This is a genomic window from Amycolatopsis sp. NPDC104587 (assembly GCF_055583645.1).
Genome location: NZ_JBVJNO010000012.1, coordinates 165,602 through 220,880, shown reverse-complemented (window position 1 = coordinate 220,880; position 55,279 = coordinate 165,602). Strand labels below are relative to the sequence as shown.

54 protein-coding genes (1 of these 54 only partly in view) are annotated in these 55,279 nt (G+C 69.3%); 19 read left to right on the top strand and 35 right to left on the bottom strand.

All coding sequences use genetic code 11. The features are described from left to right. The 6 genes from ACZ61C_RS33955 to ACZ61C_RS33930 form a co-directional block, all read right to left on the bottom strand. Positions 1-848 carry the 5' portion of a cupin domain-containing protein gene (locus ACZ61C_RS33955; RefSeq protein WP_465311962.1) on the bottom strand. It extends 142 nt beyond the left edge of the window, so the window shows 848 of its 990 coding nt (coding positions 1-848); the start codon lies at positions 846-848; its stop codon lies off the left edge, out of view. After that, positions 826-1,077, bottom strand: coding sequence for a hypothetical protein (locus ACZ61C_RS33950; RefSeq protein ID WP_465311961.1), 252 nt, complete (start codon positions 1,075-1,077; stop codon positions 826-828). The genes ACZ61C_RS33955 and ACZ61C_RS33950 overlap by 23 nt, the downstream gene beginning before the upstream one ends. 2 nt (positions 1,078-1,079) lie before the next feature. After that, on the bottom strand, positions 1,080-2,300 hold the full coding sequence (locus ACZ61C_RS33945) for a pyridoxal phosphate-dependent decarboxylase family protein (protein ID WP_465311960.1): 1,221 nt from the start codon (positions 2,298-2,300) through the stop codon (positions 1,080-1,082). Then, positions 2,293-2,604, bottom strand: a complete 312-nt coding sequence (locus ACZ61C_RS33940; RefSeq protein WP_465311959.1) for a hypothetical protein — start codon at positions 2,602-2,604, stop codon at positions 2,293-2,295. Before ACZ61C_RS33940 ends, ACZ61C_RS33945 begins: the two co-directional genes overlap by 8 nt. Positions 2,605-2,609: 5 nt before the next feature. Continuing rightward, entirely contained in the window at positions 2,610-3,428 is an 819-nt protein-coding gene (locus tag ACZ61C_RS33935) for a hypothetical protein (RefSeq protein WP_465311958.1), read from the bottom strand. Between the two features lie 174 nt (positions 3,429-3,602). Then, entirely contained in the window at positions 3,603-4,550 is a 948-nt protein-coding gene (locus ACZ61C_RS33930) for a DMT family transporter (protein ID WP_465311957.1), read from the bottom strand. Between the two features lie 73 nt (positions 4,551-4,623). Here ACZ61C_RS33930 and ACZ61C_RS33925 point away from each other — a divergent pair, with 73 nt between their 5' ends. The 3 genes from ACZ61C_RS33925 to ACZ61C_RS33915 are packed head-to-tail and all read left to right on the top strand — an operon-like array spanning position 4,624 to position 8,184. After that, positions 4,624-5,514: a LysR family transcriptional regulator gene (locus tag ACZ61C_RS33925; protein WP_465311956.1), complete on the top strand. Its 891-nt coding sequence runs from the start codon at positions 4,624-4,626 to the stop codon at positions 5,512-5,514. 49 nt (positions 5,515-5,563) lie between these two features. Beyond that, on the top strand, positions 5,564-7,834 hold the full coding sequence (locus ACZ61C_RS33920) for an ATP-binding cassette domain-containing protein (protein ID WP_465311955.1): 2,271 nt from the start codon (positions 5,564-5,566) through the stop codon (positions 7,832-7,834). Continuing rightward, complete coding sequence (locus ACZ61C_RS33915; protein WP_465311954.1) at positions 7,831-8,184, top strand: hypothetical protein; 354 nt, start codon at positions 7,831-7,833, stop codon at positions 8,182-8,184. The genes ACZ61C_RS33920 and ACZ61C_RS33915 overlap by 4 nt, the downstream gene beginning before the upstream one ends. Before the next feature lie 327 nt (positions 8,185-8,511). On the opposite strand, the gene ACZ61C_RS33910 is transcribed toward ACZ61C_RS33915, so the two are convergent. Further along, positions 8,512-10,308 (bottom strand): ricin-type beta-trefoil lectin domain protein, encoded by a 1,797-nt coding sequence (locus ACZ61C_RS33910; RefSeq protein ID WP_465311953.1) that lies wholly within the window; start codon positions 10,306-10,308, stop codon positions 8,512-8,514. A gap of 259 nt (positions 10,309-10,567) precedes the next feature. On the opposite strand from ACZ61C_RS33910, the gene ACZ61C_RS33905 reads away from it, so the two are divergent. Next, the gene (locus ACZ61C_RS33905) at positions 10,568-10,987 is read left to right on the top strand and encodes a hypothetical protein (RefSeq protein WP_465311952.1); all 420 of its coding nucleotides are present in this window, start codon (positions 10,568-10,570) and stop codon (positions 10,985-10,987) included. A 444-nt stretch (positions 10,988-11,431) separates the two neighbouring features. Here the strand turns inward: ACZ61C_RS33905 and ACZ61C_RS33900 are convergent, their stop codons facing one another. Continuing rightward, positions 11,432-13,807: an HAD-IC family P-type ATPase gene (locus ACZ61C_RS33900; protein ID WP_465311951.1), complete on the bottom strand. Its 2,376-nt coding sequence runs from the start codon at positions 13,805-13,807 to the stop codon at positions 11,432-11,434. Between the two features lie 679 nt (positions 13,808-14,486). Between ACZ61C_RS33900 and ACZ61C_RS33895 the strand changes: the two genes are divergently transcribed. Together ACZ61C_RS33895 and ACZ61C_RS33890 are read left to right on the top strand one after the other, a co-directional pair. Then, positions 14,487-15,479 (top strand): aldo/keto reductase, encoded by a 993-nt coding sequence (locus ACZ61C_RS33895; RefSeq protein WP_465311950.1) that lies wholly within the window; start codon positions 14,487-14,489, stop codon positions 15,477-15,479. A gap of 471 nt (positions 15,480-15,950) precedes the next feature. Further along, a complete protein-coding gene (locus tag ACZ61C_RS33890) occupies positions 15,951-16,346 on the top strand; it encodes a hypothetical protein (protein ID WP_465311949.1) in 396 nt (131 codons plus the stop codon). On the opposite strand, the gene ACZ61C_RS33885 is transcribed toward ACZ61C_RS33890, so the two are convergent. From ACZ61C_RS33885 to ACZ61C_RS33855, 7 genes are all read right to left on the bottom strand, one after another. Then, the gene (locus ACZ61C_RS33885) at positions 16,333-19,299 is read right to left on the bottom strand and encodes a DUF4434 domain-containing protein (RefSeq protein ID WP_465311948.1); all 2,967 of its coding nucleotides are present in this window, start codon (positions 19,297-19,299) and stop codon (positions 16,333-16,335) included. The genes ACZ61C_RS33890 and ACZ61C_RS33885 overlap by 14 nt on opposite strands. A gap of 478 nt (positions 19,300-19,777) precedes the next feature. Further along, positions 19,778-20,110 (bottom strand): hypothetical protein, encoded by a 333-nt coding sequence (locus tag ACZ61C_RS33880; protein ID WP_465311947.1) that lies wholly within the window; start codon positions 20,108-20,110, stop codon positions 19,778-19,780. Positions 20,111-20,407: 297 nt separating this feature from the next. Then, a complete protein-coding gene (locus ACZ61C_RS33875; protein WP_465311946.1) occupies positions 20,408-21,118 on the bottom strand; it encodes a DUF3558 family protein in 711 nt (236 codons plus the stop codon). Positions 21,119-21,776: 658 nt separating this feature from the next. Then, entirely contained in the window at positions 21,777-22,565 is a 789-nt protein-coding gene (locus ACZ61C_RS33870; RefSeq protein ID WP_465311945.1) for a helix-turn-helix domain-containing protein, read from the bottom strand. Positions 22,566-23,133: 568 nt separating this feature from the next. Further along, positions 23,134-24,063 carry a helix-turn-helix domain-containing protein gene (locus tag ACZ61C_RS33865; protein WP_465311944.1) on the bottom strand — a complete coding sequence of 310 codons (930 nt, stop codon included), beginning with the start codon at positions 24,061-24,063 and terminating at the stop codon, positions 23,134-23,136. Between the two features lie 89 nt (positions 24,064-24,152). Then, positions 24,153-24,341 carry a hypothetical protein gene (locus ACZ61C_RS33860; protein WP_465311943.1) on the bottom strand — a complete coding sequence of 63 codons (189 nt, stop codon included), beginning with the start codon at positions 24,339-24,341 and terminating at the stop codon, positions 24,153-24,155. Positions 24,342-24,961: 620 nt separating this feature from the next. After that, positions 24,962-25,285, bottom strand: a complete 324-nt coding sequence (locus ACZ61C_RS33855; protein ID WP_465311942.1) for a hypothetical protein — start codon at positions 25,283-25,285, stop codon at positions 24,962-24,964. 109 nt (positions 25,286-25,394) lie between these two features. Between ACZ61C_RS33855 and ACZ61C_RS33850 the strand changes: the two genes are divergently transcribed. Then, positions 25,395-26,585 carry a helix-turn-helix domain-containing protein gene (locus tag ACZ61C_RS33850; RefSeq protein WP_465311941.1) on the top strand — a complete coding sequence of 397 codons (1,191 nt, stop codon included), beginning with the start codon at positions 25,395-25,397 and terminating at the stop codon, positions 26,583-26,585. Positions 26,586-27,503: 918 nt separating this feature from the next. On the opposite strand, the gene ACZ61C_RS33845 is transcribed toward ACZ61C_RS33850, so the two are convergent. Further along, a complete protein-coding gene (locus ACZ61C_RS33845) occupies positions 27,504-27,698 on the bottom strand; it encodes a hypothetical protein (protein ID WP_465312098.1) in 195 nt (64 codons plus the stop codon). A 260-nt stretch (positions 27,699-27,958) separates the two neighbouring features. Here ACZ61C_RS33845 and ACZ61C_RS33840 point away from each other — a divergent pair, with 260 nt between their 5' ends. Next, a complete protein-coding gene (locus ACZ61C_RS33840; protein WP_465311940.1) occupies positions 27,959-28,258 on the top strand; it encodes a hypothetical protein in 300 nt (99 codons plus the stop codon). Here the strand turns inward: ACZ61C_RS33840 and ACZ61C_RS33835 are convergent. From ACZ61C_RS33835 to ACZ61C_RS33820, 4 genes are all read right to left on the bottom strand, one after another. Continuing rightward, positions 28,255-28,707 carry a hypothetical protein gene (locus tag ACZ61C_RS33835; protein WP_465311939.1) on the bottom strand — a complete coding sequence of 151 codons (453 nt, stop codon included), beginning with the start codon at positions 28,705-28,707 and terminating at the stop codon, positions 28,255-28,257. The genes ACZ61C_RS33840 and ACZ61C_RS33835 overlap by 4 nt on opposite strands. Before the next feature lie 82 nt (positions 28,708-28,789). After that, entirely contained in the window at positions 28,790-30,139 is a 1,350-nt protein-coding gene (locus tag ACZ61C_RS33830; protein WP_465311938.1) for a NucA/NucB deoxyribonuclease domain-containing protein, read from the bottom strand. 79 nt (positions 30,140-30,218) lie between these two features. Next, complete coding sequence (locus ACZ61C_RS33825; RefSeq protein ID WP_465311937.1) at positions 30,219-31,211, bottom strand: FG-GAP repeat domain-containing protein; 993 nt, start codon at positions 31,209-31,211, stop codon at positions 30,219-30,221. Positions 31,212-33,013: 1,802 nt separating this feature from the next. After that, positions 33,014-34,279 (bottom strand): MFS transporter, encoded by a 1,266-nt coding sequence (locus tag ACZ61C_RS33820; RefSeq protein ID WP_465311936.1) that lies wholly within the window; start codon positions 34,277-34,279, stop codon positions 33,014-33,016. A gap of 99 nt (positions 34,280-34,378) precedes the next feature. Between ACZ61C_RS33820 and ACZ61C_RS33815 the strand changes: the two genes are divergently transcribed. From ACZ61C_RS33815 to ACZ61C_RS33800, 4 genes are read left to right on the top strand one after another with little or no spacing between them, the layout of a single operon-like run. Further along, complete coding sequence (locus tag ACZ61C_RS33815; protein WP_465311935.1) at positions 34,379-35,122, top strand: IclR family transcriptional regulator; 744 nt, start codon at positions 34,379-34,381, stop codon at positions 35,120-35,122. Between the two features lie 59 nt (positions 35,123-35,181). Continuing rightward, positions 35,182-36,939, top strand: a complete 1,758-nt coding sequence (locus tag ACZ61C_RS33810) for a glycoside hydrolase family 3 protein (protein ID WP_465311934.1) — start codon at positions 35,182-35,184, stop codon at positions 36,937-36,939. Beyond that, entirely contained in the window at positions 36,939-37,613 is a 675-nt protein-coding gene (locus tag ACZ61C_RS33805; protein ID WP_465311933.1) for an alpha/beta hydrolase, read from the top strand. The genes ACZ61C_RS33810 and ACZ61C_RS33805 overlap by 1 nt, the downstream gene beginning before the upstream one ends. Continuing rightward, entirely contained in the window at positions 37,532-37,873 is a 342-nt protein-coding gene (locus ACZ61C_RS33800) for an alpha/beta hydrolase (RefSeq protein WP_465311932.1), read from the top strand. Before ACZ61C_RS33805 ends, ACZ61C_RS33800 begins: the two co-directional genes overlap by 82 nt. Here the strand turns inward: ACZ61C_RS33800 and ACZ61C_RS33795 are convergent. From ACZ61C_RS33795 to ACZ61C_RS33780, 4 genes are read right to left on the bottom strand one after another with little or no spacing between them, the layout of a single operon-like run. After that, on the bottom strand, positions 37,842-38,573 hold the full coding sequence (locus tag ACZ61C_RS33795) for an alpha/beta hydrolase fold domain-containing protein (RefSeq protein ID WP_465311931.1): 732 nt from the start codon (positions 38,571-38,573) through the stop codon (positions 37,842-37,844). The genes ACZ61C_RS33800 and ACZ61C_RS33795 overlap by 32 nt on opposite strands. Further along, positions 38,570-39,829 (bottom strand): amidohydrolase family protein, encoded by a 1,260-nt coding sequence (locus ACZ61C_RS33790; protein ID WP_465311930.1) that lies wholly within the window; start codon positions 39,827-39,829, stop codon positions 38,570-38,572. The genes ACZ61C_RS33795 and ACZ61C_RS33790 overlap by 4 nt, the downstream gene beginning before the upstream one ends. 20 nt (positions 39,830-39,849) lie before the next feature. Further along, positions 39,850-40,614 (bottom strand): SDR family NAD(P)-dependent oxidoreductase, encoded by a 765-nt coding sequence (locus tag ACZ61C_RS33785; RefSeq protein WP_465311929.1) that lies wholly within the window; start codon positions 40,612-40,614, stop codon positions 39,850-39,852. A gap of 10 nt (positions 40,615-40,624) precedes the next feature. Then, on the bottom strand, positions 40,625-41,353 hold the full coding sequence (locus ACZ61C_RS33780; protein WP_465311928.1) for an SDR family NAD(P)-dependent oxidoreductase: 729 nt from the start codon (positions 41,351-41,353) through the stop codon (positions 40,625-40,627). 119 nt (positions 41,354-41,472) lie between these two features. Between ACZ61C_RS33780 and ACZ61C_RS33775 the strand changes: the two genes are divergently transcribed. From ACZ61C_RS33775 to ACZ61C_RS33765, 3 genes are read left to right on the top strand one after another with little or no spacing between them, the layout of a single operon-like run. Continuing rightward, complete coding sequence (locus tag ACZ61C_RS33775; RefSeq protein WP_465311927.1) at positions 41,473-42,030, top strand: carboxymuconolactone decarboxylase family protein; 558 nt, start codon at positions 41,473-41,475, stop codon at positions 42,028-42,030. Then, on the top strand, positions 42,027-42,893 hold the full coding sequence (locus ACZ61C_RS33770) for a fumarylacetoacetate hydrolase family protein (RefSeq protein WP_465311926.1): 867 nt from the start codon (positions 42,027-42,029) through the stop codon (positions 42,891-42,893). The genes ACZ61C_RS33775 and ACZ61C_RS33770 overlap by 4 nt, the downstream gene beginning before the upstream one ends. After that, positions 42,893-43,717 (top strand): fumarylacetoacetate hydrolase family protein, encoded by an 825-nt coding sequence (locus ACZ61C_RS33765; RefSeq protein ID WP_465311925.1) that lies wholly within the window; start codon positions 42,893-42,895, stop codon positions 43,715-43,717. Before ACZ61C_RS33770 ends, ACZ61C_RS33765 begins: the two co-directional genes overlap by 1 nt. Before the next feature lie 381 nt (positions 43,718-44,098). Here ACZ61C_RS33765 and ACZ61C_RS33760 read toward each other — a convergent pair whose 3' ends face one another. The 7 genes from ACZ61C_RS33760 to ACZ61C_RS33730 all read right to left on the bottom strand — a co-directional run bounded on the left by ACZ61C_RS33760 (position 44,099) and on the right by ACZ61C_RS33730 (position 47,173). Next, positions 44,099-44,272, bottom strand: a complete 174-nt coding sequence (locus tag ACZ61C_RS33760; protein ID WP_465311924.1) for a hypothetical protein — start codon at positions 44,270-44,272, stop codon at positions 44,099-44,101. A 174-nt stretch (positions 44,273-44,446) separates the two neighbouring features. Next, positions 44,447-45,052, bottom strand: coding sequence for a hypothetical protein (locus ACZ61C_RS33755; protein WP_465311923.1), 606 nt, complete (start codon positions 45,050-45,052; stop codon positions 44,447-44,449). Beyond that, positions 45,049-45,819, bottom strand: a complete 771-nt coding sequence (locus ACZ61C_RS33750) for a hypothetical protein (RefSeq protein ID WP_465311922.1) — start codon at positions 45,817-45,819, stop codon at positions 45,049-45,051. Before ACZ61C_RS33750 ends, ACZ61C_RS33755 begins: the two co-directional genes overlap by 4 nt. A gap of 3 nt (positions 45,820-45,822) precedes the next feature. Then, complete coding sequence (locus ACZ61C_RS33745; RefSeq protein ID WP_465311921.1) at positions 45,823-46,173, bottom strand: hypothetical protein; 351 nt, start codon at positions 46,171-46,173, stop codon at positions 45,823-45,825. Positions 46,174-46,185: 12 nt separating this feature from the next. Then, positions 46,186-46,548, bottom strand: coding sequence for a putative T7SS-secreted protein (locus ACZ61C_RS33740; protein ID WP_465311920.1), 363 nt, complete (start codon positions 46,546-46,548; stop codon positions 46,186-46,188). After that, positions 46,541-46,879, bottom strand: a complete 339-nt coding sequence (locus tag ACZ61C_RS33735) for a hypothetical protein (protein WP_465311919.1) — start codon at positions 46,877-46,879, stop codon at positions 46,541-46,543. The genes ACZ61C_RS33740 and ACZ61C_RS33735 overlap by 8 nt, the downstream gene beginning before the upstream one ends. Positions 46,880-46,996: 117 nt before the next feature. Then, on the bottom strand, positions 46,997-47,173 hold the full coding sequence (locus ACZ61C_RS33730) for a hypothetical protein (RefSeq protein ID WP_465311918.1): 177 nt from the start codon (positions 47,171-47,173) through the stop codon (positions 46,997-46,999). Between the two features lie 635 nt (positions 47,174-47,808). Between ACZ61C_RS33730 and ACZ61C_RS33725 the strand changes: the two genes are divergently transcribed. Beyond that, positions 47,809-48,369 (top strand): hypothetical protein, encoded by a 561-nt coding sequence (locus ACZ61C_RS33725; protein ID WP_465311917.1) that lies wholly within the window; start codon positions 47,809-47,811, stop codon positions 48,367-48,369. Positions 48,370-48,514: 145 nt separating this feature from the next. Continuing rightward, positions 48,515-49,138 (top strand): hypothetical protein, encoded by a 624-nt coding sequence (locus ACZ61C_RS33720; RefSeq protein ID WP_465311916.1) that lies wholly within the window; start codon positions 48,515-48,517, stop codon positions 49,136-49,138. A 114-nt stretch (positions 49,139-49,252) separates the two neighbouring features. Here the strand turns inward: ACZ61C_RS33720 and ACZ61C_RS33715 are convergent, their stop codons facing one another. Beyond that, on the bottom strand, positions 49,253-49,837 hold the full coding sequence (locus tag ACZ61C_RS33715; RefSeq protein ID WP_465311915.1) for a hypothetical protein: 585 nt from the start codon (positions 49,835-49,837) through the stop codon (positions 49,253-49,255). Between the two features lie 291 nt (positions 49,838-50,128). Next, entirely contained in the window at positions 50,129-50,287 is a 159-nt protein-coding gene (locus tag ACZ61C_RS33710; RefSeq protein ID WP_465311914.1) for a hypothetical protein, read from the bottom strand. Positions 50,288-50,594: 307 nt separating this feature from the next. On the opposite strand from ACZ61C_RS33710, the gene ACZ61C_RS33705 reads away from it, so the two are divergent. Both ACZ61C_RS33705 and ACZ61C_RS33700 read left to right on the top strand, forming a co-directional pair. Next, a complete protein-coding gene (locus ACZ61C_RS33705; RefSeq protein ID WP_465311913.1) occupies positions 50,595-50,840 on the top strand; it encodes an aldehyde dehydrogenase family protein in 246 nt (81 codons plus the stop codon). A 161-nt stretch (positions 50,841-51,001) separates the two neighbouring features. Beyond that, complete coding sequence (locus ACZ61C_RS33700; protein ID WP_465311912.1) at positions 51,002-52,741, top strand: cytochrome c biogenesis protein DipZ; 1,740 nt, start codon at positions 51,002-51,004, stop codon at positions 52,739-52,741. A gap of 13 nt (positions 52,742-52,754) precedes the next feature. On the opposite strand, the gene ACZ61C_RS33695 is transcribed toward ACZ61C_RS33700, so the two are convergent. Together ACZ61C_RS33695 and ACZ61C_RS33690 are read right to left on the bottom strand one after the other, a co-directional pair. Beyond that, positions 52,755-54,284, bottom strand: coding sequence for a substrate-binding domain-containing protein (locus tag ACZ61C_RS33695; protein WP_465311911.1), 1,530 nt, complete (start codon positions 54,282-54,284; stop codon positions 52,755-52,757). Continuing rightward, positions 54,281-55,078, bottom strand: a complete 798-nt coding sequence (locus tag ACZ61C_RS33690) for a phosphate ABC transporter ATP-binding protein (protein WP_465312097.1) — start codon at positions 55,076-55,078, stop codon at positions 54,281-54,283. Before ACZ61C_RS33690 ends, ACZ61C_RS33695 begins: the two co-directional genes overlap by 4 nt. Positions 55,079-55,279: the final 201 nt, after the last annotated feature.

The following is a 55,279-nucleotide window of genomic DNA, read 5'->3' as shown; positions in this document are numbered from 1 at the left end:
CCGGCCGTGAACGCTTGGTCGCCGACTCGCACGGTGGCCGCGCCCGCGGCCACGATCAGGACGGTCGCACCGGTCTGCTGCCGGGCTGGGGCCGCATGGCCCGCGGCCACGGTGAAGAACCGGCCGGCGACGGTCGGGCTGAGGTCAGGCGCGCCGTCCGGCCCGCCCAGGCGCAGCTCGGACCAGCCGCGGTCCTGCGTGACGAGGGCCGCCAGGACGTCGTTCCAGCGGTGCACGAGCACGTCTGCCTCGTGGCCGGTCACCGCGGGCAGAACCGGCACTCCGTCCTCACGCGGCCCGAGGTGGCTGCGCACCGGGAACAGCTCGAAGTGGCTGGCGGCGAGGGCCGCGACCAGCGGGTCGTCGGTGCAGTCCTGCCACACCACCGGGCCCGGGCCGTCGTTGCCGTGCTCGTGCCATTTCATCGCCGGGGTGAGCACGACGTCGCCGGGCCCGACCGGCATCCGCTCGCCGTCGACGGCCGTCCAGCCGCCCTCGCTTTCGTGTACGAACCGCACAGCGGTCGGGGAGTGCCGGTGGCTGTGCATGTCTTCCCCCGGCACGAGCACCTGCAGACCCGAGTACAGGTGCCCGGCCGCGGCCTCCAGGTCGGGGTGGCCGGAGTTCAGCAGCGTCAGGACGCGGAGCGCGCCCTCCTCGCCGCGGACGAACTCCGTCGCTTCGAGCGCGAGTGCCCGCAGCTCGGCGTAGGACCAGTGCTGCGGTACGGACCGGGGTTCGGGCCGCCAGGGCAGGTTCTCGTTGGCCGAGAACCACCGCCCGACGACACCGGAGTCCGCGGCGCGGCGGTGATAGTTGGCGAGGTCAGTGGTCGTTGTCGTGGCCATTTCCGGCTCCTTCCAGCGCGGTCTTTTCCGCCCGCCGGATCGAGTCCCAGAGCGACTCGACGTGCCGGTGCGCGGTGTGGATGTTGCCGATGGAGATACGCAGCGCGTAGCGGCCCTGGTAACGCGTGTGGGATACGGAGCTGCTGCCTGCGGCGTTGACCAGGCGATGCACCTCCGCCGCCACCCGGTCGCCGCCGTCGGCGCCCAGGGCCGGGTCGTCGTAGACCATCGTCACCAGCGGCAAGGGCGAGCGGTGGGCGAGCCGCCAGTGCGGGTGCTCGTCCACCCGCTCGGCGAGCGCGACAGGGACACCGCGTGCTCCAGCCGGCTGCGCAGGCCGTCACGGCCGAAGGACTGCAGCACCCACCACACTTTGAGGGCGCGGAACTGGCGGCCCAGCTGCAGCGAGTAGTTCATGTGGTCGAGCCGGTCCTCGCCGGTGGCCGTCCGCAGGTACTCCGGCACGAGTGAGAACGTCTCGCGCAGGGCGCCGGGACGGCGGACGAACAGCGCGGACGCCTCCATCGGGCAGAACAGCACCTTGTGCGGGTTGGCCACCACCGAATCGGCCCCGGCCAGGGACGGGAGCACCGCGGCGACCGACGGCACGATCCGCCAGAATCCGCCGTACGCGGCGTCGACGTGCAGCCACACGTCCTCCGCACGGCACACCTCGGCGATCTCCTCGACCGGGTCGATCGCGGCGACGTTGGTGGTGCCGAGGTTCGCGACCACGGCCAGCGGGACGAACCCACGGGACTTGTCCGCGTGCACGGCCCCGAGCAGCCGTCGGGGCGAGAGTGTGCCGTCGTCGGTCTGCAGCTGCACCAGGTTGTGCGTGCCGATCCCCAACGCGATCGCCGCTTTCGCGACGGAGCTGTGGGTCTGGTCCGTGCAGTAGACCCGTAGCCGCGGCGCACCCGACGCGCCGTGTTCCCGCCAGTCGTGCCCGGCCAGCCGGTCCCGAGCGGCGCACAGCGCGTAGCAGGTGGCGAGGGACGCGCCGTCGACCAGTACCGAGTCGGCCTCCGGCCAGTCGAGTCCGCACAGGTCCGCGAGCCAGTCCAGCGTCTGGCGTTCGACGGCCGCGGCCGAAGGCGCCGACTCCCAGACCATGACGTTGACGTTGAAGGCCGCGGTGAACAGCTCGCCCAGCATCGCCACAGCCGAGGAGCTGTTGCTGAAGTAGGCGTGGTGGCCGGGGTGGTTCCACTGGGTCAGGCCGGGCACCACGTCCCGCCAGGTGCGCTCCAGCAGCTCCTCGAACCCGGTGCCACGGTCGGGCAGCGGACCGCGGAACGGCGCCGAGATGTGTTCTTCGGACAGGTCCGCCGGGCGGACGCGCTGAGTGTCGAGGGTCTCGAGGTGCGTGGCGAGCCGGTCGAGCAGGACGCCCCCGGCGGCGCGCAGCTCGGTCGGCGCCCAGTCGCCCACGGTGTCGTCCTCAGACATCGACGGGCAGCTCCTCGGCGTACTCGACCTCACGCTGCCGCGTGCAGTAGCGCGAAGTGAACTCGCCCAGCAACGTCACTTCCGACGCCAGCAGCCGCTCGTGCTCCTCGCGCGTCTCCCAGGCGTAGAACATCATGACGTGAGTGGGCTCGCTCTCGCGCTTGAAGAACCGCGCGTGCCCGGCCCAGCCGTCGCTGTCGTGCGCGTTGTCCTCGAGCAGGTCGTCCATTTCCTGCATCACTTCGAACGCCTTGTCCGCGAACTCGGGCTTGAGGTGCCAGTGTTCGATCACGGTGATCGCCATGCTGCTCATCCTTTCCGGGTGGTTTCGAAATGCTGCTGCAGCAACGAGCTGCCGCCGGGAACGAACTTTTCACAGATTGTCTGGTGCTCACGGCGGTTGCGCGATTGCGCTTTCCATAAAGCGCGGGCGGTTTCGGTGACGTCCGGCGGCAAGCCTGCCTCCGCGGCCCGGCCGCGCAACCGGGGTTTCAACGCGGTGAGGCCGTCCAGCAACGCCCGGTGTTCGAGGTTGAACACGCCCGAAAAGCCAGGCGGCATCCACGGGGGCTCCATGGACGGGCGGACGGTCTCCTGGTAGGCCGAGACCGGGAAGCTGGACGCGTAGTGCATGGCCGCGGTAGCTGCGTCATAGAGCACGGTCAGCTCCTCCACCAGCAGCCGCACGGTGGTCCAGTCCGGTTCGCCGAACGCCGCCGCGAGGCCGTCGGTGTGGGAGTTCATCAGCGAGAGCAGGTGGTGGAAGAGGTGGTGGCCCAGTTTCCAGCGCATGGCCGCCGTCTCGTCTTCGCCGTTCGCGGGCACCTCGGCCGGGGTGGCGGTGCCGCTGTGTGCCGGCACCGAGGTGCTGGCCAGCAGTAGCCTGCTGATCCCGGCGAGCAGGTCGGCCTGCAGGTCTTCGCCGAGCCCGGCTGTGGGCAGGTCGTCGACCACCTGGCGGGCCACTCGCTGCGCGCCCGCCCACCAGGCGGCCGGATCTTCGGAACGGTCGATACGAAAGTAGTCGTCGTAATGCCGAGAATCGGCAGTGGGATCAGTTGTCGGGGCGCGTGCGTCACCGCGCAGTGCGATACTGTGGATAAGATCTGACTTATTTTCGGTGCTCAAGATGAACGGTCCCCTCAGGCGCTCTTTGTGTCCTCTGAGCTACTCGTTGAGTACATCAATCAAGTGGATCTTTCGACGCCGCCAAAAGAGGTAAATCAGCAGAAAATCCAGGCTTAAATAGCGTGCACGTATATTAGTGGTGTGTTCGAGATTATCGTAAATGAAATGCGCGGGTCAGACGCGGGCGCGGCGCACCCGGCCGCGGCTGGCCGCGGCGACCGACCCGAGCACCAGCACCATGCCGGCCACCTGGAGCACCGACGGAACCTCGGCGAGCAGCACGAGGCTGAGCAGCACCGTCGCGACGGGCTGGGTCAGCAGCAGTGCCGCGGTGCGGTTCGCGGGCAGGTGCGGGGAGCCGGAGTTGACGAGGATCCACGCGAGCACCTGGCCGAGCAGCGCAAGACCGATCATCGCCAGCCACGACGCAGTCGGGATACCCGCGAGGTGGATACCGCTGCTGAGCGGGGAGAGCGCAGCGGACGTCGCCGCAGCGCTTGCGGTCGCGATGGCCAACGGGGTGACGGTGCGTCCCGGTTCGGCGCGACCCTGCCGCCGGGTCAGGTAGAGATACAGCGCGTACGCGGTGCCGGCCAGCACGCCGAAGACGGTGCCCTGCACCGTGTCCGATGCTGCGGGACCGCTCTCGAGCACGCCGCTGATGAGAACGATGCCGCCGAGCATGACCGGGCAGGCAAGGACGAACCACCGGCCGGGGCGCTCGCGGTCGGCAAGCAGGCTCAGCAGCGGGAGCACGACGACCTGGACGTTGATCAGCACCGTGGCGATCCCGGCTCCGACGTCGAAGATGCTGCGGGTCCACAGGACGTAGTCCGCGCCCAGCGCCGCGCCCGCGACGAGCGCCACCACGATCCCGCGGCGCGACAGACCTCCGAGCCGGCGGCATTCCCGCCACGCCAGCGGCGCCAGAACGAGGACGGCGATCGCGCAGCGCAGGAACGCCGACGTCGCCGGGTCCACACCCGCCACCTTCACCAGCACCGCGGACACGGACAGGCAGGCGGCGCCGCCCAGCACGAGCAGCGCCGGGCCACTGCGCCCGTCGCCCCGTGCGGGCAGCATGGGCCCGGAGGAGGTGCTCCGTTGCGTTTCGGTCGCCACTCCAGCAGTGTGGCCGGGTGATCTCGGAAGGGTCCAGGTCGTATTTCTACCGGGTACTGCTAAGCAGGAGTACATGAACAACTGGACGTGGGACCGGCTACGGGTGTTCGACGCCGTGGCCAGGACCGGCTCGGTCGCCGCGGCCGGGCGCAGCTTGAACATGACCGGGCCCGCCGTGTCGCAGCACCTGCGCCGGCTCGAGGCGGAAGTGGGGTCCGCGCTGGTCGAGCGGGAGGGCCGCGGCGTGCGGTTGACCGACGCGGGCCATGTGCTGGCCGGACACGCCCGCACAGTCGCGCGCGTGGTGGAGCACGCCGAACGCGAGCTTGCGGCGCGCGACGGAGAGCCTCGGGGAACTGTTCGCGTCGGCGCGATCTCCTCCGCCATCAGGGGTTTCCTGCTTCCCCGGGTGCGCGAGTTCATCGACCGCCATCCCGGAGCGCGGGTGTCGTTGCGCGACGGTGAAACGGTCGACCACCTGCGGGCCCTGCACGAAGACGGCCTGGACGCGGTGCTCGCCGAGACGTGGCACGACCTTCCCTCGACGCTGCCGCGCGGAATGGACATCACCCGCCTCCGCGCCGAACGCGCCCGGTTGGTGCTGCCCGCCGGACACCGGCTCGCGAACCGGGAAACGGTGCCGTTTTCCGAGCTGGCAGGAGAGACGTGGACGTGCTGCCCGCCAGGATCCGACGCGCACTCCGCGCTGGCCCAGCTGGTCCGCCGGGCGGGCGGTGAGCTGGTGGTCGGGTTTCCGGTCGCCGACCACACGACCCAGCTGGAGGTGGTCGCGAACGGGCTCGCCGTGGCGTGCGTGCCGGAGCTCTCGTTGCCCGCCGAACCGGCGGGAATCCGGATCGTCGACACCGACCCGGCTCCGCTGCGCAGCATCGAGCTTGTCACCCAGTCGGAGGTACTCCCGTTGCATGTCAAGGCTTTCGTGGCGGTCCTCATGGGGCGCTGACGGCGCGACCGCCCGGCCGGGGCCACGTCCGCGCTCTACGATGCCGGACATGGCTTCGAACGTGATCAGCCTCCGGGGTGTGCGCACCCACAACCTGGCCGACGTGGACGTCGACATCCCGAAACACCGGCTGGTCGCCGTCACCGGCGTGTCGGGGTCGGGCAAGTCGTCGCTGGCCTTCGCGACGCTCGCGGCCGAGTCGCGGCGCCAGCTGTATTCGACGATGCCCGCGTTCGTGCGCACGAAGCTCCCGCACGACCCGCAGCCGGAAGCGAGCTCGCTGCGCGGCCTGACCACCGTGGTCGTGGTCGACCAGCGTCCGTTGGGGACGAACTCACGCTCGACCGTCGGCACCGCGACCGAGGTGTGGACGATGCTGCGGATGCTGTTTTCCCGCCTCGGCGAGCCGTCCGCGGGCTATTCGCCGGCGTACTCGTTCAACGACCCCTCGGGGATGTGCCCCGCGTGCGCCGGGCTGGGCACGGTGACCGACATCGACGGCGAGCGGATGATCGACCGCGATCGCACGCTCAACGACGGCGCCATGGTCTTCCCGAGCTTCTCCGTCGGCAGCTGGATCTGGAAGCGCTACGTCTACTCGGGCTTCTTCGACAACGACCTCCCGTTGCGGGAGTGGCCCGAAGAGCTGGTCCAGTTCCTCCTGCACGGGCCCACTCAGCGGCCACCGGACCCGCTGCCGCGCTTCCCCCGCAGCGCCAATTACCAATCCATGGTCCCGCGGATCCGGCGGCTGCTCGTCGAGCGAGAGGCGAAGCCGGGACCTGCCGTGCGCGCCGCGCTCGCCGAGGTCACCACGCAACATCCGTGCGAGGACTGCGGCGGCAGCCGGCTCTCCGCGGCCGCGCGCGAAAGCCGCGTCGACGGCGTGTCTATTGTGGATCTCGGCTACCGGGACGCAGCCGGGCTGCTCGAGTTCTGCGCCGGAGTGCAGCACGCGTGGGCCCGGCCGCTCATCGAACAGCTTCGGCTGAGGCTGAACTCGATGATCACCCTCGGGCTCGGGCACCTGCACTGCTACCGCGGCACGCCGACGCTGTCCGGCGGCGAGTCGCAGCGCCTCAAGCTCGTCCGGCACCTCGGGTCGAGCCTCACCGACCTCACCTACGTCCTGGACGAGCCGACCGACGGGCTGCACCCGGCTGACGTCGCGTCGCTGATCGACGTCCTGCGACGACTGCGCGACCACGGCAATACCGTGCTCGTGATCGACCACCACGAAGCCGTCGTGGAGGCCGCGGACCACGTGATCGACCTCGGCCCGGGCGCGGGGGAGGCCGGTGGCCGCGTAGTTTTTCGCGGCCCGCCGGCGGAACTGCGCGACGCGGACACGATGACCGGGCGCGCGCTGCGCACCGGCGTCCAGCTGAAGGACTCGCCGCGGGAGCCCGCCGGCTGGCTGTCGCTGCGTGGGCTGGACCGGCACACGCTCGCCGGTATCGACGTCGACCTCCCGACCGGCGTGCTGCCCGTGATCACCGGTGTCGCCGGATCCGGGAAGTCGACGCTCGCGGGCGAGCTGGCCGACCGGCACCCGCGGTTCACCGTTGTGGACCAGGGCCAGATCACCGCGACGGCTCGGTCGACGGTCGGCACCTGGCTGGGGCTGGCGGCCCTGGTGCAGCAGGCGTTCGCCGAGGCGAGCGGGCAACCGCCGAAGTTGTTCAACCCGCGCTCGCAGGGTGGCTGCCCGTACTGCCGCGGCACCGGTATCCGGCGGACCGATCTGGCGTTCTTGGAGGACGTCGAGACCCCGTGCGAGGACTGCGGCGCGACCGGGTTCCGGGCCGAGGCCTTGGTTCCGCGGCTGTCCGGGCGGACCGTTCTCGAGGTTCTGGACACGCCGATGTCGGCTCTGGCCCGGTACGTGCCGCACCCCGACGTGGCGCGGCTGGCCGCGCTACTCGACCAGCTGGGCCTCGGACACCTGGCGTGCGGTCGCACGCTCGACACGCTGTCCGGCGGCGAGCGCCAGCGCCTGAAACTGGCTCGCCGGCTCGACACGAGCTCTGAGGACCTGCTCGTCGACGAACCGACTGCGGGGCTGCATCCGAGCGACACGACGCGGCTGGTCACGCTGCTGGACCGGCTGGTCGACGAGGGCCGCACGCTGGTGGTCGTCGAGCATTCGCTGCACGTGGTCGCGGCCGCGGACTGGGTGATCGACCTCGGTCCCGGCGCAGGCGACAACGGCGGCCGGGTGCTCTACGCGGGAACACCCAAAGGCCTCGCCGAGCACGACGGGCCGACCGGTCGGTACTTCAGCGCCGCTCTCGCCGCCAGGAAGGGATCGTCGCGATGACCGTTCCGCGTCTCACCACGGCAACGGCGTCCGCTCGAGACAGTTTGCGCCGTGCTGTCGGCCGCCGATGGTGCGAGCCTGCCGAGATCGGCGCGGTCTTGGCGAACCTCTCAGCCTCGATCACGGCGATCGACCAGGTGCTCGCCGGCCTGGCCCGCGACTTGCGCGAGTCGGACGCGGCGATGGTCTCGGTCGACGGTCCGTTCGCCGGCGACACCGCGGCCGCTGTGGAGGCGGCTGGGTTGTGGCTGGCTCGAGCGGCCGGGGCTTCGGCCGAGGTACGCGAGAGTATCGACAACGCCCATATCGCGGTGTCAGGCCTGGCCGAGCAACGGGGTGGCGCGAGGTAGCCGCCGCCGGCGGATCCGGGCCGTGCCCGCAGCCGATGCCGGAGCTTTGTCCTTAGTGGCCACCGGCGCGAGCTCGACTCCCGCCGACTCGGTGGCGTGGTCAGCCACGGTGTGCATCGACCCCTTTGCTGCCCTCGCCGTCCGGTCCGCGGTCGTCGCGTTGTGAGGGGCGCCGACAACCCGATCCCGTCCGTCGTCGATGGCCCGTGCGGGTCCAGGCCGAGCAACGTGACGTCCATGAGCGCGCCAAGCGTGAATCGCCCGGCGCATCCGGTCGAGTCCGCGGGGCGAACAACCAGGCAGAGGTTCAGCCGGGAGGCGGGCGGGTCAGGCGGCGGGTGGGCCGGCGAAGGGCGCACTCCAGGTCTGGTTGGGTTGGTGGGTGCCGCAGGCGTAGGTCGTGACGGGTGCGTCGGTGTGGTCGAGGGCGCCGCCGTTGATGTCCAGGCAGAGGCCGTTGCTCTTCAGCTGGCCGGCTCGGTTGTAGGTCCAGCTTTGCCGGGTGTCGGACGTGGTGCAGCCGGCGAGCTTGAGGCCGGTGGTGTCGCCGGACACGCAGAGCGCGGGGTTGGCGAGCGAGGCGAGCTGACCGGCGGGGCCACGTTGCCACTGCTGGTTGTCGTTGCCGGAGCAGGCGTACAACCCGACGGTCGCTCCTGCGGTGGCGCCGCCGCGGGCGTCGAGGCAGAATGCGTTCTGCTGGAATCCCGGTTGGGCGGCCTGGATCTGGCCGGTGGGTGAGGCCGCGCCGCAGGTGCCAGGGGCGATCGTGTACATGACGTTGTCGTGGGCCGGGATCGTGGCGGTGAGGGTGGAGGTCACCTGGCTGCTCGCGTGGCTCCACAGGTTTTTCGCGGTGCGGGGGCAGGTGAGGTTGCCGAAACCGGCCCGGGCGAGGTCGAAGGTGTAGCTGGTCGTGCCGGCGTTCTTGTTCAGCACGGCGACCGCGCGGGCGCCGCCGGCCAGCGGCTTGACGACCACGTCGATGCCCGCGGTGGTGGAGGTGCCCTGGCGAGAGGCCAGGTAGCCGCCCGCGGTGGTGTCCTGGTCGACAGCGATGATGTCGGCGTTCTTCAGGATGCTCAGCTGGGTGGCGTAGGCGGCGGGATCGGCGGCCAGCTTCCGGACGTCGGTGCTGATCATCAGCGGGGAGCCCATGGCCGACCAGAGCGCGAACTGGCTGCGTTGTTCGGCCGCGGTGAGCTGGTTGTTGTCGCCGATCAGGAGCATGTCGGCGTCGTTGTGGTTGCCCGGGCCGTTGTAGCGGGCGAGTGCGACGGTGTCGGTGAAGTTCTGCAGTACCCCGCCTTCGTAGTAGTCGGTGCCGTGAGGCCAGTCCCAGGCGGAGGCGCCCGAGTTGTGCCAGACGGCGATGTCCGGGCTGACCCGCCACATCTGGCCGAGCCCGCGGACCCAGTCCATCGCGTCGTACTTGGTGCCGGAGTCCGGGCCGGCGCCGGCGGGCGCGGACTCGTTGAAGAGGATCTTGCGGGAGTTGTTCGCGGTGGCCGACCCGAGCGCGGTGGCCGTGGCGGTGAACTCCTGGCGGCGGTTGCTCCACGTGGTGCCGCAGTTGTCGAGCTTGAGGGAGTCGATGCCCCAGTACGCCAGCGAGGTCGCGTCGGCCTGCTCGTGGCCCTGCACGCCACCGGGCACGCCCTGGCAGGTGTTGATCCCCGACGTGCTGTACAGGCCGGCGTCCATGCCTTGTGCGTGCACGTAGTTCGCGTAGTTCGTCAGCTCGAAGTCGAACCCGGGCTGAGAGCTGCCGCCCCAGGTGGAGGCTCCGTGCAGGTAGCCGGCGCCGGTGCGCTGCAGCCAGCAGTCGTCCACGGTCAGGTTGGTGTATCCGGCGGCGACGAGGCCGGTGTCCTTCATCGCCTTGGCCTGGTCCTGCATGAACTGCTGGAACGAGTAGCCGTCGCGGGTGCCGTCGAGCCGGGCCTGCGCGGCGCAGGTGAACCTGGCCCAGTTGTTGAAGCCCATCATCGGCTTCACGCCGATCGCGGTGCTGGTGTTCGCGGCGATCGGATCCGCGACCGCGGCCGGCGCCGCCCCGGCGCTCAGGGCCACTGTGAGCAGCGCGACCGCCGAGCCGAGCTCGAGGGCTCGTGAGTTCCGCATCATCTCGTGCTCCACATCCGGATGGCGCCGCTCCGGCGAGACGAAGGACCGGTGTCCTCCGCGGCGCCGGGCGAGCAATGATGGCTGCTCTTTTTGCAGACTGAATGCTTGAAACTGAACTTTTTACGCTCTAAGTGCTCATAAAAGAACATCAGAGTTGGCTCATGGTGCGCTCGCGTCACCCGCTTGTCAACGCTGTGGCCCCACGTGAGGCATGACTAGCGGCCCTACCGGCTTTACCGCGCCTTAAGGTGGCCGGGTGCGAACGAGGTTGCGAACACTCCGCGTCGAGGGGCGGACCTACACGTGGCGGGCCACGATCGGCCAGGTCGCCGGTGACGGCGTCGACCTGCACCGGTGTGTCCGGGTGCGTGCTTGGGGTGCCGGGAAGACCGGCCGCGCGCTGGAGGCTGACCTGCTCTCGACAGTCACCAGCGTGGACTGGATCCCGGCCGACATGGACGGCTCCTACCCGTCGCGTGCCGACGTCCGTGGCCTGATCGAGCGCGCGCTCGCTCTCGGCTGGGATCCCGATGTGCTCGGCGGGACCTTCCGGCTGACCGAGGAGCATGGTGTGGAGTTGTCAGGCTTCCTGCTCACCGACCGGGTGCGCGATCCGGGCGCGCCGGATCCGACCGCGCGGGTGATCCGGGTGGCCGCGGCCATGGAGCGCGCGTAAAGGTGCCTCACCCCGGCCGGGACGTCTTCCAGAGCGCCGGCCGGGGTGAGGCCAGCCGAGGGGAGGCGGGCACGGTGGTAATGCGCGAGGACGCGTCCTCGGCGGCGAGCGGCCCAGCGTGACAGTCAGCGCGCGACGCGGGCTCTGGCAAATGCCGAGGTGGGCGTCCGGCTTCGCAGGCGTTCGCACCCATCAGCAGAGCACGCAGCAGTCGGGGGCGCGACGTTGTGCCGCCGAAGAAGTTCTTCGCTGTCGATTAGTAGAACCGGTGGCGATGAGTGCTGCTGATCGACTTCGATCCGTGCGGCTTCGTGTGTTCCATATCCGGACCCATTCACGCCGCGAAATCGCCACGACCGGGAGATCCACCCGGACCTCCATGAAACGATGCCAGGCCTCGTGACCTGTTACGTGCCCGTTGCGGCCCGGAGCGAGGACGCGCGGTCAGTTGTTCGCGAGCCGGCCGCCGATCCACCGCCCGAGTTCGATCAGGACCACACCCGCGGCGGCGCAGCCGAGGGCGGTGAGGGTGTGGCCGGTGTCGCCCGGGTCGAGCAGGAACAGCCGCTGTGTCACCGGAAGCACGAACAGTAGGCCGGACACGAGGGCCATCGCGGCGACCAGGCCGGCCTTCCACCAGGTGTAGGGCCGGGCGATGATGCCGAGCACCCACAACGCGAGCGCCATCAGCGTGATCAGCGCCGTGGTACTCGCCTGAACCTGCGTGGTCTCGCCGCCGCCGTGGCCGGGATGGGCCAGGAGGTAGGCGGTGAAGGAGGCGCCGGCGATCACCACCCCGGCCGGGATCGCCATCCGCAGGACCCGGCCGACGAAGCCGCCGCGGGCGCGGTCGTTGTTGGGGGCCAGGGACAGCACGAACGCGGGCAGGCCGATGGTGAACCAGCCGACGATGGTCACGTGCCGGGGCAGGAACGGGTAGGGCACGGCGGTGAGGCCGATCAAGCCGGGGACGCCGACGATGAGAGCGAGCAGTACCGAGTAGACGGTCTTGGTGAGGAACAGGTTGGCAACCCGCTCGATGTTCCCGATCACCCGCCGCCCTTCGCCCACGACGTGGGGGAGGGTGGCGAACGCGTTGTCCAGCAGGACGAGCTGGGCCACCGACCGGGTCGCCGGGCTGCCCGCACCCATCGCGACACCGACGTCGGCGTCCTTGAGCGCGAGGACGTCGTTGACGCCGTCGCCGGTCATCGCGACCGTGTGCCCCCGCGACTGCAGCACGGCGACCATGGCCCGCTTCTGGGCGGGCGTGACCCGCCCGAACACCGTGCCGCGCTCCACCTCGGCGGCGAGCGCTTCGGGATCCGCGGGCAGGGTCCGGGCATCGACCGGCGCGTCGGCGCCGGGCAGGGACAGGGCGCGAGCCACCGCGCCCACCGAGACCGCGTTGTCGCCGGAGATCACCTTGACCGCCACGCCCTGGGTGGCGAAGTAGTCCAGGGTCTCGCGGGCGTCATCGCGGATCGTCTGCTCCAGGAACACCAGCGCGACCGGGTCCACTTCGCCGGGCGCCTCCGGGGCGTCGACCGCGGCACCCGCCCGGCCGAGCAGCAGCACCCGCAGCCCCTGCGCGCCGATCTGTTCCGCCTCGGCGCGCTCGGCCGAGCCGGCGGCCAGCAGGACGTCGGGGGCGCCGAGCACCCAGTCGCCGTGGTCGCCGAAGCCCGCACCGCTCCACTTGCGCGCCGAGGAGAAGGGCGCGACCGCCTGCGCGGTCCAGCCGGGCGTCGGCGGGCACGCCTGGGCGATGGCCAGGAGGCTCGCATTCGGGCGGGGGTCGGCGGCGGCCAGCGCGGCGAGCACGAGTTCGGGGGCCCCGTCCGGCCCGCCGAACGGACGTACCTCGGAAAGCCGCATGGTGTTCTCGGTGAGCGTGCCGGTCTTGTCGGCGCACACGACATCCACCCGCGCCAGGCCCTCGATCGCCGGCAGCTCGTTGACCAGGCACTGCCGCCGGCCCAGCCGCACCACCCCGACCGCGAACGCGACCGACGTCAGCAGGATCAGCCCTTCGGGCACCATCGGGACAAGTGCGGCCACCATGCCGCGAAGCGCGTCGGGCAGGGCTTGCGAGCCCCCGAGCTGGTTGTAGATCGACAGCCCCCCGGCCGGGATGAGCAGGTAGGTGATGACCTTCAGGATCGTGTCGATACCGGAGCGCAGCTCGGAGTCCGCGAGGGTGAACCGTCCGGCCTCCTCGGCGAGCTTCGCCGCGTAGGCTTCCCGCCCGATTTTTGTCGCGCGGTAAGCCGCGTTGCCCGCCACCACGAAACTGCCGGACATCACCGGGTCGTGCGGGTGCTTCACGACCGGATCCGATTCGCCGGTGAGCAGCGACTCGTCCACTTCCAGGGCTTCGGCCGCCAGGACGGTGCCGTCGACGACGATCTGGTCGCCCGGGCCGACCTCGATCACGTCGTCGGCGACCACGTCGGCCGGCGCGAGGTCCCGGCTGATGCCGTCTCGGCGGACTCGTGGCCGGACCTGGCCGACGATCGCCAGCCGGTCCAGGGTCCGCTTAGCCCGCAGCTCCTGGACGATGCCGACGACGCTGTTGGCCACGATCAGGCCGGCGAACAGCCCGTCGAGCAGGTAGCCGGTCGAGAAGATGATGACGGCCAGCACCGCGAAGATCGCGTTGATCCGGGTGAACACGTTCGCGCGCACGATTTCGCCGGCGCTGCGGCTCACCCGGGCTGGTACGTCGTTGGTCCGGCCCGCGGCGATCCGTTCGGCCACCTCGGCGGCGGTCAGTCCACATGCGACCTCGTCGACAAGCAGGCGTTCGTCCCCTGACATAGCGGCGACCGTACGCAAGTTCCGGCTCGTCCGGGCGGCTGAGCCCACGAACGGGTGTGGAACCAGCCGACCGGCGGGGGACATTCAGCCGGGCAGGGGGTGGTTCCGGACGCCCGGCGGCTGGGCGGACCGGGAAGACCCCGCGACACTGGAACACGCGCTCACCGAGCGCGCAATGCACCCCGATCCGTCCCCAGGGGAGACCCATGTTCAACCGGATGCTGAGTGCCAGCCGGTCGGGGAGCACGAGCTGTAGCGAAACGGCGGACAGGATGGCCACCTCGACCGGCAGCCGGACTTCCCCGCGGGTCACCCGCGGGAACGGCTTGTTCGGCCTTCACGCCGAGTGCGGCGGCCCGGGAAAACCGGTCGTGCTGAATCTCAGTCAGCGGGTCGGCGGCCAGTTCGTACGCCCGCAGGCACCGCAACCGGCCGCCCACGGTGCCCGCGCAGCGGCAGACCCAGCCGACCGCGCGGGCCGGGTTGCCCAGGATCAACGCGTGCGCGGCGACGTCACGCAATCGCCGAGGCGCAGAATCTGCTCATTCTGCCGCGCCGGCCCCGTCGGCGAGCCGGTCCTCTGTCTTGCCCTGGAGCGCGCTCCAGGGCCTAGCGTCGGAGGCGTTCTTCAGCCCTCGAAGTACCCGCCCGGCTTGCCGGGCAGAAGGAGTGTCCGCCCATGATCACCCGAACCAGGCTCGGCTCGCCCGGTCTCACCGTCAGCGCGATGGGTCTGGGATGCATGGGGATGAGCGAGAGCTACGGCGCCGCCGACTGGGACGGCGGCCTGGCCACCATCGACCGGGCATTGGAGCGGGGCGTCACGTTTCTGGACACCGCCGACGCCTACGGCGCCGGGCACAACGAGGTGCTCGTGGGCCGGGCCATCCACGGCCGCCGGGACCAGGTGCAACTGGCCACCAAGTTCGGCATCGACCGCAGCGCCGGTGACCGGGCACGCCGCATCCGGGGTGCCCGAGACTATGTGCTGCGCTCCTGTGACGCCTCGTTGCTGCGGCTGGGCGTCGAGGTGATCGACCTGTATTACGCCCACCGCCCGCCTCAGGACGTGGAGATCGAGGAGACCGTCGGGGCGATGGCCGAACTGGTCGAGGCGGGCAAGGTCCGTCATCTGGGCCTGTCCGAGGTCGACGGCGCGCTGCTGCGCCGGGCGCACGCCGTGCACCCGATCACCGCGGTGCAGAGCGAGTACTCGTTGTGGACCCGCGACGTCGAGGCCCTCACCCCGGTGATGGCCGAACTGGGGGTCGGGTTGGTTCCGTACTCGCCGCTGGGGCGGGGGTTTTTGACCGGTGCCCTGGACCGCTCCGCGCTGGGCGAGAAGGACTTCCGGCGCACCAACCCCCGTTTCGCGGGCAAGGCGGGCGAGGCCAACGAGAAGATCGCGCAGACTGTGCGCGACGTGGCCGACCGGCTGGGTGCCACCCCAGCTCAGGTGGCGCTGGCGTGGGTGCATGCCCAGGCCGAGCGGCTCGGGGTGGCGGTGGTGACCATTCCGGGCACCCGCAGCCCGGCCCGGCTGGAGCAGAACGTCGCCGCACTCGAGCTCACCTTGGACGCCGAGGCGCTGACCGCGCTGGGTCCGCTGAGCGGCCAGGTGACGGGCGAGCGCTACGCCCCCGCGCACACCGCCGAGGTCGCTCGGGGGTGAGGTCGGCCGGGGTGGGCCGGTGCGACCAGCCGGTGAGAGGTCAGGACGCCAGGTCACCCGGTGAAGAACGCGGCGTGCTCGGTGAACCGAAGGGATGCAGGCTGTACGTCGCGGCGCCGGCGAGGGTCGCCACGCCACAGGTCGGCTAGGTCCCGTCGTCCTCGGCGATCAGCCCGAACGCTTGGGTGTCCGAGGTCGCGCCGATCTCGGACACCCCGACCTCGGACACCGCCAGCTCGGATCATTAGAGCCCGATGCGGGCCAGGAAGGATCCAGCCCTATTGATCTCGTGTCCCAGCGCTGTGGACAACTTTGTCTGACGTCGGCGTAGGTGATCAGGCCGGGGACCGGTCAGCCGGTAGGACCGGCTCCGGTGCGCTTCCCGGGCGGTGGCGACCGCGTTCGCGCCTCGTGTCAATTCACCCCCAGACATCGACGGGGCGTCCCGCAGTTCGGCGATACTCTGCGCAGGTGCGAGTGTTCGAAGGGACGATGGAGATCGTCGACAACCTCCTGTCGTTCGGTGAAGTGGCGGAGCATCAAGAGGGCGAACTGGTACCAGATCGCCCTGCGCTGCTGGTTGCGGGCAGGCACCTGCTGTTTCTGCGGCCAGCGACATTCAGTGGCGTGGTGGGCATTCACGTCTCAGTCGCCGAGAGAGGCGAACTGGCCCCGTTCACCGACGACCAGGTCCGGCTCGCAGTCGCCAGTGAGCAGCTGGTCTTCGCCGGATTCCGCGGCATGCCGAACCCGGACCAGATGCCCGACATTGACCTTCCTGTCGGAACCACCGAGGTCGCGGTCGCCGCTCGCTCGGTGACGAGCGACGACCGCGAGATCATCGAGCTGGCCGTCAGCTGCCTCTGACCTCGACCTCGTCAACGAGTGTCCAGGCGGTGCCGCAGTCGACCTCTACCCGCACGTAGCGGGCGTCCTGGTCGATGCGGATCCCGCGGTAGGTCTTGAACTGGGGTCTGGCGCTGATCGCCGGTGTGGTGATCTCGGAGACCGTGCTGTAGCTGGCGCCGGTGGCCGAGACGGCGAAGGTGACGTTCGGAGGCAGGAACGCGTAGTCAGGGCGGACCTGGAAGAACGTCGCGTTGATCTCACCGACACGCTTCACGGCGCCGAGGTCGACGGTGAAGGTGTAGGTGCCGGCGGCGTTGCGGCCCTGCCACCGGTTGCTGTAGAGCGCCTCGCCGCGTAGGCCGTCGGTGAGTGACGCGCCGATGTCCGGGTAGCTGGGGTCGGCGGGCACATCGGTGGTGTAGCTGCAGCCGGGTTGTCCGTCGGCCGCGCCGCAGCGGGCGTGGTTGACCGGGTAGTAGGGGACTGGCTCGCTGGTGATTGAGAGGGTGTTGCTGGTGGCGGATTGGTTGCCGGAGCCGTCGAACGCGCGGACGGCGTAGCGGTAGGTGCGGGAGCCGTCGAGCTGTTCGTCGGTGAACCGGGGGTTGGCGGTGATCAGGTCGGCGACCAGTTCGTCGTCGCGGTAGATGTGGTAGCCGGCGATGCCGCTGCCGGTGTCGCCGGAGGGCTGCCAGGACAGCTGGATCCGCTGCGGGCCTAGGGTCTGTGCGACGAGCCCGTGTGGAGCTGTTGGGGTGTCGCCGTCGGTGCCGTCTTGTGCTGGATGCTGCGTCCACGCCCGGTAAGCGGCGAGATAGGAGCTGGAGGCGAACTTCGAGCGCGGCGACTGGTAATGGCTGAAGGAGAAGGACCAGTAGCCGTGAACCTGGCCGCGGACGGCATGGATGGCCGAGGCGATGTTGTCGATGGTCATCGGCTGCAGACCGGACGCGCCGATCTGGAAGGTTTCGGTGTCGGCGACGATCGCGGTGCGGTTGCCGGAGGCGGAGATGGCGTCGTTCATCGCGCCAAACCACTCGCTGAGGATGCTCGGCGACGCGTGACCGGCGCCGACGCCGTCCTGGAGGGCGACGACGTCGAAGGGGGCGCGGTTGAGGATTTTCGTCCACATCGCTCGCCAGACCTGAGGGGATTGCCAGCCCGGCAGTGCAGTGTTGGTGGCGTTGAAGAACGGGGCGATGGCGACCGGTTTCGCGCCGCTGAGTGTGTCGAGGTGAGCGAGGACCCGTTCGTAGAACTGGATGAGGTTTTCTTGGGACTGGGCGTCGGAGAAGTTGACGTTGTCCGGTTCGAACGCGAGGTACCAGCCCTTGAAGCTGCGGTGGTTGTGGTAGCGGTTCCACAGTTCGGTGGCGACGGCCTTGGCGGTGGCCTCCTCGGCGTCGAGCCAGCTCTTGTCGTGGGCGTAGACCTTCCACCACTGGTCACTGACCTGCAGCCCGACCCAGACCTCGATGCCCGCGTTATCGGCGGCGCTTAGAGTCCGTTGGACGACGTCGGTTCGCGTGTTCTGGCTGAAGCCCAAGCTCGACGGGTAGACCGAGGTTCGTGCGCCGCGGGAGCGGTTGTCGAAGCTGTTGGCGCTCCACTGCAGAGCGACCTGGGACATCCCCAGGTCGCGCATCATGGCGAACTCCTGGGCCACGTCGGCGTCGGCCCAGCCGTCGATGAGATCGGGTTGGATGAAGGTGCCAGTGAGCCGCGTCAACGCATCGGGCCCGGACGGCAGCGGGGGAGCGGTGGGTGTGCCGCCGTCGCAGTAGGGGCATTCGATGCGGACGTAGAACGCTTCGGGATCGACGATGTGCTGGACCTGGACCATGCGGCCGAACTCGCCGCCGGCGCGGGTGTTGTCGTCGAGCGGGATGTCCCGCGCCGATGAAGGCTTGGTTCCGCCGCCGCCTTCATGGGTGGAGGCCATCGGGTACTCGTCGCACGAGCCGCCGGGCTTGGTCGGAAACGACGCGGGGCAGACGTTGGCGCGGTTGGCGTCGGTCACTGTCTGGTCGGCCAGGTAGTGCAGCGGCGAGCCGTCGACTTCCCGGCCGGGATGGCCCGGCAGAGCGCTCTGGGCGTCACGGACATGCTTGGCGGTCTCCTTGACCCCGCTGTCGGGCCCGGCGTTGAGGATCATCAGACCGGGGACCTGCGCGAAGACGCAAGCTGGCGACCGGTTGAACGCGCCGATACCGCGGTCACAGCGGACGTAAGGCGGGGCTGTCCCGTCCTCGCTGGCGTCGCTGAGGTTGACCGTCGGGTTGAGCACGTTCGGTGCGGTGAAGTACAGGGTCCACCGCAGCTCTTGCCGGGAGGAGGTGAAGGTGCCGGTCGTCGTGGGCTGGTTGATTTGCCAGGACGCGTAGAGCAACCGGTCTTTGGCGAGTGGCTGCTGGCTGGGGGAGTTGGTGGTGGAGCAGTCCGAGCTGCACACCAGGATCGCGTCGATGTAGCTCTTGTCCTTCGCTTCGCCCCAGACGTCAGAGACGGAGACGTAGGCCTCACGCTGCCAGGTGTTGGATGCCAGAGGCAGGATCATCTGCTCGTGGACGACGTAGTCGACACCTCCGACGACGCCTCCTTGCAGGTCGAGGACGGCGGCGGTGAAGGGCATGATGACGCAGCCGTGGAAGCGGCTGAAGTGTGCCCACTGGCCCTCGTGGGCCGCGGCGACCTCGCAACCGGGGTCGTAGTTGTGCTGGACGGCCGGGCCGAGATTCTGCGCACTCGCTGTGCCGTCTGCGACCGCGGGGCTTTGTTGAGCCTTGGCTTCCGCGAGCACGCGCTGCCTGGACGCGGGGTCGTTGGTGCGGCTGACGCAGATGTAACGCTGTTTTTTCGCCTTGGCCGCCTTCGCGCGTTCTCCAGTGCAGTCGTTCGGTGCGCGGCTGTCAGGCTTGATCGTGAGGCGTTCCCGGGTCCGTCGGTCAACGGCGTCCTCGAGCTTCGTCATCGGCGTGCCGGCGTAGATGCCTGCGCCTACGGGACCTGACACGGCGGGTGCTGTCGGTGGTTGTGGTGGCGCGGCGCTGGCAGTTCCGGCCACGATCGGTAGCAGCGTTACGGCGCACAGCAGCGCCACAGCTCGTCTCACGACAGATCCCCCAGTCACGCGGTCTGCGTCCGATTGGCGCAGTTCGAGCGAATCTCACGCGATCATGATGGCTGTGGTCAAGCGGCTGTTTGGGTGAGTGCAGTTGAGTCTGCATGGTGCTGGCGTGCCGGGGGTCAGCCAGGCACGGTCCTTGATCAATCCGGCAGTGGGTCGGGTCCAGTTCACCGAGCCGGAGACTGACGCGATCGAGTCCCCCGGGCGAGCGCCGTGCGGTCAGCCTGACCCCCAGCTTGCGCAGTACTGGCGGATTGACCGGCTGCTGGCACCGCGCGAGAGGCGGCTGAGCAGCCGGTCATTGGCCTTACGCCGCTGTTCGCTAGCAACGGTAGAACTGGTACCGATCTGCTGTGGTGAGCTGGGTGAGCGCCAGCAGGCTCCCCCGCGGGGCGGCGGCAAGCAGAGACAGGATTGGGGCGAGGGTGATGCTCGCGGGGCTCAGCATTCCAGTGGCGATGATGCCGACCGGTGCGTCGCCGGGAAGGAGATCCGCCACCGCGGGCAGGTGGTGCAGCGCGTGGTGCTGGTCTGCGGGCAGGTGCAGGACGTGGTCCCGGCCGGCAGCGGCGCCACCGTCGAGGAGTTCGTGGTGCTGCCGGGTGACCGGGTCGTGCTCGATGACCACGATCTGCGCCTCTGCCTGGTGCAGCATCGCCAGGGTGCAGTGGGTGGAGTAGACCGAAAGTTCGGCGGAGCCGAGAACCAAAGAAGTGCCGGATGTGCCGGGGCGGCGTCGCGGTCCCAGCTGGCCGCGGCGATCGCCAGCTGCGGCAGCTGGAGGTAAGCAGTGACGAGACCAGCAGTGAAGTCGCGGTCGATCGCGCAGTCGAGACTGCCGCCGAGCAGACAGTCGACGGTGGCGTCCTGGCGAGGACGCTCCGGGTCGAAGCCCGCTGGCCAGCCACCGGATGTCCAGCCCTGCTCGGTGAGGGCAGAGGGGCGGGCGCGGTTATCGGTGGCCTTTCGCACGCAGGGTGGTGATTACGAGGTCGCAGATCTGCTCGAGGGGTTCTCCGCAGGGGTCGGTGGTGTCGCGTTTGCTGTCGCCGAGATGGAGGCTGATGTCGACGGAGAGGGTGTCGGCGAGTCCGACGCTGGCCTGGCAGAACCCCGTTGGCGGTGCGTGCCCGGCATCGCCGGCGTAGGCGACGGCGGGTAGACCTTGCACCGGTGGGAGGAGCCGCCAGATCGCCGACTGGGGCCTGGCGTTGGCGTAGACGCCGCTGAGCCCGACGTGGGTGTTGCGAGTGTAGGAGACGCCGACGGCGCCGCCGGTGTCGTGGTTGGTCCACGCGCAGGCCGGACCGATCGCGGCGAGGTCCTCGCGCGTGCCCGCGACGCGGATGCCGATGGCCGTTTCGACCTGGTCGGGGCTGAGGGCGTCGGTGCAGGGGTCGCCGTCGAGCACGACGGCCGGGAGGGGGTCGGTGACGGCGGGTGCGCCGCCAAACGGCACGAACGGCGCGGTCGCGGAGGCGGCGGGATCGGCGGCCGGGACGTCGTGCGGTATCCGGATCGGTGTTGCGCATGCCGTACACGCCGCGCACGCCGCGACAGCGGCAGCGGCGAGCCGAGCGATCGTGTGCGGTGTTGAGCGGCCGGTGACGCGTCCGAGAGCGCGGCTGACCTTGATGAGGATCAGCTCGAATGTACGCAGCATGAGTGTGCGTTCCCTTCCGATAGAGCTCTGAGGTGATGCAGGCGGGATCAGTAGTGCGGCGGCGCTCAGCGCGATGAGCGCGCACGGGTGGGTGTCGTGAGCGTGCAGGGCGCCGTCGCGGGCCGGGAAGGCCTCGCCAAGCAGCGGGGAGATTGCTGCAGTGGAGTATTCGGGGAGAAATGTCCTTGTTCCAGAGGGAAATCCGAGCCCGCTGGGAAGTCCGGCGTACGGATGTCGTGACGGAGGGCCAGCCCTGGGAGAAGGAAACGGGTGGCCGGGCGTCCCTCGCCCGTGTTCCGCGCAGTCGCGGACGCGGAATGGGGCCCTTTTCTCGTCCGCTCAGCCTTCGATGGTCATGGCTGCACCTCCTCCCAATTCGTGCGTGAGCTGCCGAGCTGGTCGCTCGTTGGTGTGGTCGGGTCCGGGGTGCCCGGCAGGTCGGCCGTAGCCACATCGGGCCCGACACCCCGCCGCGCACGCCCGGAGTGGGCGACGTAAACGCGGCCTGCCGAAGGGGCACGCCCTGACCAGCAGGCAGGCTGCCGCATCTTTCGACGCAGCTCTTCGTGGCCGCCCAACCGAGAACCGGGCTGCTGTGAAGGTGGAACCCGGCCGGCGCCCCGGGGGATAAAGCAGGACCCGCCGGCCGGGAGCTTGATCAGCGCCACGCCATGTCCCGCGCGTGGTGCGTCAACGATTCGGTGAGCTGGTGGTAGGTCGCGACCGGCGCTTCATGGGTGAGGAACACAGCGCCTTGGTGATGCTGCGCCGAGACCGCGAAAGCCTCGTTGTTGCGTAGGTACAGGGTGAACGGTTCGATCAGGCCGGGCGCACAGCCTGCCGCGGGGACGAGCCGCACACACGCTCGCGCGTCTCCGGTCTTGGCGAGCAGTAGGTCCAGCTGGGAGCGCAACTCCTCCGGCGGGCACACGTCCGGACGTGTCGCGGCTTCGCCGATGAGGTACGTGCACTGTGGCCGCGGTGCCGTCTGTGTGAGTTGCTGCAGCGTCGGGCGGACCGATGCCGCGGCAGGATCAGGCTCGAGCAGGTCGGTCTCACGCATGGCGCAGGCATAGCTCACCGTCCGCAGCGCTTCCGGAATCAGGGTGGGCGACCACTCGATCACGTGGGTCGACCGCGCTCCGTAGGATGCGCGCAGCAGCTCGACCTCGGCCCTGGTCCGGACAATCAGGTCGCTTTCGTGGACGCGGCGAGCACAGTCCATCAACCGCTCGTACTCGGCGTTCGGTGATCGCAAGAATCCGAGGATATGCGCCACTACAGTCGCCTCCGGCGCCCGCTGGCCGAGCTCGTACATCGACATCAACGCGGGATGCAGGTAGACCGCGGTGGCGAGTTGGCGGACGCTGAGGCCGTGTTCCGTGCGGGCATCGCGTAGCCCGGCCGCGAGGACGATAACTGCTGGTCGGTTTATCAGTTCGCGCACAGCTTAGGTTGCTCCGTTCGATAGTGCGTCATCTGAACCCTGGCCACGGCGAGGATGAAGCGGCTCGACGAGCTCGTGGTTCTTCGTTGCGCGCTGAGCCGTTGTGGCCTGGCTGGCCCAGCGAAGCGCCCTGGTGAGGTCGGGGTGCCCCTCGGTGCGTCGTTGCATCCGTAGTCGAACCGGCACTCTGCTGTTGAGCGCCTCGTCGGCCTGCCGCAGGTGGGCGAGTCTTGCCACGAGCTGTCGGCATTCCTGCGTGTTCATTCCCGATAGGACGGCAGACAGCAGGCACTCGTGTTCGGTCAGGACGCACTCCCTATCCGTGAAGTCCGTCGCTCCGTTCCCGCCGATTGCTGCTGTGCCGCGAGGTCCTGAGGTTGAGGTCTGCGACCGGGACCACTGCGCAGACCCGCATCGGCAGCAGCAACGCCGTCAGAAAAGGGGAGTACGGTCCGATACAGCTCGATCAGCTCGTGGCCGTTCATGGGTGCAGATGTCCTCGTGTTCTCGTGGATGCGGGTGGACCCCGGCCGACGCGGGGGAGGAGGGCCCGCGCGTCGGCCGGGAGTCATCGCGACGGGTCGGGTTCCGGCGAGGCCGGGCGCGTGGCGGCGTCGGCGGTTCTCCAGTGGTTACGGGACCGGAAGGTCACGCCGGTGTTGCGCAGCCGCCGGTAGGCGGTTTCTGCGCTGACGCCGAACACGTCGCTGACCTGCCGGACGGTCATCCCGCTCTCGTAGGCTGCGACCATGTCCGGGCTCGCGTGTTTCTTCGGTCGCCCGCGCGGGCGCGGTCCGATGATGACGCGGACCCGGTCGGGTGACATCCCGAAGGCTGCGCTGATCTGGGCGACGGTCGCTCCGCCGAGGGCGGCTTCGCGTATTCGGGTGTCCCGCTCGGCGTTGCGGACTTGACTGCGGCGCATCACGACGCCGGCATTGAACAGCCTGGTTCGCATGCGGGACTCGGTGAGGCCGAACAGCTCGGCGACGTCGGCGACGGTGAGGCCGTCTTCGTAGGACTGCACCATCGCCGGTGTCGCCGTGAGCAGCCCCGGCTTGATCGGCGCTGTGTCGTTGTCCCGGCGGTAGCCGATGTCGTGGCTGTGGTCGTTCTGTATTGGCCTGCCGGGTGTGCGCAGTGCGACGCCGGCGGCGTGCAGCATGTTGCGGGTCTGGCCGTAGCTGCGCCCGTAGAGCGCGCCGAGCTGACGGATCGAGGCTCCGCCGCGGTAGCGGGTCGCCATTCCGGGCGGCAACTGCGGAACCTGGATCTTCGGTGGGCGCAACTGCACTCCGCGCGAGACGAGCGCGTTTCGGACCTGCCGGTAGCTGTGCCCGGTCGAGTCGACGAGGCTGTCGATGGTCTCGCCGGTCTTGTATCGGCGGCATATTTCCATCACCTGGTCCGGGCTCATGTCGGTTGCCCGGCGTTGCGGGTCTTCGCCTGGGCGTTCTGCGGGATGCGGCCGGTCAGCTTCGCCAGGCAGGTGCTGCACTGACGGGCGCTGGGATGGACCTTCTCGTCGCACGCCTTGCATGTGAACGTCAGCAGGAGCGGGGGCGCGCTGGACGCTTACCCTGGCGGTCATCGGGTCTGCTCCACAGTGGTCGAGGGGGCGGTGTCTGGGTCGGCGGCGGCGAACACCGCCATCCATGCGAGGGCGACGAGCACCACCACTGCGGCGATGGTTAGTGCGCACCCGGCGAGGACCTTTCCGACGTCGACCGGGTGGCGGGGCTGAAGGGAGTGCCAGTTCTCGGGGTTATCGGGCATCGCGGGTCACCACTTGGAACAGGTCGCCGGCAAAGCCGCCGGTGCTGGTGCGTGGGTGCGGGACTCATGCCCAGGTGTGCGCTGCGCAGGGCGGGCATTCGCGGATGCGGGGTGGGAGCGCTCCGTGGGGGTCGGTTTCGCAGCGTGGGCCGAGTTCGCGGCGGGTGTGCTCGAGCGGGTAGCCGGGGCCGAGCAGGCACCATGGGCGGAGCAGGTCGAGTCGGTGGTTGGTGAGTTCGGTGACGAGGTAGAGGTGGGCGCGTCCGTCAGCGTTGAAGAGGTGCCATTCCCACCGCGCTCCGGGCGGGAGCAGTTCGAGTCGCGTGAGGGGGCGTTCGTTGAGGGCGGTCACTGGGGGGATCTCCGCTGTGGCTTGCGTTGGGGGCAGAAGCGGAGCTTTGGTGGGTGGAGCGTGGCGCTGCAGTCGCGGCAGGTGAACCGCAGCGGCAGGGGCGGCGCGGGCGGCGGGGCCGGCCGGGCGAATCCGGGTGCGCCGTCGAGCCAGGCCGAGAGGAGTTGCAGGGGGTTAGTGCCTTGGTTCTGGCGGCGGTACTCGGGCCGACGCTGGTAGCGCCCTCCGGCTTTGCCGGGGATCGTGCTGACCAGTGGGTTTTTCGGGCTCATCGGCGCACCAGCCGTGCGCGGTCGAGGAAGTACTGTCCGGTCGCCAGATAGGTGTAGAACAGGGAACGTGCGAGATCGGGGCTGCCGCACCAATCGGGGTCCAAGACGGTGACGTCAGCGACGCCCACGCCGGTTCCGAGCCCACTTATCCACACTTGGCCGGCGCCGGCTGCCCTGGCGAACACATCGGTCTGGTCGACCTGGGCGGGGTGTGACGGCGCGGAGTGGGTGTGTTTGTTGTCGGGCCGGGCCTGAAGAGAAACCCGGTCGCTCTTGTCGCCCTCGTTTGCGGAGGGCATCTCACCGTCACGCGCCGTCACGAATGTGACGCTAAGCGCGATCGCCGACGGTGAGGGACAACAAAGGGACAACCCCGTACGCTGGTAGTGACCAGCAGCCAACGGGAGCAAGCGAGAGCAGGTGACACCCATGGCCGTGGCCGAACTTCCCGGCGAGAACGTCGGCGACCGCCTGAAGGCCGCCCGCAAGCTGGTCGGCGTGACTCAGCAGCAACTCTCGCAGGCAACGCACTTTTCGGTTTCCCTGATCAAGAAGGTCGAGCAGGGCAGCGTTCCCCCGTCTGCCGCGTTCGTCGCGAACGCCGCAAAAGCGCTCGGCCTGCGCACAACCACCCTGTACGGCATGGGCAAGGTGATCGACGAGCCGAGCCCGGAAGCTGCCGGCGTCGCGGAACTGCGGAGCGCGCTCGACGCGTACGACGACCCGCGGCCGGAAGGCGAGCCGCTCGACCTGGCCACGATCACCGCCCGACTTGGTGCGGCATCGGACAAGGTTCTGGGACTCAACCACGCCGAGGTAGCCCAGCAGCTTCCCGCGTTGCTGCACCACCTGTACGTTCTCGCGGACCAGCCCGGCCGGGCAGGCGAGCTTGCGCGCGCGACGCTCCACGACGCCTACCGGATGGCTGCCACCGTGAGCGGGCGTTTCCGCCAGGCAGACCTCGCCGCGATCGCGTCGGAACGACACGTGCAGCTCGCCGACGACACCGGCGACCCGCTGCGCATCGCGATCAGCGCCTACCACCGGAGCACCCGCTATCTGCAGCACGGTGACTACCGCGCCGGGCTCCGCCTGCTCGACCGCGCCCGCCAGCATGTTGCCACCGGCGCCGCTGACCGGGCTGTGGCGGTGCAGCTCGACCTTCGCTCGTCGATCCTCGCCGCGCGCGCCGGCGATGGCGCAGAGGCCGACGGCTACCTCGACGAGGCACGCGCGATCGCCCAGGAGTTCCAGCCGCCGGAGGTGCCGTACTACGGCGTCGATGCGAGCACGACGAACATCACGGTTCACTGGTGCGCGGCCCCAGTCGAGCATTACGACGGCGCGGAAGCGGTCCGCCGCGCCTCGTCAGTGCACGTGACCGACTCCCGCCGCCCGGAACGGGTCGGGCACCACCACATCGACATGGCCCGCGCATGGATGCTGCATGGCGATCGCGGCCAAGCGCTCGACGAGCTCAACACGGCTCGCCGCGTCGCCCCGAACGCCACCCGCTACCACCCCTCGGTCCGAGAGACGGTGCTGGCGTTGGCCGCCGCCGACCGGAAGGCGACCGACTCGCTTGCCGGGTTCGCCCGTTGGTCCGGCGTGCAGCTGTAGGAGTCAGCGACCGGACGCGAAAGGCGTCCATCGGACGCCGTCCCGTCATGGCGCGTGTGCGATGTCGTTCCGGTCAGGTCGGCCACCGAGCGATGGTCTCGCTGGACCGGATTGAGCGCGGGGATCAGCCCTGCCAGCGTGGGGACGATGGCTTGCTGTCGAGGTTGAGCAGGTACGAGCCTGGCCTACGCGGGGACAATCTGACGACGGTCGGGCTGTCCACGGCCGACCTTGTACCAGCCCCTCCCACGCGGGGACAACATCGGAATCACTCGTCACCGCTATCCCCGTCGAGAGGCTAGCCCCGCGTACTCGGGGACGACCAGTAGCCGTTGACGCGCTCGGCAGTGGCGGTCGGGACCAGCCCCGCGTACGCGGGGACAACGCGGTCATACGTTTCCCTCTGGGGCCGTGCAGAGGACCAGCCCCGCCTGCGCGGGCAGAACAGCGCCGAGCTCACGGCAAGGACCTGCCGGTACGGACCAGCCCCGCCTGCGCGGGGACGACGCCGCGGTGGTCGGCAACGTCAAGACCGTGCTGGGGCCAGCCCCGCCTGCGCGGGGACGACCGGTCGTCGACGTTGTCGCAGGCGCGGGATCGGGGACCAGCCCCGCCTGCGCGGGGACGACGCCCACCGCTGAAGCGCTTCCTTCGGGATGCCCGGACCAGCCCCGCCTGCGCGGGGACGACGGGACCGGCGTCACGCCGACCCGGTCACTGGAGGGACCAGCCCCGCCTGCGCGGGGACGACCTGCCCCGGAAGGGACACCTGATGCTCCGCGCCGGACCAGCCCCGCCTGCGCGGGGACGACCAGACCTATCAGGCCACGCTGTGGGAGTCGAAGGGACCAGCCCCCGCTTGCGCGGGGACGACACTTGTTGACCAGGCATTCTGAAGATCGAATCAGTGTTTTTGCTTTACTTTGTGTCTGTCCCGCGTCGATACCTCCGGCGTCGACTAGCGGTGCTCCAGCCTGTCTGACGTGCGTCTCCGGCCATTTGCTGCCGATGAGGCCGGAACATGAGCTGTAGCCCTTCGAAGTCGATCGGTGTCCAGTAACGGCGGTGCACCTTGAACGCCATTCCCTGCTCGTTGTCAGCCGCATACACCATGATCGCGCGCCCAGTCTTCACCATATCCAGGACGCGGTCCCACAACGGGTCCGGACGCGAGCGGAAACTTTGCCGACGCAGCACGGTGGGTGGGCGCGTGGCCGATGCTGGTGGTGACTCGCTATCGGAGGCGCCGGTCGGCCTGCCCCGCAGATTGCTTGGCGGGATTACGCACACGCGGCAGATTCACAACGTCGGATGGTTGCGCTCCGTGGCCGTTAGACTGCATGGTGAGGTCGGCGTCGTTCGGAGGTCAATGCGTGCGCAGGTGGCTGTGGGTCTGGCTCGCGGTGCTGGGCGTTGTGCTGGTGGCGGTCGCGGGCTTGGTGTGGTGGTCGGCTGAGCGTGCTCTCGGTACGGCGCCAGAAGTGGTGACCTCGTCTAAAGGGGGACTGTCGTGGTGCGCGTATGAGCAAGTCGGGCAGGTGTCGTGTGATGCGCCTCAGCTGACCGGTGGCACGGTGACGATGATCGTCGTGCTGGGTGTGGTGGGAGCGGTGTTGCTGGTGGTGGGCGTGGCCGGGTTGGTGCGACGGAGCGTCCGACGTCCGCGCGTCTAGCCGGGCCACAGCTGGATGAGCCAATGCTCGATGCCCGTCGCGAAGCTGCCTTCACCGAGCGTCTCGGTGTCTCGCTGATTGCCGACGGAGACCCGGGCGTGGTGTGTGCCGGGTCGGGTGATGGGAAGAACGTGGTCGCCGGGGGCGGCGGTCACGGATTGCAGCCGAGCTTCAGCGGTGAGATCGCAGACGAGTTCGAGGACCTGGTCCCACGCTGTGGAGTCCGGCTCGCTTGGTGGTGTGTCGTCCCAGACCTCGAGGCGGACGGCGGGGGAGTGGTCGGTGGCGGCGCTGTGCAGGAGCAGGCCGCCGGGCCCGCCGACGGCGGTCCAGCGCCCGGCGGGGGCCGTCAGGGTGAGCGCGTTGCGGGTCATGGGGAGTTCCTGCAGCACGAACTGGCCGTATTCAACGTCGACGGTGTCGTCTACGGCGGTGATCAGGCGTGGCATCCCCATCTCCTTCTGACGTGATCGTCTCTCTCGGATGGTACGGGCCCGCCGTCTCGCGGCGGGCCCGTATGCCCGGGTGTGGTTAGGGCACTATTTCGACGTAGAATGGGTCGCCGTCGAGGATGCGGTCGTAGCCGAGCCAGGCGCCGTAGAGTCGGCCTGCGGTTTCGTTGTGCTCTTTGGAGATGGCGCGGACAGCGTAGTCGAAAACGGTGCTGGTGTTGACTCGGGCAGAGTTCTCGTAGGTCGTCGCGAACGGATATTCATCGCACTGGCGTGCTTGGCCGTTCGGTCCGACGGTGTATTTCGGGCCGTAGTAGAGGCGGCACGTCTTGGGGACGCGGCGACGTGACGCTTTGATGTCTTTGTTGAAGTCGTAAGCGGAATAGAGGCGATGTAGTGCGGTGCCGCTGCCCAGGACGCCGGGGACTCGCTTGCCGGCGACGCCGGGCTTGGTGCGCGTGATGTCCGTCTGGGCGTCCCGGATGAACTGGGACGACTCGGACAGCGTGGGGTCGCTCGCGCTGAACCGCATGACCGATGTGGCATTGGGGGCGATGCATTTGCTGCCACCGACGTAGGTGGCGCTGTCGCAGCGCATCAGCACACTCAACGTGCTCGTTGTGTCAGGGCCTGTTTCCGGGGACTCCAGCACCATGTAGAGACCGGCGGAGAAGAAGCCACGCATCTCTGCCTGGTAGGTGCCGTTGGGAGTGGCGGTCGTGGTCATGGCCGTGGTGAAGTGGTGCTCGGTGCCGGCGTCGGCTTCCCACTGCGCGACGGACTGCCGGTAGACGACGGGGCCGCCGGGTTCGGTGCAGGTGCTGGTGCGGGTGGGGTCAGCGTTGTCGCACACGAGCTGGATCGACAGCGGCCACTCCTTGAAGGTGGTGCCTTCGCTGGTGAAATCGGTCAGCACCATGTCGAAGCCGACACTGCTCTGGCCGTCGACCGCGGTGGCTTTGATGCCGAGTGTGGCCCTGGTGGAACCGACTTCGACGAGAGTTCCATTTTGCAGTTGGTGATAGATGATCGTAAGCTTCTGGATGCGACAGAAGTTGAACTTGTCCCGATACCAGAATGCGTGTTCTTTGTTGTCGTAGGTCTGTGCCCGGCACTCGTCCCATGTGACGGGGGTGTAGGCGTTCACGTGAGCGTTGTCTTGCAGGCGCGGCGAGCGTGCGTCGGTGACGACGGGGTGTTTGCCGCCCTCGCCGAGATGATTCAACGCGTCGCCGTGCGGGTGGTCACGCAGCCGGGCCTGCGCCAGGCGGACCTGTTCGGCCGGGGGGAGCGAGCTGCCGCCGATTTCGCTGGTGGCGTAGCTGACCTGAACCGGCGCGGCGGCCTGCCTTGATGGCGGTTCGGCAACGGCGGGCGCGCTGAGGTCGGTGGTGAGGGCTACGGCCGCGAGGGCGGTTGCCAGAAACATGGTTCTGCGTCTGTACATGGGGATCTGACTCCATAGGCTCGATCAGGACGTCCAGCGTCAGTTGGGCAAGCGAGCGGGCTCAGGTGATGAGATCCATGACGCCCCATCCTGCTCCGATCACCACCGGGGTGCCGAAGGTGGCCAGGCCGCGAATCCCGGTGAAGGGGAAGACCACCAGGGCGCCATCGCGGCCGCGGACCACGACATCGTCTTTGCCGTCGCCGTTGAAGTCGCAGAGCGACATGATGTCCACCAGGTCCCCGGTGAACTGCCCGGATGAGATCTGGGTGCTTGCGGCCAACCACGTCGATGTGCCGGCGACCGTTCTCGTGTGGGCGGAGGTTTCCATGTCGCCGGTGGCGATGAAGTTGGTGGTCAGATTGGGAAAGTCGTTGCTCCATTCGGTGGCGAGCAGCCAGCCGAGACGGCCGGTTCGCACCAGGATGCGAGCGCCGAAGGTGCTGGTTCCGTTGAACGTGCGGGAGTGCGGATAGAGCCAGAGGTTGTCATTAAGGTCGTAGGCGAGGATGTCGTCGAATCCGTCGCCGGTGACGTCGGCCAGCACGATCTCGTACATGCTGTTCCAGCCGGTGCCGATCACTACCGGCGCAGCGAGGGTGTTGAAGCCGTTGAGCGTGCCACTATGCGGATATACCAGCAGCGCGCCGTCGGAAGCGCGGCGAGCTAGCACGTCTGCCGGCATCTCCGGCACAGTCTCCGCGTCCTGGGTGTCGCCGGTGATTTCGGCGACCCCGACCCAGTTGTAGATGTTCCAGCCCCGCCCGATCTCCACGCGCGGCGCCAGCGTCTTCGTCCCGTTCAGCGCCCCCGAATTCGGATACACCCACAGTGCGCCGTTGTCCAAGCTCGGCTGGCGGGTCAGGATGTCGGGCAGCCCGTCCCCGGTCAGGTCCCGTGACCGCGCGGACGACCGCTGGGTGTAATCAGCGGCCGCGCGCGCTTCCGAAACTGCGGGATGCGATGATGCGGAAACCGCGCCCCCTGGTTGCACCATTGCTGCAGCGAAAATCATCGCCACAATGCCGATCTGCCTCGCTTTCCGTCGCATCACGGCAGCGCCACCCACGTGCTCAGCGCAGTAACCAAATCTGTCGAGGCAGCAGCCGATTCGACGGCAGGGCAGCCTTGAGTTCTTCGCATGCAGCGGCCTCCATGTCTGGAACCTGTCGTGCTCAGGCAAGAACAGACCGGTGAGTCGCGTGATTGGACACGCGAAAGAAGCGTCGGGTGTACCACCCGTACGCGTTATTACTCCCCCGGCGCCCCTCCCCGGCGCACACCAACGCATCCGTTGGCGTCACGCACGTTATCCAGTCAACCTGTCAGGCGGCAACTACTATCTCTTGAGTCGACCGAACTGGAGCAACTGCGGCAAATGGACGAGTCATCCGTCGCCTTCGCCGGATGCGGACCCATCGACGCGAGCCCCCGAGGCAACACCGCGACGGCGACCCGTTCGGTCCCGGTCGAGGACCGGTGAACCTGCTCGATCTGGCGGATGGCCGGTGCCATGCTGTCAGCACCGCCGTCCCGCTGGCCGGGATTGGCCGTGACGGCGACCCGGAGCCAGCACCGCCGACGCGGACCTGTGTCGCGGCTGGCGCGTTTCAAGCGATCCACTATGGCGGTGGGAAACCGCGATCCCGCCAGCCTGGATCGACCGGCTCGCCGACGGCGACTGGATCGTCGCCCCGCTCGCCGCCAGCGCCGGCCCGCTGCTCGTGCTCAACAAGACTGCCGACGACGAGGTCGCCGACCGGATCGACCCGTTCCCGTGCTGTTCTTGCCCGGGGCCGACGTCGACAGCCCCGTCGGCCCCGGGCAAGAACCGGTCGGAGCATCGACCGGATCCCGCACTACGACACCACGACCGTCGGTCCCGCCGCGCTGCTGGATCGACCAGATCTGGAGCTGTGTCTCTGGCTGCACGCGCCAGGTCTTCAGTTCGGCGCAGCCCCGAACACGTTGTCGCCGAACGCGGGCCCGCGCAGGCCGAGGCCGACCTGGCCCGGTGGCCGAGGGGACCTGGGTGGTCCGGCAATCGGGGGCCTGTCGGCCGTGGGACACCGTCGAGCACCCCGTCGCGGCGTTCGACGTCCTCGGCAAGCGGGACGCCACGCGCCTGGGCGTGACCGCGCCGAACGCGGTCGGCAGGCAGTCCTACTGCTCGGTCCGGCGGGGAAAGTGGGTGCCGTGCACGAGCAGGGTGATCATCAGGCATGCCAGTGGAGTCGACGGCGATGAGAGGGCTGGGCCAAACCTGGCCGCTGCGCTCGATGCGCCGAGAGGGAGGGAGGCGGGTCGACCCGAAGCTCAACGCTATCGAGGTCGGTATCGCTCCGCGCGCTTTTCGAGGCCCATGGCGCGAAACAGGTTGACCGAAGCCGCGGCCAGCTGTGCGGACCAGCCCTGCCAAGGCGGGTACGACGGTTCGCCGTGATCGATCTGTCCGGACACGCCGACGCGGACCAGGCCGGCCAGCGCGGGGGACAACTCCGACGAACGGGCGCGACATGACCCGTGAAAGGGCCCAACCCCGCCTGCACGGCGACACCTTCATGGAGATGGGCGGCGTCGCGGGCGTGGGACCCTCCCCGCCTGCGCGGGGACGACCAGTGTTCCGAGGACTCGAACGGGTCGGCGGTGGGACCAGCCCCGCCTGCACGGGATGACATCCGGCTTCGGACCCGGCCGCTCATGGCCTGAGACCGACCGCGCCTGCGTGGGGACGACAGCGCGTCGTTGAGCACGGTCGTGCTCATCGGCGGACCAGCCCCGCCTGCGCGGGGAAACCTGGATCGGCTCAACACCCGTTTCGTCGAGCTGGGACCAACCCCGCCGGGGCGAACAGCATCAGGCGACTTGGCGGATCGGGCTGATCAGCACGGCGCCGATCAGCCCGGCAGCCGCGCCGAAGACGAACAGCGCCGCGAAGTTCTGCGGGCTTGCCGGGGTGGCGCCGATCGCCAGGATCGCCGGGGCCACCGCGGGCACCAGGGAGCTGGGGAGGGTGTTCGCGATGTTCATCAGGCCCAGGTCCTTGGCCGGGTTCGCCGGATCGGGCACCAGCTGCGTCACCAGGGCGATGTCCACCGCCAGGTAGACGCCCTGACCGAGACCGACGACGCCGACCGCGACCAGGAACGCCGGGAACGAGTGGGCGAACGCGGCCAGCAGCAGCCCGGCGGCGAAGATCAGCGCCGCGGCGACCACGAACGGCTTGCGCCGCCGGAGCCGGTCGGACAGCTTGCCGGCGATCGGGGCGAACAGCGTCGCCGCCGCGGTCAGGACCAAAGTGGACAGGAACACCGCGCCCGCGACCTGCTCCGGCGCGAAGTGCAGCACCAGGATCAAGTAGAAGGTCTGGTACGCCTGGATCGCCGCGACACCGAGGAACACCAGCAGCCGGCTCGCCCACGCCCACGCGAAGTCGGGGCGGCGGCGCGGGCTCACCCAGAACGTGCGCAGCAGCTCACGCACGTCGAACGGCGGGCGTTCGATGATCGGGACGTCGGTCAGGAAGACGAACAGGGCCAACGTTCCCGCGACCGCCACCCCGGCCGGCAGCAGGATCATCGCCGCCAGGTCGGGGGCGACCAGCTGGGCGACGAACAAGCCGATGACCGCACCCAGGGGCAGGCTGAGCCCCAGCACGGCCGACGCCGGCCCGCGCCGGTGCGCCGGGACCTGGTCGGCCAGCACCGCGGTGCACGCGACCGTCACCGCGCTGAACCCGGTGAACGTCGCGACCGCGGACAGCGTCAGCAGCGGGGTGCTGCCGGCCACGAACATGACCACGGCACCCACGGCGAACAACCCGGCCCCGAGCAGCAGGAACGGGCGGCGACGGCCGAGCCGGCTCGTCGTGCGGTCGCTCAGCCGGCCCAGCAGGGGGAACGCGACCAGGGACGCGAGCGCGCCGACCCAGGTGACCACCGAAACCGTGGTGGTCGCGCGGGTGGCGTCGAGCTCGGTGGCCTTGAGGGAGAGGGTCAGCACCGCCGGGACCAGGTTCGCCATCGCCGCGCCGACGGCGGCGAAGCCGAGGAAGAACAGGAAGCCCCGCCGGGGCGTGGCCGAGCCGGGTCTGGCCGGGGTGGTTTCGAGGGAAGCACTCATCGTTGGGCACCTTTCGCCACGGTTGCCGGGAAGGATGGCCAGCGGAGTCGGGTACGGTCACCGGTTGTGCCAATCAATGGAAAGCGCGGCCGTCGACCGGTGCACGGCGAGCCGGTCGTCGACCGGGCACTGGCGCTGCTGGCCGCGTTCGACGCCGAGCACCGCACGCTGTCGCTGGCCGAGCTGAGCCGCCGCTGCGAGATGCCGCCCAGCTCGGCGTTGCGGCTGGCGAACCGGCTGCGGGGGTGGGGTGCGCTCGAACGTGACGACGACGGCCGCTTCTGCGTCGGCCTGCGGCTGCTGGAGGTCGCCACCCTCGCGCCGCGGGGACACGGGCTGCGGCAGGTGGCGCTGCCGTTCATGAACGACTTGGCCGAGGTCACCCACCAGCACGTCCAGCTCGCCGTTCGCGACGGCATGCAGGCGCTGCTGGTGGAACGGCTCTCCGGCCACCAGGCTGCGCCGGTCGACTATCGCACCGGCGGCCGGCTGCCGCTGCACTCCACCGGCGTCGGCCTGGCGCTGCTGGCGTTCGCGCCGAGGGAGGTCCAGGAGGACCTGCTGGCGAAGCCGGTTTACAGCGAGCCGGACAGTCGGCTGATCCCCGCGGACAAGCTGCGGCGCACCCTGGCCGACGTTCGCCGGGAACGGCTGGCGATCTTTCGCCGCCAGGACGAGACCGAGTCGATCGTCTCGGTCGCCGCGCCGATCTTCGGGCGTGACGAGGCGCTGGCCGGGGTGCTCGGCGTGCTCGTCCCGAAGCGGGTGGCCCGGCCGCGGCACCTCGGACTGGCGGTCCAGACGGCGGCACGCGGCATCTCACGGGAGCTGGGTGCGCACTGACGTGCCATTGGATGGCACGTCCGTGGGCCCGTTCGCGGCCGCCGGTCATGATCGGCCCCATGTACCCCTATCGGGACCCGGCGTGCTCCGTCGAGACGCGCGTCCGTGACCTGCTCGACCGGATGACCCTGCCGGAGAAGGCTGGGCTGCTCTTCCACGCGCCGGTCGCCGTGACGCCGGAGGGTGGTTTCGTCGAGGTGCCGGCCGGGCCGTTGCCGACCGCGCCGACCAGGGAAGTGGTCAGGGCGAAGCACCTCCGCTGCCTGTCGCTGATGGCGCCGGTCTCGGCCGGACCGCTGGCGCGCTGGCACAACGACGTGCAGGGTCTCGCGGCCGGCAGCCGGCTCGGGATCCCGGTGCTGGTGTCGTCCGACCCGCGGCATTCGGCGAACGAGAACCCGCTGACGTCGGTGCCGTCGGGCGGGTGCTCGCGCTGGCCTGAGCCTCTCGGGCTCGGCGCGCTGGGCGAGGAAGACACCGTCCGGGCGTTCGCCGAGGTGGTCCGCGCCGAGTACGCGGCGGTCGGGATCCGGCTCGCCCTGCACCCGATGGCCGATCTGGCCAGCGAGCCGCGTTGGTGCCGCACGTCGGGCACGTTCGGCGCCGACCCGGCCGTGGTGGCCCGGCTGGCGGCCGCGTATGTCGAAGGCCTGCAGGGCACCGCGGTGGGGCCCGATTCGGTGGCGGCGATGGTCAAGCACTGGCCGGGGGCGGGTCCGCAGGCCGGGGGTGAAGACGCGCACTTCGCGTCGGGCAAGGACCAGGTCTACCCCGACGGGCGCTACGAGGAGCACCGCGCCGTCTTCCGACCGGCGTTGCGGGCCGGCGCGGCTGCGGTGATGCCGTACTACGGCCGTCCGGTCGGCGTCGGGGGTCTCGCCGGGGTGGGTTTCGCGTTTGACCGGGAGGTCATCGCCGGGCAGCTGCGCCGTGACGAGGGCTTCGACGGCCTGGTGTGCACCGACTTCGGGCTGCTCACCGACGCGCGGCTGCCGGACGGGTCGGTGTGGCCCGCTCGCGCGTGGGGCGCCGAGGACCTCGACGCCGACGAGCGTGTGCTGCGGCTGCTCGATGCGGGGGTCGACCAGTTCGGCGGGGAGTGGTGCCCGGAGGTCGTCGTGCGGCTGGTGGAGTCGGGTCGCGTCTCGCCGGCCCGGGTCGACGCGTCCGCGGGGCGCGTCCTGGCGCTGTTGTTCCGGCTGGGGTTGTTCGAGAACCCGTACGTCGACGAGGAGCACGCGGTGGCCACGGTGGGCCGGGCCGATTTCGCCGCCGCCGGCGCCGACGCGCAACGCCGGTCGATGGTCCTGCTGGCCGGAACGCTGCCGTGGGAGCCGGGGATCCGGCTGTACGTCGAGGGAGTCGATCCCGCCGTCGCGGCTGGCTACGCGTCCGTTGTGGACGACATTGCCGAGGCCGACGCCGCGCTGGTCCGGATCGGCACACCGTACGAACCGCGATCCCGGCTGCCCGAGGCGTTCTTCCACCAGGGCCGCCTCGATCTGCCGCGCGACCAGCGCGACCACCTGCGCACCCTGATGAACACGGTCCCGACGGTCGTCGACGTGTTCCTCGACCGCGCCGCGGTCATCCCGGAGCTCACCGGCGCCGCGGCGCTGCTGGCCGACTTCGGCGCGGCCGACGACGCCGTCCTCGACGTCGTGTTCGGCCGGGCCACCGCCCAGGGTCGGCTGCCGATCGAGCTGCCGTCGTCCATGGCCGCGGTCGAAGCTCACCCCGAGGACCGGCCGGGCGGCACCGCGGATCCGCTGTTCCCGATCGGGCACACCGCCCGTGTCCCCGAAAGGCAAGTCTGATGCCCGTCCACCCGCTGCTGGCGGCGAAGTTCCCGCTGCTGGAAGGCTTCCCGTCGTTCGGGGCGCTGGCCGCCGACCCGGTGTTCGCCGAGTTCGAGCGCTCGCCGGTGCCCGACACCGTGCCGGAGGTGTCCACAGTGGATGTCCGGATCCCGGGCCCGCATGGCGCCGTGCCCGCGCGGATCTACCGGACCGGCACTGCCGACGGTGCGCCGTGCCTGGTGTGGCTGCACGGCGGCGCCTTCCGGATGGGTGACCTGGACATGCGCGAAGCCGACCGGGTGGCCCGAGAGGTGGCGCACCGAGCGGGGATCGTGGTGGTGAGCGTGGACTACCGGCTCGCGGTCGGCCGGGTCAGCTACCCGGTGCCGCACGACGACGTGGTGGCCGCGCTGCGGTGGGTGCGCGACCACGCCGGCGAGCTCGGTGTCGACCGGATCGCTGCGGGCGGGGCGAGCGCGGGCGGCAACCTGGCGGCGGGTGCGGCGTTGCGCCTGCGCGACGACGACGGCTGGCCGCCCGCGGCCCTCGCCCTCTGCTACCGGTGCTGCACCCGTGGCTGCCGCCCGCGCCGGCGTCGCTGGTGGCGCGGATGGCCGAGGTGCCGGAGATCCTGCACTTCCTGCCACGCGAGGTGCGAAAGACGACGGAGAACTACCTGGGTGGGCCGGTGAGCCGCGCGGACGGCTACGCGATGCCCGGGCTAGCGGTCCTCGAGGGGCTGTGCCCGACGCTGGTGCTGACCGCCGAATACGACGACTTGCGCGTGTCGGGGCAGGTGTTCGCCGGACAGCTCGCCGAGGCCGGGGTGGATGTGCGGCACGTGGTGGTGCCGTCGATGCTGCACGGGTTCCTGAACCTGCCGCCCGCGATCGAGGAGGTGGGCCGGGCGGTGGACCTGATCATCGAGGCGGTGGCCCCACCGAAGCCGTGAGCAGCTCCGACCGCAGGAAGCCGACGGACTCGGCGACCACGGCCGCCGGGTCGGCGCCCTCCCAGCGGTGCCGGGCGCCCGGCACCAGCCGCAGCCGCACCGGCGCTCCCACCGCGCGCAACGCCTCCGCCAGCCGCGTGCTCTGCGTCGCGGGTACCAGGTCGTCGTCGGAGCCGTGCATCAGCAGGATCGGCGGTGCCGCGGCGTGCACCGCGTGCAGCGGGCTCGCCGCCCGGGCCAGTTCCGGCACCGAGTCCGGCGGTGCTCCCAGCAGGAGTTCCTCGCGGGAGACGCCGTCGGGCGCCGCGGGGATCCCGAGGAGGTCGGTCGGCGGGAACCACGCGACCACGCCGTCCACAACGGACCCGGTCAGCGCCGCCAGCAGGCCGAGGTGGGCGCCGGCCGACTCGCCCCAGACGAACACCGGTTCGCGGTCGCGCACGAACTCGATCGCGGCTCGCACGTCGTCGAGGGGAGCCGGGAAGGTCGCCTCGGCGCTGAGCCGGTAGTCCGCCGCCGCGACCCGGAAGCCCTGGGTCACCAGCTCACCGGTCAGGTTTTCGAAGCCTGGCAACGGAACGAGCCGGGAACCGCGCCGCCAGCCGCCGCCGTGCAGGTACACGATCGTGGCGACCGGGTCGGCCGGCCCGGTCAAGTCCAGCTCCAGCGGGCGGGAGCCCGGCACCTCGCGGTAGATCACGCGCTCGCCTTGTGAAACCGGCCGCCCTGCACGATCACCTCGAGGTTGGCCGGGTCCTGCAGCACCGTGACGTCTGACGTCGGGTCGCCGCGGACCACGAGGACGTCGGCGAAGTAACCCTCGGCCAGCAGCCCGACCGGCAGGTCCATCACCTGCCCGCCGTGGAACGTCGTCGCGCGCAACGCCTCGGCCGGGGAGTAGCCGAACAACCGCACGAACAGCTCGAGGTCACGGGCGTTGCGTCCGATCGGGTTGTTCGGAAACCCGTAGTCGCCGCCGGGCAGGACCCGCAGGCCACGCTTGCGCAGCTCCGGGTAGAGCCGTTCCATCGCTTCCAGGGACCTGACCGAGCCCATCTTCTCCGCCATCGCCGCGTCGATGCCGAACTCGGCACCTTCGTGCACGTTGGCCCACATGATGCCGACGGCGGGGGAGAGGAAGATCGAGTCCTTGTGCGCTTCCAGCAGGTCGATGGCTTCGGAGTCGGCGTAGGAGCAGTGGTAGATCGACCGGAACCCAGCCCGCACGGCCAGCTTGATCGACTCCGGCGACTGCGCGTGGCAGTTGAGCCACACGCCCGAGTCGCGGGCCTGCTCGCCGGCCGCGTTCGCCTCCTCCGCGCTGTACTGGGTGACCATCGAGCCGCCCTCGAAGAAGACGTCGTCGTTGCTCATCAGCAGCTTCACGCTGTCGAAGCCGAGTTCGGCCTGCTCGCGGACGAACGCGCGGACGGCGTCCGGGCCGGTCTCCTGCGGGGTGGGGCCGTCCGGGCCCATCCGGACCGGGTTGTTGTCCCGCTCGAACGACGCGGCCCGCATCCGGGGCCCGGCGGCCAGCCCGGCCGCGATCCGGTCGCGCAGCCGGACCTCGGTGGGAACGGGCGTGAGCGAGCCGGCGGAGTAGGCGCTGGTGAAGCCGTGGTCGAGCAGGATCCGGGCGTTGCGCTCGGCGGTCGCCAGGTGCTCCTCCGGGCTGGGCATGTGCCGGAAGAAGCTGACGTCGACCGGCGGGTTGAACGACGGGTCGACGTGCCCGACCGCCGAGGGGAACGTCAGGTGGCAGTGCGATTCGACCAGGCCGGGCAGGACCGTGGCGCCACGGCAGTCGACGACCTGGTCGTCCGGAGCGAGCTCGGTGCCGCCGCCGGGCCGGACGCTGTCGATCCGGTCGCCGCGGACCACGACCTCGCCCGGCACCGCGGGGGAGCCGGTGCCGTCGAAGACGCGGCCGCCGGTGAACACGATCCTGGGTGCCATCGCCGTCCTCCTTGACGTGATCATGCGCCGAGCATGGTGTAGCCGCCGTCGGCGACCAGGAAACCACCGGTGATGTGCCCGGCGTCCTCGGTGGCGAGGAACAACGCCGCTCCCACCAGCTCCTCGGGTTTCGGGATCCGGCCCAGCGGAGTGGCGTCACGCAGCTTCTCCGCGCGGCCGGTGCGCCAGTCCTCGCGGCCGAGCGTGGCTTCGGTTTCGATGAAGCCGGGCGCGAACACGTTCACCCGCACGGTGGGGGCGAAGGCGTGGGCGTAGGACTTGGTCAGGCCGATGATCCCGGCCTTCGCCGCCGCGTACTGCGGGGCCCGGGCGCTGCCGCGCGCGACGACGGTCGAGCCGATGTTCACGATCGCGCCGCCGCCCTGGGCGAGCATCCGGTCGCCGAACTCGTGGGTGCACAGCAGCGTGCCCTTGATGTCGACGGCGAGGACGTGGTCGACCGACTCCTCGGTGAGGTCCCGCCAGGACATCTGGTCGCGGGCGACGTCGCCGACGTTGTTGACCGCGACGTCGACCCGGCCGAAGTGGCTCCACACCTCGTCGGCCATCCGCCGGATCTGCGCGTGTTCGGAGATGTCGGCCTGGACTAGGAACGCCTTGCGGCCCAGCTCTTCGACGCGGGTGGCGGTCCGCTCGGCGCCGGCGCGCGAGCCGCGGTAGTGCACGGCGACGTCGGCGCCCTCGGTCGCCGCCCGGACGGCGATCTCGGCACCGAACCCGGTGCCGGCGCCGGTGACGAGGACGGTCTTGCCGGTGAAACGCACGAAGACTCCTTCAGACGAGGGTGCGGCCGCCATCGGCGTACAGGACGTGCCCGGTGACGAAGGCGGCTTGGTCGGAGCAGAGGAACAGGATCGGGCCGGTCAGGTCTGCGGGGGTGCCGAGCCGTCCCGCCGGGACGAGCGCGGTGAGATCGTCGCGGACGCCGGGCTTCCCGAGGTGCTCGTGGGTGAGCCCGGTCTCGGTGTAGCCGGGCGCGACGGCGTTGACCGTGACACCCGAGGCCGCCCACTCCCGGGCCATCACCCGGGCGAGCTGGTTGACCGCGCCCTTGGTGGCGGCGTAGGGCGCGTGGTGCGGGTGGGCGAGCAGCCCGGACACCGAGGAGAGGTAGAGGATCCGGCCGTACCCGCGGGCGACCATCAGCGCGCCGGCGGCCTTACCGGTCCAGAACGCGCTGTCCAGGTTGACCTCGGTGATCGTGCGCCAGACGTCGTCCGGGGTGTCGAGCACCGGGCGGCGGTCGTTGACGCCGACCGCGTGGACGAAGATGTCGAGCCCGCCCAGCAGCTCGTCGGCGCGGGTGAGGCAGTCCCGGGCGCCGTCGGCGCCGGTAAGATCGGCTTCGAGGGTGCGCAGGCCCAGTTCGCCGAGCCGCCGTGCGTCGCGGTCGGCGACGATCACGTCCGCCCCGGCCTCGGCGAGGGCGAGGGCGGCCGCACCGCCGATTCCGCCCGCGCCGGCGACCAGCGCGCCCTTGCCCCGCAGACCCAGCCAGTCCATCCCGCTCCCTGCTCCCGACGTCATGGCGACGCTAAGCGCGGGCTCGTGTCGCAGAAACGGTTGTTCCATTCAATGGCAGACCGTCGCTCGCCCGGCGCGAGCGCTGCTGGGATCGAGGCATGACGAGACTGCCCGGGCTGGCCCCGGCCGACCTGTCCAGTGACCAGCGCGCGCTGCGCGAGGCCATCACCGCCGGTCCGCGAGCGGGTGGCCCGTTCCCGCTGACCGACGTCGCCGGGGTGCTGACCGGGCCGTTCAACGCGATGCTGTTCGCGCCGGAGCTGGGGCAGGCGCTGCAGGAGCTCGGTGCGGCCGTGCGGTACGAGACTGTGCTAGGCGATCGCGTGCGGGAGCTGGCGATCCTGGCGGTGGCGGATCACTGGAACTGCGCGTTCGAGCGGTACGCGCACGAACCCGCCGCGCGCGCCGCCGGCGTGACGGACGCTCAGCTGGCGCCGGGAAAGGTGCCGGACGGTCTCCCCGACGTCGAAGCGGCGGCGCTGCGGTTCGTGGACGCACTGCTGGACGGCGACGTCGACGACGTGACCTACGCCGAGATCGTGCCAATCATTGGCAACCGCGTGGCCGTGGAGCTGACCACGCTGGTGGGCTACTACGCGACGCTCGCTCTCCAGCTGCGCGTCTTCCGAGTCACCGTCCCCGTGGAGCGCCCGTGAAGCTCGTGACCTTCGACGACGGCCTGGTCGGCCGCATCGCCGACGACCTGGTCCTGGAACTCGACACCGTCTCGACACGCGAGTTCTTCGAACGCGAGGGGAGCGTGCCCGAGACCGGGCGCCGCTTCCGGCTCGCCGAGGTGCGGCTGCGTGCGCCGATCGTGCCGAAGAAGTTCTTCCACACGGCGGGGAACTTCCGCGAGCACCACGACGACCTCGCGCGCGTCAACTGGTCGTACCCGGTCAACAAGGGGATCGTGTTCTTCCAGAACGTCGACGCGATCATCGGCCCCGGCGACCCGGTCGTGTACCCGTCGCACCTGACGAACGAGCTGGACTACGAGCTCGAAATGGCCGTGGTGATCGGGAAACCGGGGAAGTTCTTCACCGCGGAGCAGGCGGCCGAGCACATCGCCGGGTACCTGGTGTTCAACGACATCACCGCGCGCGACATCCAGCGGCGCGAGATGGAGTCGGGGGTGTTCTCCTTCTCCAAGGCGATTGACACGTTCTGCCCGATCGGCCCGTACATCGTCACCGCCGACGAAGTCGGCGACCCGCACGCGCTCGACATGGAACTGCGTGTGAACGGCCAGGTGCGGCAAAAATCGAACACGAGCCGGATGTCGGTGTCGATCCCGGATCTGGTGGCCTACCACTCGCCGCAGGTCTACAGCTCCGGTGACCTGATCACGACCGGCACGGTCGCCGGCGTCGCCGCGAGCACCGACGACCCGTTCGCCAACTACCTCAAGCCCGGTGACGTCATCGAGGCCGAGATCGAGAAACTCGGTGTGCTGCGCAATCGGGTCGTGTCCTGGGAGGACGCGTACGGGACCCCGGCGCCGTCCGGGAACGCGTGATGCGCCTGGCGAACCTGAGCGGGCGGGCCGTCCTGGTCACCGGCGGCCAAGCGCTGGACGTCTTCGACGCCGGCGGCTTCGGACCGGACCCGATGGACGTCCTGGAGAACTGGACGGCGTTCACGGAGTGGGCTCGCACCGCGCCGGCCGGGACCATGTCGGTCGATCCGGCGCTGCTCGGCCCACCCGTGCCGCGGCCCCGGCAGGTGTTCGCCGTGGCGTTGAACTACCCACCGCACGCCGCCGAGGCCGGGTTCGAGCCCCCGGCCGATCCGTTGGTGTTCACCAAGTTCCCGACGTGCATTGCCGGTCCACAGGGGACGGTCGAGCTGCCGGGCGACCGGGTCGACTGGGAGGTCGAGCTGGTCGCGGTCATCGGCCGCGGCGGGCACCGGATTCCCCGCGAGGAGGCCCTCGGTCACGTAGCCGGGTACATGGTCGGCCAGGACCTCTCGGAACGGCGCGTCCAGTCCTTCGGCAAACCGCCGCAGTTCGCCCTGGCCAAGTCCTTCCCCGGCTTCGGCCCGACCGGCCCGCACCTGGTGACCGAGGTCGCCCCGGACGCGACGATCACCTGCTTGCTCAACGACGAAGTGGTCCAAAAGGCCTCGATCGCGGAGATGATCTTCGACGTCCCGGAACTCGTGGCCCGACTGTCGGCGGTGTGCCCGTTCCTGCCTGGTGACCTTGTCTTCACCGGCACCCCGGCCGGTGTCGGCAATCGGCGCACACCACCTCGCTACCTGACTCCCGATGACACGCTGACCAGCCGCATCGACGGACTCGGCGAGCTGCGGACTCGATTCCTCGAACCACACGGCTAATGGTCGCCGGTCACGCCGACCACGTTCCGGCGCATTACCTCCGCGACCAAGCCCCCCACGGGCCGACCCGCCAGATCGACAGGACCGGGCAGGGGTACCTGGTCACAGCTGGCTCGCCGAGGGCGAGATCCACCGGTCGACCCTGGGCGACGAGGACGGCAAGCCGGTCGACGATTCGTGCGCAACTCTCGCCCGGCCTGATATGCAGGTCACCGTCGTCACCAGATCTTGAGACGCCGAGGACATCTGCCGCTTCGGGCCCCGCTGCCTCGGGGTAGTCGAGACCGTGTGCGCCCGGGGATCGGAACCAGTCTGCAGCTTCGCTGGATGGCGCTGGTTCTCATGGAGGGTGCTGGGTACTTGTGCTCGGCGGCTAGGGGTTCAGTAGCCGGATGCAGGTTGAGGGGCGGGTGCGGTTCGCGGCGTCGGCGGCCTTTCGTCGAAGACGTGGAGCTCGAATCGGGTCAGGTCGTAGCCGCCTTCGTTCCATGCCTCGTCGCTGGCGGCGACCTGCCGTTCTTGTCCGCTTGTTCGATCCCGCACCAACCAGGGCATGCCGCCTCCTTGCGTCTCAGCCTGTCGGAGGTAGCACTCTAGCAGCAAGTAGAACACCCGTTCGACTCGCGAGTCTGGCGCACAGGGCGTGGAGCCCGAGCTTCGCTGCCGACGGCGACGATGACGACGACTTTCGTTTCGTCGGCTAGGTTCGGTCGGCGGTGGCTGAGGTCATCAAGGCTGTATGAGCTCGTAGAGCGTGCGTGCTATTGCGGTCGCGCGGTCCTTGCACGCCTGCGTGTCGGTGCCGGGTGCGTTGGGGTTGTCGACACCGACCTTGAACGTAGCGTTGCTGTCCAGGACGACAAGTTCGCACTTCTGCCCGCTGGGGGCCAGACCCCAGGCCGCTTTTTCCCCCAGCTGAAGGGCCTTATCGAGCTCGTACGCGCCCGTGGAGGCGACGGTGTCGAACGCGGTGTGTTGCCGCTGGACGGTGCTGATCTCGAGGTCGAGGTGCACCGATGTGCCGGCTGCCGCGTCGGTGAAGGTACACAGCCAGCCGGCGCTTCCCTCGAGTTTCGTGTCGAAACTCTTCGGGGGGAGATTTCCCACCCGGCCGGCGACGTCGTCACAGTTGGGCAGCGCGTTGGCCGTGTACTTGCCGTCGACGTCGCCTTGCCTGCCTCCGCTACTGAGCAGAGCGAACGCGCCCACCGCGATGCCGGCCATGACGAGGACACCGATGATGACGATCGCGATGACGGTGCCGGTGCCAAGTCCGCGTTTCGGTGGCCGGGGCGCTCCGCCGTAGGGCGGGTAGCCGGGCGTTCCGGTCGTCACAGCTTGACCGCCTGCGGCCACTGCCCACCGGGCAGCCGTGAGTCGACCATCAGGCTCTTGGCGTCGCGGATGTTGCTGAGGGTGTCCATGACCTGGTTGGCGATGGCGCCGAGGCGGTTGATGGCGTCGGTGACCAGCCCGCCGATCGCGCCGGCGAGGTCTTTGACCGCGAACGGGAGGTTAACGACGGTCGCGCCGTCGAGCGCCGCCTCGACCAGGGCGCCGAGGAAGTTGGCGACCATCTCCACCAAGCCGGTCATGAAGTTGACGTTGAGCTTGGCGATGGTCATTAGCCAGCTGCTGATCGCATCGGCCTTGCCGCCTTGAGCCCCGATGGCCTCGACGGCCTCCCGCTGTTTCCCGGCACGCTTCTCGTACGCGTCCGCGCCCCCGCCCTCCCAGTAGGCAAGGTTGGGATCCGCCGGGGTTTCCACCGAGCCGACCATCTTGGACATGTCCTTCTGGACGTGGTCCTGCCAGTTGAAGCTCTGCACGATCAGCGACACGACCGGCGTGTGGTGTTCGACCGCGTACTGGACCATCTTCACGACCTTGTCCAGGCCGTCGCGGATCTTTTGCAGGCCCTCGGAGATCCAGATCATGGCCGGGCCGAGAACGTACTTCCAGTCGTTGATGTGGTGGACGGCGGCGTTGTACTTGTCGATGATTTCCTTGATCTTGGCCTGGACCTTGCGGAACAGGTCGTCGAGCGGACCGGTGAAGTCCTCGGGCCCGGCGGGGCCGAACGGGTTGAACGGGGTGTCCATCTGTTACCTCGGCGGCGTTCCGTAGATCTGGGTGAGATCGATTTCGGTGATCTCTTCGGCCTGGTCGTACAGCTGGGCGGTCTTCTGCAGCGCACCGTCGATCTGGTCGAATTCGGTGGCGGCGCCCTTGAGAGCGCCTTCGACATAGGAGCGTAGGGCTTCGTAGGTGCCGCTGAGCGCGGACGCGTTGAACACGCCGACGGCGAGGGTGACGGGATCGCCGACGAAGAACGCGGTCGGACCCAGTATCGCGTTGGTGACGACGGGGGTCACCTTGTTCACGGTGTCGGCGAAACCACGCCACTTCGTTCCCTCGGCGCGGACCGCCGAGGTGATCACTCTGTATCCGACCATGTTCAGCTGCCCCTACTCGTCGTACCGGAACTCGAAAGGCTCCTCGTCGTCTGCCTCGCCGGCGGGGGAGCGTGGCACCGGTTGGCTGACTGCCGTGGTCGGTGCCGCCAGCCCGGCCGCGATGAACATCTCGAGGAAGTCCAGCCGAAGGCGGTCCGCGCCGGCCCTGGCCAGGGTGTTTGCCGAGCCGCTCACCCCGGTGGGGTCATCGCCGCGCAGCCTTGACCAGCCGCCGGTATCCAGCTTCTTGAAGCCCTCTCCGATGCGGATCATGGTGTCGCCGTGCACCGCAAGGTGGACAGTCGATGCCCGGATCTCGTTCGCCTCGCCGGGCACGAGGGCCTTCGGGTCTTCCGTCTCGCCGAGCTCAGCCATCGCTCATCGCCGTGTTGCCCGGGTCGGCACCGGTGTCGTCGTAGATGCCCTTGAGCTTGTGCTCATGCGCCTGGTCAGCCTTGATGTAGGCGCCGGCCGCGTCGACCAGACGGCGGGAGAGCTGCTGGCCGTCCTTGGTCAGATTCTCGACGCCGAGCGCCCAGCGGGTCGTGAACGACTCGTACGAGTCGGCCAGCTTGGTGTGCCCAATGAACTTCCGGTCACAATCGATGTTCTCGACCTGCAGTTCGTCGAGGTCGCCGAGCAAATCCGTCAGCCCGAGCCCGGCGTTCTTCAGCGCCTCGACGTCGACAGCAAAGCCGTCTGGCATCGCACCCTCCCCGTGGATGACCAAGATCGGCGTCTACCCTACGGTGTCACGTTGACACGTTGAGCGGCGACTTCAAAGGCCACTCGTTTGGACGCACCTGCCGATCCCGTCCGCCTATCAAGCAGACGGTGCTCGGCCTTCCTCTGGGGTGTTGGCCGTCTGTCCGAGATTCTTGTCCGTCAGCTCGATAAGCACGGCAAGCAAGCTGCGCGCTGCGGCCGGCGTCAGCTCTGGTGGACCGTCCGGCAGGATCACGCGGATCTGGTTACCTGCCTGCCCGGTGATATTGCTCATCCGATCAGCCCAATGCGTCCAGCGCCTTCGGGCAAGATCTCGAAGGACTGAACTTCGGTTGCTAGCTCCAGAGCCGGTCGACGGCAAGCACTGGTCTCGGCATCGACAGCGCAGCCGCCCGGACACGCTGCGGGGACGGAGCTCAGCTCCAAAGTCTGAGCAGAAGCTCCGGGCCGAGTCGGGCGTGAGTGAGACGGAACTGTCGTCCATGAGTACGTCCCCTCGGCGGCTCTCCGGGACAGCCACGGTAAGCGCACGTTGACGCAAAGTCACAACGGCATTCGGTACTACCGAGCGTTTTCTCGGTGAGCGGACGAAAATGTCGAAATGGACAAGCAGGAGCAAGATTTCAGCAGTCCTGTAAGGACGAGCGCTGCGATTATCGTTGGCTGGAAGGAATTCGGGGGTTCGGACCGAAAGCTGCCCACTTTGGAGATCACCCAAACGGAGGTTGAGGCACCGCCTGTCGGGTGGTTACGTGGTCAGCGGAAACCTTGTCGGTTTCCCACGTAGGGGGTCCTCGTGATCGGTACTGTGACGCATTTTTGCGTCAATAGTCTGTCAGCGACGGCGACTGCCGTGCAGAACGGTGACTGAGGTACTGCCCCCGTGCCGTTCTCGAGGAGGGGAGCGCTATGCGCAAGCTGGCGATCGTCGCAGTCGTAGTCGCGTCGTCGTTCATGACGATTTCAGGCGTGGCCACAGCCGGGGAATCATCGGATCCGGGAGTAACGCCCTTGAAGACCATCAAGGAATACAAGTCTATCAAGGGGACCGGGAAGATCTCGATCCGATCGACCAAGAGCAGAGACGACGTGCCGCCGAGTGGTGGCTGCTGGGGACAGACCAGTTTCAACACGACGGCCTACTACGTCGACGGAGTGCTGGCCGAGACAGACACGCCGTACCAGGCATCGGTCTCCTGCGACGTGGCGAACGCGTCGGAAACGATGGCCTTCTTGCAGGCCGACGCCGGCATGTACATCAACGGCGGTAGGCGGGAGCCGGATGCGGCACCGCAGAGCTGTCAGCACTTCCAGGCGAGCGATCCGATCTGTACGGCGACTGTGTCGAGCTCGCGGGCACAGTGCTTCAGCTCGGAGCGCTGCGACGGACTCTACGGATCGGCAAACACATTTGACATGTTGCTGCCGGAGGGGTGGGTCTACACGACCTACCCGCGGAGTGCGTTCTGATCGCTCCCCAAGAAGTCAGCTGCACCGTGGGTACTGATTTGGTGGAGATCCCGCCGACGAACTGAGCGTCTCCGGGTATGGCTGCGGACTCTTGGACATCGGTGGTACGGTGACCTTGCGTCCGCAGTCACGCTCGGAGGGTATCGTGGGTTTCTTTGAAGGGGTCACGCCTGAGCCGCTGGATCTGCCGGGCGACAGTGTTAATAGAGCCAATGCTTTCGCGCCGCGATCGTCGATGCTGTCACGCAGCCTGCCATGGGAGCAGGTGATTGCTCGAACAGATGATCTCGTGGTAGCGCTTAGCGGAGCAAAAACTTGGAAATCAAACCTGACGCTTGAGGTAAGTTTCTTTGCGTCCAAGCCGCTCGGCGATGCCGATCAAGAGTTCGCCTTTTTCGGAGATGAGCCACGATCTCGTATTGGGTTGCCTGGTCCAGGCGATCCTAAAATCGGCGTCGTTTTCTCAGATGGAAGGTATGCGACAAACCTTCGCGCGCCTGGCTATCCTCGCGCTCATGATCGAGGGCTCTCTGCTGAATTTCCTGTGCTCTCGTTGATCTCAAGCGGTGGCGGTGGCGGTGGTGGTCCTGCTGGGGGAGCGTGGCGCTATAATCAGGTGCTTGATTTGTGGCCGTTGCCGCCTGGGGGACCTGTGACAATTACTTTTGCCTGGGCTGCCAAAGGCATAGGCGAGTGCGTGATTGAGTGTGCTGGTGATGACATAGCGGCGGCCGCTGCTTGGAGTGTTGAAATATTTGGTCGTCAATAAACATGCTGGGTCGCAGGCAAAGTTCTCTCGAACGACGCCAGGGCGAGTTCGCGTCCTGGGTCCTTCAGACCGCCGCGATCCCGGAGACGGCGATATTGCCGGGCTCGGGTGGTTCTACTGCCAGGCGGTGATCGTCTGCCGCGCCGAGTTGATCAAGTCTTCGCTTAGGGGGCGACCAGCTTCAGCGATGGCGTCGTGTGGAAGGCCCTCGCGGAGGATATGCCGCGCCACCTCGGTGGCACCTGAGATCAGGGAACCTTCGCCGAAACGACGGTACAGGTGGCGGCGATAGCTGTCGGTGATGGGCACGCCGAGGTAGAGAAGGCGACCTGACCATCCGCTAGTTGGTTCGATCGCCGACTCACCGGTCGCACACCACGCATGTGGCACCTCGAACCCGAATCTCGCCAGGCCCCAGCCTTCGACGTAGACAGCGTCGGCATGGCTATCGGCATAGCTCGAGGCGTTGCTCCAGCAGTTCCCTGCGGGACCGTGTTGTTCACGCGGCAGCGAAGGCGCAGGGCTGAAGAACCGACCGCAGGAGACTAACAGTGCAGCCTGGCCGGGGAAACACCAGCCGGCCGCCGACCCCGTCGCGGCTCGGCGAGCAACCTCCGCGAGGTGTACAACCCATTGGGTCAGCGCTTCTTCGTCGATGGTGTGAGCCAAGTCCTGATATGCGGCATCGAGGCGGGTCATCGTCAGACGGAACGATGCTGTGGTCGGCGGCACCGAGCATCCGGATCGAGCACGAAACTTCCTTCCCTGCTGTGCACGGCAGTTTAGAGCAAGCTGGAGCCCAGTGAACGTCCTCGCTCTCAGAGGCACACGGGTTCGCCGAAGGCAGCGGGTGCCCGTCGGCGAGCAGATCGCCTCGCGTCACCGCGACGACGGTGTAGCGGCTGCCGGTCTGGGTGAGGTGCGGGCACACCGCGATGTCCGCGGACGCCGCGCCGCCGCCGGCCGCCGTTGATCCACATGCGGTGTCGTTCACCGGAGGCATGCTACGACGACGCTGACGGGGGTGAGGCCGGCGACGTCGTATTCGTCGTCGTTGGCGAGTTCGCAGCCGACCAGGTCGACGCGGTCATGGCGAGGTACGGCGTAGATCGCGGTCGCCAAGCTGTCGGTGTAGTTCGGGATCGTCACCACCGCTGTCGGCGGGGGACCAGCCCCGCCTGCGCGGGGACGACATCCGCCAGTGCAGCCCGGGGTGTTACGTCCCTCGGACCAGCCCTGCCTGCGCGGGGACGACTTGGAAGCTCTTGGACCCCTTCAGCCCGTTTGCGGACCAGCCCCGCCTGGGCGGGGACGACGGCCACGAGAACGTTGGGCTCGCGACCCTGGCGGGACCAACCCCGCCTGCGCGGGGACAACCTGGACAACAGGCCACGGGCTGATTTCGGTTCGGACCAGCCCCGCCTGCGCGGGGACGACATGTGCGGAGTCCGACATCATGCCGACGGCCAACAACACCAACTACGGCCTGGGCGCCGGCGTCTTCACCAAGGACATCGGGAAGGCGTACCGGACGGCGCGGCGCATGCGCGCGGGCACTGTCTGGGTGAACACGTGGAACGTCTTCGACGCGTCGCTGCCGTTCGGCGGGTACAAGGAGTCCGGCTGGGGCCGCGAGATGGGCAGCGCGGTGTTCAACAACTACATGGAGACGAAGACGGTCATCACCGACCTCGGCGGCTGAGCGCCCCTCCCGCGTCCGGTCCCGGCCGGGCGCAGGAGGTCTCTTATTCCGCACAAGCGGCGAAACGACCTGTCTGACTCCGCATCTGCGGCGAACACCCGGTGTGAGGACACCGGCGCCCGGCCGGTGTGCCGGGGACGCGGAGGCGTGGGGTTATGTGGATGTTGGTCTTGATCGGCCTGCTGGGGGGCCTGATCACCGGGGTGTCGCCGTGCATCCTGCCCGTGCTGCCGGTGGTGTTCTTCGCCGGCGGCGCGAAACAGCCCGGCAGTGAGCCGGCGGCGGAACCCGCCGGTGATGTCCTCGTCAAGCAGAAGAAGGCGAAGAACCGGCGGCCGTACGCGGTGATCGGCGGGCTGGTCCTGAGCTTCACCGTCTTCACCCTGCTGGGCTCACTGCTCATCAAGGCGCTGAACCTGCCGGACGACATCCTGCGGTTCGTCGGGCTGGTGGTGCTGTCGGTCGTGGGGCTGAGCCTGCTGGTCCCGCCGCTGGAACGCCTGCTGGAGAAGCCGTTTTCGAAGCTGCCGCAGCGGAAGGTGAACCCCAACGGCGGTGGCTTCGGCCTCGGTCTGGGCCTCGGGCTGCTCTACGTCCCGTGTGCCGGGCCGGTGCTGACCGCGATCACGATCGCCGCGGCCAACGGCAAGATCGGCCTCGAGACCGTCGCGCTCACGATGTCGTTCGCCGTCGGCGCCACCCTGCCGCTGCTCGTGTTCGCCTTGGCGGGGGCCAAGATCTCCGAGCGGGTGAAGTTCTTCCGCAAGAACAACGGCAAGGTCCGCGCCATCGGCGGGGTCCTGATGCTGCTGCTGGCCGTCGCGCTGTACTTCGACCTGCCGTCGCTGCTGCAGACCAAGCTGCCGAACTACACCGGCGCGCTGCAGGAAAAGGTGGAAGGCAGTGACGCGATCAGCAAGCTGCGCCTGTCCAGCCTGGGCGACGCTTCCAACCAGGCGCTGGACCAGTGCGCGGACAACACGAACGGCGAACTGCGGAACTGCGGGCCGACGCCGGAGTTCGAGAACATCGACGGCTGGCTCAACAGCGCCCCGCTGACGATGGCCGGGCTCAAGGGCAAGGTCGTCCTGGTCGACTTCTGGACCTACTCCTGCATCAACTGCCAGCGCAGCCTGCCGCACATCAAGGACCTCTACGCCCGCTACCACGCGGCCGGGCTCGAGGTGGTCGGCGTGCACACACCGGAGTTCGCGTTCGAGCACGACAAGGGCAACGTCGAGGCCGCGACCAGGAAGCTGGGGATCCAGTACCCGGTCGCCATCGACAACGAGACGAGCACCTTCAACAACTTCCGCAACCAGTACTGGCCCGCGCGATACCTGATCGACGCCACCGGGCAGGTCCGGTACCTGAAGCTCGGCGAGGGCGCCTACGACCAGACGGAGAACCTCGTCCGGCAGCTGCTGCAGCAGACCCGGCCGGGGGTCGCGCTGCCGAAGCCGGGCGACCTGCCCGACATCCGGCCGACCGACGACCGCACCACGCGGGAGACCTACCTCAGCTACGGCGAGCTGGCCAAGACCTACGCGCCGGGCGGCACCCCGCTCGAGCTGGACAAGCAGACGGCCTACCGCTTTCCGGTGAGCGTCCCCGACCGCAAGGTGGCGTTCGAAGGCACCTGGACCGTCGACTACCAGAAGGCGACCGCCGGACCCGGCGCGCAGCTGCGGCTCGGGTACACGGCGAAGAGCACCAACCTGGTGCTCGCCGGCGAGGGCACGGTCACCGTCTCGACCGACGACGGCCGGCCGCCGCGCACGATCCGCGTCACCGGGACGCCGAACCTCTACCGCCTGAGCCAGACCCCGGACCTGCACACCGGGCAGCTCACGCTGACCCTCAGCCCGGGACTGCAGGCGTACTCCTTCACCTTCGACTGAGCCGGCCGTGCCCTCACGACCGCCGCAGCCGGCGCAGCACGCCGCGGACCACCAGCGGCGCGAGGATGGCCGCGAGCAGCACGAGGGCGGCCCAGCCGCCGATGCCCGGGCCGCCGGAACCGTGGTCGTAGGCCGCCGGGGCCGCGTCGCGCCAGTTCTTCGACCCGCCGTTCGCGAGGTCGTCCTCGGCCGACGCGGTCGCGGTCGCGGTGCCGGCTGAGGAGGAGGACGGGCCGGCCGTCTTGCCCGGCCCGCCACCGGGGTTGGTGAGGTTCTTGACCCCGCCGATCTTCTCGAACGGGTCGGGCGGGCTCCCCGCCCCCGCACCCAGGCTGCCGTGGAACGTCGGGTTGCGGCAGTTGCCCGCGTCGAGCTGCTTCGCGGGCTTGCCGGTCAGCCGGGCGTTGGAGTTCATCATCTCCTGCGACAGGTTGGGCGGCAGCGGGGAGTACCCGATGCGGGCCATGTTCACCTGGCCGTCGCACGCGACGTGCTCGAGGAACCCGGTGATGGTGTCGGTCGTGCCCTGGGCGGGATAACCGCCGCGGCAGGTGTCCCGGCCGGTCGTGCACGGCATCATGATGTAGGAGTACGCCGAGATCGGGTACGTCTTCGGGTCGGCGTTCGCGTAGACGCCGTCGAGCTTCTGGCTGAGGTCCGGCCGCAGCTCCGCCTTCGTCAGCGCGGCGGCGATGTTCTCGGCGAACGGCTGGGTGTACTGGTGCGCCTCGTTCTCCACCCACACGGTCGGCACGTGGTACCGGAGCGCGTAGGCGAACTCGTCGTAGCCGATCGAGAACGGGACGTTGCCGCTCGCGACCGCCGTCGCCATCTGCTCGGAGTCGCCGAACAGCTTGTAGAAGTCGGCGTCGGGACCGCTGTAGGGCAGCTGGATCGGCCGCACGCCGTCGGGGAGCGGGCCGATGCCGGTCCCTTCGTTCCGCTTCACGAAGGTCTTGTACGGCCCGGGCGCGGCGTGGGCGATGAAGTCGTAGAACAACGCGGTGGTGCCGGACTGGCCGGTGCGGCCGATCAGCGTGATCGGCTGGTCCGGCAGGGCCTTGCCGCCGTTGGTGGCGCTGATCGCCGGATCGCTCCAGCGGGTGATGTCGCGGGTGAAGATCCGGCCGATCACCTCCCGGGTCAGGTGGAGGTAGTCGACCTTCTGCCCGCCCGCGTCGGTCACGTTGTACATCACCGCCACCGCGCCGGCGACGTCCGGGACGTACTGGTACCCCCGCTGTTCCGCGGACTGGCCGCCGCCACCGGCCGCGATCAGCGACGTGATCTCGGCTTCGGTGCCGGCGAAGTCCACCGTCCGGTCGCCGTACTGGTTGACGCCGGTGGGGGAGCCGCGGGTCGCGTAGTTCACCGGGATGCCGCGGGAGTTCGCGCCGTTCACCCAGTCCGACATCGCCGGGCCGACGTAGGTCGACCCGGAGCCGGTGACCCGGTCGAGCGCGAGCGCGTCCGGCGCGGCGAACACGGACAGCCCGAGGAGGGTGATCGCGACCGCGGTGAGCGCGGCCAGCCGGTGTTTCATCCGAACCGTCCGTTGACGTAGTCGAGGGTGCGCTGGTCGGTCGGGTCGCCGAAGATCGTCTCGGTCGGCCCGTGCTCGATCACCCGGCCCGGCTCGTTCTCCGCGGCGAGGAAGAACGCGCAGTGGTCGGAGACCCGCTGCGCCTGCTGCATGTTGTGCGTCACGATCACCACCGTCACCTCGTGCCCGATCTCCGCGATCGTCTGCTCGATCCGCCGCGTGGACGTCGGGTCGAGCGCCGAGCACGGTTCGTCCATCAGCAGCACGTTCGGCTGCACGGCCAGCGACCGCGCGATGCACAGCCGCTGCTGCTGGCCGCCCGAGAGCGCGCCGCCCGGCGCGCTCAGCCGGTCGCGGACCTCGCGCCACAGCCCGGCGCGCTGGAGGCTCTGCTCGACGAGTGCCTCCTTGTCGTCGCACTTGACCCCGGCCAGCTTGAGCCCGGCGAGCACGTTGTCGCGAATGGACATCGCGGGGAACGGGTTCGGCTTCTGGAACACCATCCCGACCCGCAGCCGGACGTGCTGGGCGCGGGTGCCGTCGGCGTAGATGTCCGTGCCGTCCAGCAGGACCTCGCCGGCGAGGCTCGCCGACGGGACGAGCTCGTGCATCCGGTTGAGGATCCGCAGGAACGTCGACTTGCCGCAGCCCGACGGCCCGATCAGCGCGGTCACCTCGCGCGCGGGCATGCGCAGCGAAACGCCCTCGAGCACCAGGCGGTCGCCGAACCACGCGGCCACGCCGCGCGACTCCAGCTCGGCGGCGCCGGGCGGCGGCCCGCCGGTCAGGCGCACCGCGGGCGCGGGCTCGTCGACGAAACCGTCCACTTCGGACAGTTCGGTGGTGGTGTCGGTCACCGGGTCTCCTGGGATCTTTTCGCGGTGGTGGGGGGGGGGGGGGGGGGGGGGGGGGGGGGGGCGGGGGGGGGGGGGGGGGGGGGGGGGGGGGGGGGGGGGGGGGGGGGGGGGAGGGGGGGGCAAGAGGAACGACGCGGG

Bases quoted from the DNA above. Each gene is read 5' to 3' on its own strand.
- ACZ61C_RS33950 (WP_465311961.1), bottom strand. From the start codon at position 1,077: ATGGTCTACGACGACCCGGCCCTGGGCGCCGACGGCGGCGACCGGGTG.
- ACZ61C_RS33945 (WP_465311960.1), bottom strand. From the start codon at position 2,300: ATGTCTGAGGACGACACCGTGGGCGACTGGGCGCCGACCGAGCTGCGC.
- ACZ61C_RS33940 (WP_465311959.1), bottom strand. From the start codon at position 2,604: ATGGCGATCACCGTGATCGAACACTGGCACCTCAAGCCCGAGTTCGCG.
- ACZ61C_RS33925 (WP_465311956.1), top strand. From the start codon at position 4,624: ATGAACAACTGGACGTGGGACCGGCTACGGGTGTTCGACGCCGTGGCC.
- ACZ61C_RS33920 (WP_465311955.1), top strand. From the start codon at position 5,564: ATGGCTTCGAACGTGATCAGCCTCCGGGGTGTGCGCACCCACAACCTG.
- ACZ61C_RS33915 (WP_465311954.1), top strand. From the start codon at position 7,831: ATGACCGTTCCGCGTCTCACCACGGCAACGGCGTCCGCTCGAGACAGT.
- ACZ61C_RS33910 (WP_465311953.1), bottom strand. From the start codon at position 10,308: ATGCGGAACTCACGAGCCCTCGAGCTCGGCTCGGCGGTCGCGCTGCTC.
- ACZ61C_RS33900 (WP_465311951.1), bottom strand. From the start codon at position 13,807: ATGTCAGGGGACGAACGCCTGCTTGTCGACGAGGTCGCATGTGGACTG.
- ACZ61C_RS33895 (WP_465311950.1), top strand. From the start codon at position 14,487: ATGATCACCCGAACCAGGCTCGGCTCGCCCGGTCTCACCGTCAGCGCG.
- ACZ61C_RS33885 (WP_465311948.1), bottom strand. From the start codon at position 19,299: ATGACGAAGCTCGAGGACGCCGTTGACCGACGGACCCGGGAACGCCTC.
- ACZ61C_RS33880 (WP_465311947.1), bottom strand. From the start codon at position 20,110: ATGCTGCACCAGGCAGAGGCGCAGATCGTGGTCATCGAGCACGACCCG.
- ACZ61C_RS33875 (WP_465311946.1), bottom strand. From the start codon at position 21,118: ATGCTGCGTACATTCGAGCTGATCCTCATCAAGGTCAGCCGCGCTCTC.
- ACZ61C_RS33860 (WP_465311943.1), bottom strand. From the start codon at position 24,341: ATGCCCGATAACCCCGAGAACTGGCACTCCCTTCAGCCCCGCCACCCG.
- ACZ61C_RS33850 (WP_465311941.1), top strand. From the start codon at position 25,395: ATGGCCGTGGCCGAACTTCCCGGCGAGAACGTCGGCGACCGCCTGAAG.
- ACZ61C_RS33845 (WP_465312098.1), bottom strand. From the start codon at position 27,698: ATGGTGTATGCGGCTGACAACGAGCAGGGAATGGCGTTCAAGGTGCAC.
- ACZ61C_RS33835 (WP_465311939.1), bottom strand. From the start codon at position 28,707: ATGCCACGCCTGATCACCGCCGTAGACGACACCGTCGACGTTGAATAC.
- ACZ61C_RS33830 (WP_465311938.1), bottom strand. From the start codon at position 30,139: ATGTTTCTGGCAACCGCCCTCGCGGCCGTAGCCCTCACCACCGACCTC.
- ACZ61C_RS33820 (WP_465311936.1), bottom strand. From the start codon at position 34,279: ATGAGTGCTTCCCTCGAAACCACCCCGGCCAGACCCGGCTCGGCCACG.
- ACZ61C_RS33810 (WP_465311934.1), top strand. From the start codon at position 35,182: ATGTACCCCTATCGGGACCCGGCGTGCTCCGTCGAGACGCGCGTCCGT.
- ACZ61C_RS33805 (WP_465311933.1), top strand. From the start codon at position 36,939: ATGCCCGTCCACCCGCTGCTGGCGGCGAAGTTCCCGCTGCTGGAAGGC.
- ACZ61C_RS33800 (WP_465311932.1), top strand. From the start codon at position 37,532: ATGGCCGAGGTGCCGGAGATCCTGCACTTCCTGCCACGCGAGGTGCGA.
- ACZ61C_RS33790 (WP_465311930.1), bottom strand. From the start codon at position 39,829: ATGGCACCCAGGATCGTGTTCACCGGCGGCCGCGTCTTCGACGGCACC.
- ACZ61C_RS33780 (WP_465311928.1), bottom strand. From the start codon at position 41,353: ATGGACTGGCTGGGTCTGCGGGGCAAGGGCGCGCTGGTCGCCGGCGCG.
- ACZ61C_RS33775 (WP_465311927.1), top strand. From the start codon at position 41,473: ATGACGAGACTGCCCGGGCTGGCCCCGGCCGACCTGTCCAGTGACCAG.
- ACZ61C_RS33765 (WP_465311925.1), top strand. From the start codon at position 42,893: ATGCGCCTGGCGAACCTGAGCGGGCGGGCCGTCCTGGTCACCGGCGGC.
- ACZ61C_RS33760 (WP_465311924.1), bottom strand. From the start codon at position 44,272: ATGCCCTGGTTGGTGCGGGATCGAACAAGCGGACAAGAACGGCAGGTC.
- ACZ61C_RS33750 (WP_465311922.1), bottom strand. From the start codon at position 45,819: ATGGACACCCCGTTCAACCCGTTCGGCCCCGCCGGGCCCGAGGACTTC.
- ACZ61C_RS33745 (WP_465311921.1), bottom strand. From the start codon at position 46,173: ATGGTCGGATACAGAGTGATCACCTCGGCGGTCCGCGCCGAGGGAACG.
- ACZ61C_RS33740 (WP_465311920.1), bottom strand. From the start codon at position 46,548: ATGGCTGAGCTCGGCGAGACGGAAGACCCGAAGGCCCTCGTGCCCGGC.
- ACZ61C_RS33735 (WP_465311919.1), bottom strand. From the start codon at position 46,879: ATGCCAGACGGCTTTGCTGTCGACGTCGAGGCGCTGAAGAACGCCGGG.
- ACZ61C_RS33730 (WP_465311918.1), bottom strand. From the start codon at position 47,173: ATGAGCAATATCACCGGGCAGGCAGGTAACCAGATCCGCGTGATCCTG.
- ACZ61C_RS33725 (WP_465311917.1), top strand. From the start codon at position 47,809: ATGCGCAAGCTGGCGATCGTCGCAGTCGTAGTCGCGTCGTCGTTCATG.
- ACZ61C_RS33715 (WP_465311915.1), bottom strand. From the start codon at position 49,837: ATGACCCGCCTCGATGCCGCATATCAGGACTTGGCTCACACCATCGAC.
- ACZ61C_RS33705 (WP_465311913.1), top strand. From the start codon at position 50,595: ATGCCGACGGCCAACAACACCAACTACGGCCTGGGCGCCGGCGTCTTC.
- ACZ61C_RS33700 (WP_465311912.1), top strand. From the start codon at position 51,002: ATGTTGGTCTTGATCGGCCTGCTGGGGGGCCTGATCACCGGGGTGTCG.
- ACZ61C_RS33695 (WP_465311911.1), bottom strand. From the start codon at position 54,284: ATGAAACACCGGCTGGCCGCGCTCACCGCGGTCGCGATCACCCTCCTC.